Source organism: Cerasicoccus sp. TK19100 (assembly GCF_027257155.1).
GTDB lineage: Bacteria > Verrucomicrobiota > Verrucomicrobiia > Opitutales > Cerasicoccaceae > Cerasicoccus > Cerasicoccus fimbriatus.
Window position 1 is genome coordinate 115343 of sequence record NZ_JAPWDU010000001.1, and the last position, 57671, is coordinate 173013.

The 57671-nt window shown below is 49.3% G+C and carries 57 protein-coding genes and 1 tRNA gene (2 of these 58 running past the window's edge); 31 read left to right on the forward strand and 27 right to left on the reverse strand.

The genetic code is table 11. The features are described from left to right. A protein-coding gene (locus O3S85_RS00465; protein ID WP_269536997.1) for a LuxR C-terminal-related transcriptional regulator crosses the window boundary here: on the forward strand, positions 1-363 show its 3' portion. It extends 333 nt beyond the left edge of the window; only the last 363 of its 696 coding nucleotides appear in the window; its start codon lies beyond the left edge, outside the window; its stop codon occupies positions 361-363. A 76-nt stretch (positions 364-439) separates the two neighbouring features. Here O3S85_RS00465 and O3S85_RS00470 read toward each other — a convergent pair whose 3' ends face one another. Beyond that, positions 440-1585, reverse strand: coding sequence for a sigma-70 family RNA polymerase sigma factor (locus O3S85_RS00470; protein ID WP_269536998.1), 1146 nt, complete (start codon positions 1583-1585; stop codon positions 440-442). A 236-nt stretch (positions 1586-1821) separates the two neighbouring features. Between O3S85_RS00470 and O3S85_RS00475 the strand changes: the two genes are divergently transcribed. Further along, the gene (locus O3S85_RS00475; RefSeq protein ID WP_269536999.1) at positions 1822-2505 is read left to right on the forward strand and encodes an exopolysaccharide biosynthesis protein; all 684 of its coding nucleotides are present in this window, start codon (positions 1822-1824) and stop codon (positions 2503-2505) included. On the opposite strand, the gene O3S85_RS00480 is transcribed toward O3S85_RS00475, so the two are convergent. Then, positions 2506-4602, reverse strand: a complete 2097-nt coding sequence (locus tag O3S85_RS00480; RefSeq protein ID WP_332107524.1) for a copper-transporting P-type ATPase — start codon at positions 4600-4602, stop codon at positions 2506-2508. Positions 4603-4662: 60 nt separating this feature from the next. Here O3S85_RS00480 and O3S85_RS00485 point away from each other — a divergent pair, with 60 nt between their 5' ends. The 3 genes from O3S85_RS00485 to O3S85_RS00495 all read left to right on the forward strand — a co-directional run bounded on the left by O3S85_RS00485 (position 4663) and on the right by O3S85_RS00495 (position 6582). Continuing rightward, the gene (locus tag O3S85_RS00485) at positions 4663-4917 is read left to right on the forward strand and encodes a hypothetical protein (RefSeq protein WP_269537842.1); all 255 of its coding nucleotides are present in this window, start codon (positions 4663-4665) and stop codon (positions 4915-4917) included. A gap of 79 nt (positions 4918-4996) precedes the next feature. Next, a tRNA-Ser gene (locus O3S85_RS00490) sits at positions 4997-5084 on the forward strand. 58 nt (positions 5085-5142) lie between these two features. Next, positions 5143-6582, forward strand: a complete 1440-nt coding sequence (locus tag O3S85_RS00495; RefSeq protein ID WP_269537000.1) for a tyrosine-type recombinase/integrase — start codon at positions 5143-5145, stop codon at positions 6580-6582. Between the two features lie 97 nt (positions 6583-6679). Here O3S85_RS00495 and O3S85_RS00500 read toward each other — a convergent pair whose 3' ends face one another. From O3S85_RS00500 to mobF, 7 genes are all read right to left on the reverse strand, one after another. Beyond that, on the reverse strand, positions 6680-7366 hold the full coding sequence (locus O3S85_RS00500) for a hypothetical protein (protein ID WP_269537001.1): 687 nt from the start codon (positions 7364-7366) through the stop codon (positions 6680-6682). Positions 7367-7375: 9 nt separating this feature from the next. Then, positions 7376-7999, reverse strand: a complete 624-nt coding sequence (locus tag O3S85_RS00505) for a GntR family transcriptional regulator (protein ID WP_269537002.1) — start codon at positions 7997-7999, stop codon at positions 7376-7378. Between the two features lie 24 nt (positions 8000-8023). Next, positions 8024-8830, reverse strand: a complete 807-nt coding sequence (locus O3S85_RS00510; RefSeq protein WP_269537003.1) for a nitrilase-related carbon-nitrogen hydrolase — start codon at positions 8828-8830, stop codon at positions 8024-8026. Beyond that, a complete protein-coding gene (locus O3S85_RS00515; RefSeq protein ID WP_269537005.1) occupies positions 8805-9437 on the reverse strand; it encodes a hypothetical protein in 633 nt (210 codons plus the stop codon). Before O3S85_RS00515 ends, O3S85_RS00510 begins: the two co-directional genes overlap by 26 nt. Positions 9438-9578: 141 nt before the next feature. Further along, positions 9579-9893 carry a MerR family transcriptional regulator gene (locus O3S85_RS00520; protein ID WP_269537008.1) on the reverse strand — a complete coding sequence of 105 codons (315 nt, stop codon included), beginning with the start codon at positions 9891-9893 and terminating at the stop codon, positions 9579-9581. Between the two features lie 50 nt (positions 9894-9943). After that, on the reverse strand, positions 9944-10369 hold the full coding sequence (locus O3S85_RS00525) for a hypothetical protein (RefSeq protein ID WP_269537010.1): 426 nt from the start codon (positions 10367-10369) through the stop codon (positions 9944-9946). Then, on the reverse strand, positions 10359-13211 hold the full coding sequence (gene mobF, locus O3S85_RS00530; RefSeq protein ID WP_269537012.1) for a MobF family relaxase: 2853 nt from the start codon (positions 13209-13211) through the stop codon (positions 10359-10361). Before mobF ends, O3S85_RS00525 begins: the two co-directional genes overlap by 11 nt. Positions 13212-13416: 205 nt before the next feature. Here mobF and O3S85_RS00535 point away from each other — a divergent pair, with 205 nt between their 5' ends. From O3S85_RS00535 to O3S85_RS00560, 6 genes are all read left to right on the forward strand, one after another. Then, positions 13417-14916 carry a type IV secretory system conjugative DNA transfer family protein gene (locus tag O3S85_RS00535; protein WP_269537014.1) on the forward strand — a complete coding sequence of 500 codons (1500 nt, stop codon included), beginning with the start codon at positions 13417-13419 and terminating at the stop codon, positions 14914-14916. A 15-nt stretch (positions 14917-14931) separates the two neighbouring features. Further along, positions 14932-15675, forward strand: a complete 744-nt coding sequence (locus tag O3S85_RS00540; protein ID WP_269537016.1) for a hypothetical protein — start codon at positions 14932-14934, stop codon at positions 15673-15675. Between the two features lie 78 nt (positions 15676-15753). Then, positions 15754-16002, forward strand: a complete 249-nt coding sequence (locus O3S85_RS00545) for a hypothetical protein (protein WP_269537018.1) — start codon at positions 15754-15756, stop codon at positions 16000-16002. A 30-nt stretch (positions 16003-16032) separates the two neighbouring features. Beyond that, positions 16033-16350, forward strand: a complete 318-nt coding sequence (locus tag O3S85_RS00550) for a hypothetical protein (RefSeq protein WP_269537021.1) — start codon at positions 16033-16035, stop codon at positions 16348-16350. A 274-nt stretch (positions 16351-16624) separates the two neighbouring features. Further along, positions 16625-16996, forward strand: coding sequence for a hypothetical protein (locus O3S85_RS00555; RefSeq protein WP_269537023.1), 372 nt, complete (start codon positions 16625-16627; stop codon positions 16994-16996). Further along, on the forward strand, positions 16993-18000 hold the full coding sequence (locus tag O3S85_RS00560) for an N-6 DNA methylase (RefSeq protein WP_269537026.1): 1008 nt from the start codon (positions 16993-16995) through the stop codon (positions 17998-18000). The genes O3S85_RS00555 and O3S85_RS00560 overlap by 4 nt, the downstream gene beginning before the upstream one ends. On the opposite strand, the gene O3S85_RS00565 is transcribed toward O3S85_RS00560, so the two are convergent. After that, positions 17988-19604: a DUF6538 domain-containing protein gene (locus O3S85_RS00565; protein WP_269537029.1), complete on the reverse strand. Its 1617-nt coding sequence runs from the start codon at positions 19602-19604 to the stop codon at positions 17988-17990. The two genes, O3S85_RS00560 and O3S85_RS00565, sit on opposite strands and share 13 nt — an antisense overlap. A gap of 331 nt (positions 19605-19935) precedes the next feature. Between O3S85_RS00565 and O3S85_RS00570 the strand changes: the two genes are divergently transcribed. Next, positions 19936-20463, forward strand: coding sequence for a helix-turn-helix domain-containing protein (locus O3S85_RS00570; protein WP_269537031.1), 528 nt, complete (start codon positions 19936-19938; stop codon positions 20461-20463). Positions 20464-20465: 2 nt separating this feature from the next. Here the strand turns inward: O3S85_RS00570 and O3S85_RS00575 are convergent, their stop codons facing one another. From O3S85_RS00575 to O3S85_RS00595, 5 genes are read right to left on the reverse strand one after another with little or no spacing between them, the layout of a single operon-like run. After that, positions 20466-20663, reverse strand: coding sequence for a hypothetical protein (locus O3S85_RS00575; protein WP_269537034.1), 198 nt, complete (start codon positions 20661-20663; stop codon positions 20466-20468). A 1-nt stretch (position 20664) separates the two neighbouring features. Further along, a complete protein-coding gene (locus O3S85_RS00580) occupies positions 20665-20880 on the reverse strand; it encodes a hypothetical protein (RefSeq protein ID WP_269537036.1) in 216 nt (71 codons plus the stop codon). Between the two features lie 10 nt (positions 20881-20890). Next, positions 20891-21619, reverse strand: a complete 729-nt coding sequence (locus tag O3S85_RS00585; RefSeq protein WP_269537039.1) for a hypothetical protein — start codon at positions 21617-21619, stop codon at positions 20891-20893. A gap of 54 nt (positions 21620-21673) precedes the next feature. After that, complete coding sequence (locus tag O3S85_RS00590; RefSeq protein WP_269537042.1) at positions 21674-21889, reverse strand: hypothetical protein; 216 nt, start codon at positions 21887-21889, stop codon at positions 21674-21676. Continuing rightward, the gene (locus O3S85_RS00595; protein ID WP_269537045.1) at positions 21882-22445 is read right to left on the reverse strand and encodes an RNA polymerase sigma factor; all 564 of its coding nucleotides are present in this window, start codon (positions 22443-22445) and stop codon (positions 21882-21884) included. The genes O3S85_RS00590 and O3S85_RS00595 overlap by 8 nt, the downstream gene beginning before the upstream one ends. A 152-nt stretch (positions 22446-22597) precedes the next feature. Here O3S85_RS00595 and O3S85_RS00600 point away from each other — a divergent pair, with 152 nt between their 5' ends. From O3S85_RS00600 to O3S85_RS00630, 8 genes are all read left to right on the forward strand, one after another. Continuing rightward, on the forward strand, positions 22598-22966 hold the full coding sequence (locus O3S85_RS00600; protein WP_269537047.1) for a hypothetical protein: 369 nt from the start codon (positions 22598-22600) through the stop codon (positions 22964-22966). A gap of 22 nt (positions 22967-22988) precedes the next feature. Then, on the forward strand, positions 22989-23144 hold the full coding sequence (locus O3S85_RS00605; protein WP_269537049.1) for a hypothetical protein: 156 nt from the start codon (positions 22989-22991) through the stop codon (positions 23142-23144). Between the two features lie 210 nt (positions 23145-23354). Further along, positions 23355-24167: a hypothetical protein gene (locus O3S85_RS00610; RefSeq protein WP_269537052.1), complete on the forward strand. Its 813-nt coding sequence runs from the start codon at positions 23355-23357 to the stop codon at positions 24165-24167. Continuing rightward, entirely contained in the window at positions 24164-27913 is a 3750-nt protein-coding gene (locus tag O3S85_RS00615) for a chitobiase/beta-hexosaminidase C-terminal domain-containing protein (protein ID WP_269537055.1), read from the forward strand. The genes O3S85_RS00610 and O3S85_RS00615 overlap by 4 nt, the downstream gene beginning before the upstream one ends. Before the next feature lie 21 nt (positions 27914-27934). Further along, complete coding sequence (locus O3S85_RS00620) at positions 27935-28825, forward strand: HEAT repeat domain-containing protein (protein ID WP_269537057.1); 891 nt, start codon at positions 27935-27937, stop codon at positions 28823-28825. After that, positions 28818-29624, forward strand: a complete 807-nt coding sequence (locus tag O3S85_RS00625; protein ID WP_269537061.1) for a hypothetical protein — start codon at positions 28818-28820, stop codon at positions 29622-29624. Before O3S85_RS00620 ends, O3S85_RS00625 begins: the two co-directional genes overlap by 8 nt. 9 nt (positions 29625-29633) lie before the next feature. Beyond that, positions 29634-30101 carry a GNAT family N-acetyltransferase gene (locus tag O3S85_RS21210; protein WP_425499838.1) on the forward strand — a complete coding sequence of 156 codons (468 nt, stop codon included), beginning with the start codon at positions 29634-29636 and terminating at the stop codon, positions 30099-30101. Between the two features lie 38 nt (positions 30102-30139). Beyond that, positions 30140-31024 (forward strand): hypothetical protein, encoded by an 885-nt coding sequence (locus tag O3S85_RS00630; RefSeq protein WP_269537062.1) that lies wholly within the window; start codon positions 30140-30142, stop codon positions 31022-31024. Between the two features lie 124 nt (positions 31025-31148). Here the strand turns inward: O3S85_RS00630 and O3S85_RS00635 are convergent, their stop codons facing one another. Next, positions 31149-31676: a hypothetical protein gene (locus tag O3S85_RS00635; protein WP_269537063.1), complete on the reverse strand. Its 528-nt coding sequence runs from the start codon at positions 31674-31676 to the stop codon at positions 31149-31151. A gap of 136 nt (positions 31677-31812) precedes the next feature. Between O3S85_RS00635 and O3S85_RS00640 the strand changes: the two genes are divergently transcribed. Next, on the forward strand, positions 31813-32310 hold the full coding sequence (locus O3S85_RS00640) for an RES family NAD+ phosphorylase (RefSeq protein ID WP_269537064.1): 498 nt from the start codon (positions 31813-31815) through the stop codon (positions 32308-32310). Between the two features lie 5 nt (positions 32311-32315). On the opposite strand, the gene O3S85_RS00645 is transcribed toward O3S85_RS00640, so the two are convergent. Beyond that, a complete protein-coding gene (locus tag O3S85_RS00645; RefSeq protein WP_269537066.1) occupies positions 32316-32864 on the reverse strand; it encodes a hypothetical protein in 549 nt (182 codons plus the stop codon). A 687-nt stretch (positions 32865-33551) separates the two neighbouring features. Between O3S85_RS00645 and O3S85_RS00650 the strand changes: the two genes are divergently transcribed. Next, entirely contained in the window at positions 33552-35441 is a 1890-nt protein-coding gene (locus O3S85_RS00650; RefSeq protein WP_269537068.1) for a ParB/RepB/Spo0J family partition protein, read from the forward strand. Between the two features lie 26 nt (positions 35442-35467). Continuing rightward, complete coding sequence (locus O3S85_RS00655; RefSeq protein ID WP_269537070.1) at positions 35468-35599, forward strand: hypothetical protein; 132 nt, start codon at positions 35468-35470, stop codon at positions 35597-35599. A gap of 82 nt (positions 35600-35681) precedes the next feature. Here the strand turns inward: O3S85_RS00655 and O3S85_RS00660 are convergent, their stop codons facing one another. Next, positions 35682-36128, reverse strand: a complete 447-nt coding sequence (locus O3S85_RS00660) for a helix-turn-helix domain-containing protein (RefSeq protein ID WP_269537071.1) — start codon at positions 36126-36128, stop codon at positions 35682-35684. 75 nt (positions 36129-36203) lie between these two features. Further along, complete coding sequence (locus tag O3S85_RS00665) at positions 36204-36386, reverse strand: hypothetical protein (RefSeq protein WP_269537073.1); 183 nt, start codon at positions 36384-36386, stop codon at positions 36204-36206. A gap of 190 nt (positions 36387-36576) precedes the next feature. Here O3S85_RS00665 and O3S85_RS00670 point away from each other — a divergent pair, with 190 nt between their 5' ends. Next, positions 36577-37215, forward strand: a complete 639-nt coding sequence (locus O3S85_RS00670) for a helix-turn-helix domain-containing protein (RefSeq protein WP_269537074.1) — start codon at positions 36577-36579, stop codon at positions 37213-37215. Positions 37216-37279: 64 nt separating this feature from the next. After that, on the forward strand, positions 37280-37891 hold the full coding sequence (locus tag O3S85_RS00675; protein WP_269537076.1) for a hypothetical protein: 612 nt from the start codon (positions 37280-37282) through the stop codon (positions 37889-37891). A 12-nt stretch (positions 37892-37903) separates the two neighbouring features. On the opposite strand, the gene O3S85_RS00680 is transcribed toward O3S85_RS00675, so the two are convergent. Together O3S85_RS00680 and O3S85_RS00685 are read right to left on the reverse strand one after the other, a co-directional pair. Beyond that, positions 37904-38071: a hypothetical protein gene (locus O3S85_RS00680; protein ID WP_269537077.1), complete on the reverse strand. Its 168-nt coding sequence runs from the start codon at positions 38069-38071 to the stop codon at positions 37904-37906. A 64-nt stretch (positions 38072-38135) separates the two neighbouring features. After that, a complete protein-coding gene (locus tag O3S85_RS00685) occupies positions 38136-38852 on the reverse strand; it encodes a tyrosine-type recombinase/integrase (RefSeq protein WP_269537078.1) in 717 nt (238 codons plus the stop codon). Between the two features lie 74 nt (positions 38853-38926). Between O3S85_RS00685 and O3S85_RS00690 the strand changes: the two genes are divergently transcribed. The 3 genes from O3S85_RS00690 (at position 38927) to O3S85_RS00700 (ending at position 40385) form a co-directional block, all read left to right on the forward strand. Continuing rightward, on the forward strand, positions 38927-39679 hold the full coding sequence (locus O3S85_RS00690) for a PEP-CTERM sorting domain-containing protein (protein ID WP_269537080.1): 753 nt from the start codon (positions 38927-38929) through the stop codon (positions 39677-39679). After that, entirely contained in the window at positions 39676-39891 is a 216-nt protein-coding gene (locus tag O3S85_RS00695; RefSeq protein ID WP_269537082.1) for a hypothetical protein, read from the forward strand. Before O3S85_RS00690 ends, O3S85_RS00695 begins: the two co-directional genes overlap by 4 nt. Before the next feature lie 68 nt (positions 39892-39959). Then, positions 39960-40385 (forward strand): DUF6082 family protein, encoded by a 426-nt coding sequence (locus tag O3S85_RS00700; RefSeq protein ID WP_269537084.1) that lies wholly within the window; start codon positions 39960-39962, stop codon positions 40383-40385. A gap of 270 nt (positions 40386-40655) precedes the next feature. Here the strand turns inward: O3S85_RS00700 and O3S85_RS00705 are convergent, their stop codons facing one another. Further along, on the reverse strand, positions 40656-42551 hold the full coding sequence (locus O3S85_RS00705) for a cold shock domain-containing protein (protein ID WP_269537086.1): 1896 nt from the start codon (positions 42549-42551) through the stop codon (positions 40656-40658). Positions 42552-43091: 540 nt separating this feature from the next. Continuing rightward, the gene (locus tag O3S85_RS00710; protein ID WP_269537087.1) at positions 43092-43286 is read right to left on the reverse strand and encodes a ribbon-helix-helix domain-containing protein; all 195 of its coding nucleotides are present in this window, start codon (positions 43284-43286) and stop codon (positions 43092-43094) included. 350 nt (positions 43287-43636) lie between these two features. Here O3S85_RS00710 and O3S85_RS00715 point away from each other — a divergent pair, with 350 nt between their 5' ends. The 3 genes from O3S85_RS00715 to O3S85_RS00725 all read left to right on the forward strand — a co-directional run bounded on the left by O3S85_RS00715 (position 43637) and on the right by O3S85_RS00725 (position 53924). Continuing rightward, positions 43637-47434, forward strand: a complete 3798-nt coding sequence (locus O3S85_RS00715) for an HTH domain-containing protein (protein ID WP_269537088.1) — start codon at positions 43637-43639, stop codon at positions 47432-47434. After that, complete coding sequence (locus O3S85_RS00720; RefSeq protein WP_269537089.1) at positions 47418-49364, forward strand: hypothetical protein; 1947 nt, start codon at positions 47418-47420, stop codon at positions 49362-49364. The genes O3S85_RS00715 and O3S85_RS00720 overlap by 17 nt, the downstream gene beginning before the upstream one ends. 1800 nt (positions 49365-51164) lie before the next feature. Then, a complete protein-coding gene (locus O3S85_RS00725) occupies positions 51165-53924 on the forward strand; it encodes a glycoside hydrolase family 55 protein (protein WP_269537090.1) in 2760 nt (919 codons plus the stop codon). Positions 53925-53998: 74 nt separating this feature from the next. On the opposite strand, the gene O3S85_RS00730 is transcribed toward O3S85_RS00725, so the two are convergent. From O3S85_RS00730 to O3S85_RS00745, 4 genes are all read right to left on the reverse strand, one after another. Continuing rightward, on the reverse strand, positions 53999-55420 hold the full coding sequence (locus O3S85_RS00730) for a hypothetical protein (RefSeq protein ID WP_269537091.1): 1422 nt from the start codon (positions 55418-55420) through the stop codon (positions 53999-54001). A gap of 77 nt (positions 55421-55497) precedes the next feature. Continuing rightward, a complete protein-coding gene (locus O3S85_RS00735) occupies positions 55498-55980 on the reverse strand; it encodes a polysaccharide deacetylase family protein (protein WP_269537092.1) in 483 nt (160 codons plus the stop codon). Positions 55981-56132: 152 nt separating this feature from the next. Continuing rightward, positions 56133-57155 carry a glycoside hydrolase family 130 protein gene (locus O3S85_RS00740; RefSeq protein WP_269537094.1) on the reverse strand — a complete coding sequence of 341 codons (1023 nt, stop codon included), beginning with the start codon at positions 57153-57155 and terminating at the stop codon, positions 56133-56135. A gap of 77 nt (positions 57156-57232) precedes the next feature. After that, positions 57233-57671, reverse strand: partial view of a sulfatase family protein gene (locus O3S85_RS00745; RefSeq protein ID WP_332107525.1) — the final stretch only. 1118 nt of this gene lie beyond the right edge of the window; the window shows 439 of its 1557 coding nt (coding positions 1119-1557); its start codon lies off the right edge, out of view — the gene reads right to left on this strand; its stop codon occupies positions 57233-57235.

A 57671-nucleotide genomic window follows, 5' to 3' on the forward strand; every position in this document is an offset into this window, starting at 1 on the left:
GAGTTAATTGATTCGTTGATTCAAGTGCTTGCTGGTAAGCCGGTTTTGGCACCGGAGATCGCCGAATGCGTCGTGGAGCACATGCGCAGCGGCAAAGGCAGTGGTCAGCATGCACACGAGATTGACTCCCTCAGTGTTCAGGAGCGCCGGGTTTTGGAACTGGTCGCCAAGGGGATGTCCAATCGCCAAGTAGCCGACCAGCTCGGATTGAGCGAAAAGACGGTGAAAAACTATTTCAGCAGCGTGCTCAGTAAGCTCAATGCAAACCGTCGCACGGAAGCCGCCGCAATGTTCTGGGACTACCAGCAAAAGAGCTTTGGCAGCGCGAGCCCGTTTGCCACGGTCGGCAGCGGTTGCGGCTAAACCGCACGAACAACATCTTTGCAGCCGGGGCCTTCTGAGTTTTCAGGGCCCCGTTTTGCGTTTTTGAGTAATCGAGCTACTGGATGTTCATTTCCTCGTAAAGCGGGCGCAGCACGCTTTCGAGCTTTTCCAGGGCACGCTTCTCGCGCTGGGAAACTTGCTGATGGCTGATGCCAACCTCCTGGGCGATCTCCGAGAGAGTCCACTGGCGATTCCCTTCGTTGAGGCCGAAGCGCAGGGCGAGGACTTCGCGTTGCTTGTCGGTCAGCTCACTCATCAAGCCGCGTAACGCGGCATGAAGGTCTTTGCGGGAAAGGCGCTCGTGCGGGTCTTGGGCCAGATCGTCTGCGAGTTGGCGCGGGGCCTCGTCGTCATTGGTGGGGGCGTCCAGGGGCACACCGGGGCTCAGCAACTCGTGGAAGGGGCTAAGCTCTTCAGCACTGCGTGGAGAGGGGTCCCCCGGGCGTTTGGCCTTGTCGCTCTCTTCGCGGCTTTTGGCTTCGTTCCCTTCGCGCAGGAGGCGGGAGGCGAGATTGATGGGCACATGCACGGGGAAGCGTTCGCCCATCAGGTAGTTACGGATTTGCCGGGTGATCCACGTGCGGGCATAGCTGCCAAATGAAGCACCGGAGTCCTCCACTTTATCGATCGCGTGGATGAGGCCGAGTGAGGCCTCCTGATAGGCGTCCGGGCGTTGGCCAGGATCGAAAACCTGCCGGTTTACCAGCTTGTGCAACAGGGACTGGTAACGACGAAAGAGAATCGTCTGGGACTTCTTGTAGCGGTTGTGCTCGATCTTCATTCGGTGGAGCAGACGCTCCTTGAGCTCAAGCCACTCGCTGAAATTAAGGGTTTCGCCCATGGGCTCGGCGAGGCCGTCGAGTGACCATATGCGGATGATTCGCTTGGCTTGGTTGGCGGGGAATCGGCCACGGTATTGGCTGATGACCCACTGGGCCAGTTGCTGCTTGTATTCGACCAGAAGGCTATCAAGCAGGGACCGCAAGTTGATGCCGCGGCGGGGCAGGGGCAGGGACAATGCTTCCAAGCCTGGCTGATAAAGCTCCTCCCATTGTGGAATGCGAAGAAGGTAGTCTATCTGCACGCGGTGGCGTGAAATGGTCTTACGGCAGAGCCGTTCGCTGACCTGATCGTCCTTGCTCTGAACACGTCCGAGACCCGTCATTAGATGCGGGCGAACAGACCTGTCTTCGGCGCTCATTGTTTCTAGGGTGTGAGAGGATTAGAGGGTGGTGCCAGCAGCGGCACCGGGGTGAATACAAACGTGTCTAAAAGTCCTAAGTAAAAGAAGGCGTTGCCTTTCTGGAATTAATATGCATCGAGAAGTGACCTTTTTGCCACACTGAAATTCAGTTTCAAGTAAATTAGTAAGCTTACTGAATATATCACCTTAGCTTTCTAATGTTGGAATAATTTTCCCAATTATAACATTTTCCAATGCACGACGTTCATAAAACGAGCCTAAGCGATGCGCTTTCCCGCTTCAAGGACATGAAGGAAAAACGGGATTATACCTTGCAGGAGATTATGCAAGCGATTGATGATAAGGGTTTTGGCCTTGTCCTTATCCTCCTCAGTCTCCCGAGCGCCCTACCGGTTCCCGCCGCTGGGTACAGTACGCCGTTTGGCTTGTTGATGCTCACCATCGGCGTTCAAATGCTCAAAGGGCGGCACACGCCCTGGCTACCCGATAAAGCCAAAAAAATGTCTCTGTCGTATGGGTTTTTCCAGAAAATGATTACAGCTGCGACCAAGTTTCTCGGTTTTTTGGAGCGTTTTATCCGTCCACGCCTGCGCTTTGCCACTCAGCCAATGGGGCGGCGATTCCTGGCAATACTCGTCATTGTCATGTCACTGCTGATGACGCTGCCCATCCCCGGCACGAACACGTTTCCTGCATTCGTGATCTTCCTGATCGGTGTCTGCATCAGTGAGGAGGATGGCCTGCTCGCGCTTGCCGCGATGGCGGCGGGGCTGTTTGCGCTGCTAATCTATCTGGCGGCGATCTACTTCCTGGCGCACTATTTTTCGGAATATGGCTGGGATGGCATTCACGAATTTCTCAGCATGGTTAAGGGCTACGTAAAAAGCCTACTTGGGATGGAGCCCGAGGCCGAGTAGCTACGACTTGAGCTTTAGCGCCTTGAGGCGCAACGCGTTGCCAATGACGGATACCGAGCTGAGGCTCATCGCGGCGGCGGCGATCATCGGGTTGAGCAAGACGCCGATCAACGGGTAAAGAATGCCCGCGGCCACCGGCACACCGACGCCGTTGTAAATGAACGCGAAGAACAGGTTCTGCCGGATGTTTTTCATGACGCCCTGGCTCAGCGCGCGCGCTTTGACAATGCCTAGCAGGTCGCCGCGAACCAGCGTGACGCCCGCGCTCTCCATGGCGACATCGGTGCCCGCGCCCATGGCGATGCCAACATCGGCCGCTGCGAGGGCAGGGGCGTCGTTAAGCCCGTCACCCGCCATGGCGACTTTTTGGCCGGCCTTTTTTAAGCGCTGCACTTCGTCGTGCTTGTCGGCGGGTTTCACGCCGGCGTGGAACTCATCAATGCCAACAGCCTGCGCAACGGCTTGTGCCGTTTGCTCGTTGTCACCCGTCATCATGACGATTTTCAGGCCCTGCGCATGTAGCTGGGCGATGGCGTCTTTGGTGGTTGGTTTGATTGGGTCGGCAATGGCGATTAGCCCGGCAAGCTTGGCATCACGCGAGACGTAGATGACGGTCTTGGCCTCACGGGCGAGCGCTTCGCCGCGAGCAGCCAAACTGCTGTCGGGCTCGTTACTTTGCATGACAAAGTTAATGCGGCCTACACGGACGGTTGCCCCGTCGATGGTGCCCAGCACGCCATCGCCGGTCTCGGAGTCAAAGTCGCTCACGCTCGCCAGTTCCACGCCGTCCTTTTCAGCACCCCGGATCACGGCCAGGGCCAGCGGGTGTTCGCTCTGCTTCTCGATACTGGCGGCCAGGCGCAGGAGCTCTTTGTCTGAAAAACCTTCGGCGGCAACGACGTTGGTGACGTTGGGTTGGCCTTCCGTTAAGGTGCCGGTTTTGTCGATGATAAGCGTGTCGATTTTCTCCAGAGTTTCGATTGCCTCGGCGTTCTTGATTAAAATGCCTTCCCGCGCTGCCCGGCCCACGCCAACCATGATCGAGATGGGCGTCGCCAACCCGAGCGCACAGGGGCAGGCGATGATCAGCACAGCCACCGCATTGATCAACGCATAGGACAGCCTCGGCGACGGGCCAAACGTGGCCCAGCATATAAATGAAAGCACCGCGATTGCGATGACCGCTGGCACGAAAATACCTGCCACTTTGTCTGCTGTGGCCTGGATTGGCGCACGGCTGCGCTGGGCGGAGGCAACCATGCTGATGATGCCGCTGAGCAAAGTGTCGCTGCCGACTTTTTCCGCAACCATCGTGAACGACCCGCGTTGGTTGAGTGTGCCGGCGGTGACGGTTTCGTCCGGTTGTTTTTTGACCGGATCGGGCTCGCCGGTGATCATCGACTCATCGACGGCACCGGAGCCGTCGAGCACCTTGCCGTCCACCGGGACCTTGGCACCGGGCTTGACCCGCAGAGTTTGGCCAGCCTTCACCTCTTCCAGTGGCGTTTCCTTTTCCTCGCCTCGCTCATCAACAACGATGGCGGTGTCTGGCGTCTGGTTCATCAGGAGCTGTAGCGCCTCGCCGGTTTTTCCCCGCGCGCGCGCTTCTAACATTTGCCCGAGGAGCACGAGAGAGATGATCACGGCCGCCGATTCAAAATAAATGTGTGCCTGCCCGTGTTCTTTGAAGGCGTCGGGCAAGATTCCCGGGGCAATCACCGCCAGCGCACTAAACGCGACGGCCGCACCGACGCCAATCGCGATCAGCGAAAACATGTTGAGATTCCACGAGACGATCGATTTAAAGCCGCGCACGAAAACAAAGCCGCCTGCCCACGTTAGCACGGGGATGGTTAGTGCAAGTTGTAGCCAGCCGTTGATCGCCCCTTTGAAAAACGCGACGTCGCTCAGCGCGGGTAGCATGGGTAGCATTGCCAGGAGGAAGACTGGTATGGAGAATATCAGCGACCCATAGAAGCGCTTGCGCATGTCGCGATACTCGGAGTCATCCACGACGCCGGTTGGCTCCTTGGGCTCCAGCGCCATGCCGCAAATGGGGCACTCGCCGGGGCCTTTTTGCTCGATCTCCGGGTGCATCGGGCAGGTGTAAATTGCGTTGGGGTCGGCTGGCCCGCTGGGAGCTTTACTCTGATGCCCGTGGCAACAGCTGCCATGCTCTTGGTGCTCGTGATTGTGGGCCTCGTGATCATGATCGGCGTGGTGGCTGTGATCGTGATCGCATTCTTTGTGCGGATCGTCGCGATGCGCAGGTTTGTCGTGACCACCGCCGCAACAGCTGTGTTCCTTTTTAGTCTCAGCCGCTTGATGATGGCAGTCGTCATGGCTGTGGTCGTGATGTTTTCCAGGTTGGGAGCCCATAGATGCTGGAAGAATATTCCAGTATCCGGGTAATCCGCAAGATCAGAGCAATATCGAAAATCGCCTTGCGCTTTTCGGACGGACATGGGAAAAAGCGCACTTTACGGAACACGGATGGGTGGCAGAGTGGCCGAATGCGGTGGTCTTGAAAACCATTGACGCGCAAGTGTCCGGGGGTTCGAATCCCTCCCCATCCGCCATTCTATCAGGGCTTTAGCGGTTGACTGTCAGTGGAATTCAGTAAGAATTTGTCCGCAAATGCTGGCAAAACCGAAACGTCCGTCTCTCCCCAAACCTTCTGTTTTCAAGAACGCCACCACCGGCCAATGGGTGTGCGAATTCTACGAATTTGACGATAAGGGAAAGCTCAAGGCCAAGCGCAAATCCTTCGTCCGCGACCTAAAGCGCGAGGGTAAGGAAGCCACCTTGACCGAGCAACGCTCAGCCGCACTTGCGATGCAAGAAGCAGTCTTGAAGGAACAGAAGGAGCGTGAGCGTTTAATTCGGCGTGAACGAGAGCAGACCTATTTGACTGCACGTCAACTTAGAGAAGCGAAGGCCGCTTTTGCTATCTTTGACCAGATCCCCGATCGCAACAAAAGTCTCGTAGATGCGGTGATTCTCTACCGTGAGCATCTGAAATTGGCGCAAGATAGCCCATATCTAGATGACTGCGTTAACATCTTCCTAGCCAGAAAGCAGGAGGCCGTTGAGAACGACCATTTAAGCAACGAGACCTACAAGACCCTTAAGAAGCATCTAAACCCAATTGTGGGGCATCTTAACGGTTCTGATGCGCGGGTTAAAATTGGAGACGTGACCGCCAAGATGTTGATTCGCTTCTTTGATAGCCTGGATGTCGGTGTCAGGACACGACGGAATTACATCACGAGCGCCAACACTTTTTTCAACGATGCCTCCAACCCGAAGGACGAGCACCGTTTCATCGACAAAAATCCGATGGATGGCGTGTATGTCCACTATCAGAAATCCAACGGCGCAAAATCCCTGAAGACAACGAGCAGCCAGCGAAAGACGCCAAAGATTCTGCAATTGGAAGAATCCAAGCGAGCCTTGCAGGTTGCCTATGAGCAACGTGAGTATGGGATTTTGGGCTTTGCCGTCTGCGGCCTATTTCTCGGAATGCGCCCAAGCGAGGTCTTTGACCTTGTGAAGCAGCAAGATTACTGGGAGCGTTTTGTTAAGCTGGATGAGGGGATTGTTCGTGTTGATGGTTTTGGCAAGATGCGCGACCAGCGCATCATCCAAATTCCTGAGAATGCCAAAGAGTGGTTGCGCCTAATTCGGGACAATGATTGGCCTCTTTGTTTCAAATACGATCCCGACGGCGATAACACCCGATATGCAAATTTTCGAGCGCTTGCTTATCTGCCGGAAGGTGATGGCCAGCATTACATTGATTTGCGCCGTGCTCGCAAGCGTGGCGTTAAGAAGACCAAAGCTGAAAAGGAGTTTTCCGAGTCCTGCCGGAAGAAGTTACTGGAATATCAGGATGTGCTCCGCCATACCTGCGGCACGAACCTCTACTATAATAGTGGCTTCGATAAAAACCACACAATTGAGCAGCTAGGCCACAGTGCTGATGTATTTGTAGAGCATTATCGGGGCTTGCTGGATCATCCTGACGACCACACGGCGTATTTTGCCCAGACGCCTGGCTTTTGTTTACCAAAATGAAAGCTTCGCCCACAATCTTTGAATAAGGGCGAAGCTGTATTTAATTACCTTAATTTAAGCTATATCTATCCAACGTCTCCGTTTCGGTATAAACACACTACGAATTATTGCCAGTGGGCACGCCTTTGTAAACAAGGTCATCGAAGCCTGAGGGCCTCCAGGTATCGCCATGCTTACCACCTACATAAAAATTAAATACCACAACAGATTTAGTTTCTAGGCTAGTAGGAGCAGACATATGTTTCACTTTTCGCCCTTGCATTAGCAACAGCATACCCTTTTCTGCGTATATCTCCTTTGTTTCGATTGTTGACGGCTTGTTGGGATGGTCGCGCTCAATTTCGACTATGAGTGGGCCCTCCGTATTTGTAGTTGTGTATAGTAATACAGTTATCCCATTAGTATCCTTGTGCCAACCGATCGTCCCCCCGCCAGGAGGATAGGACTTTATGTTGATATCTGAATCTGGATACGGGGACAAAACGACCGGCTGCAAGGTCACCAGTGAAACCAAAGGAAGAATAGCATAGTATATGCCTTCAAGGATCGGAAAATGCGCCCTTATGTCATTCCCTTTGAATATGTGATGCTTATATGCCCCCCCGTAATCAAGTTCGCTAACAGTTCCCTGTTCTGTATGGTCGACCAAATCAACCTTTCGTAAGTTGATAAGATCGGACATTCCAGTATTTATTTTATCGCATGATTTTGCTAACAGAAAATTTGGTATTGTTGTAACGAAATCATAGGCGTATTCGTGTCTTTTTTGGTCTATGTTAATCATCCTCTTTTGTCATTTGAGTTTATAATTGGTGTTTTTGTTAATTCTAATTATTGTTTTCATCAAGTGTTCCAACATTGCGCCACCAGCGAATTCTGGTCCGGCATATATCCCGTTGGCTATTGCAACATGCTCATCGGTCGCCTCATGCATTTCGCTCTGTGTTGGACTGGAGTAGAATCCGGTCAATTTAATACGATTTCCAATTTGCTCTATTATAGACTTCACAAAATTTAGTTTAGCTATATCTACTACTCTATGATGGAATTTTATATCATTCATTAGGAATAGTTGAAGGTTGTCTTGGTTTGCAAAATGTCTCATCTCATCAGTTATAGATGTAAGTTCTTCTCTGATTTTATTGTTCCCTTTTGCTATTTTGCTACATTCGTTTGTCGCGTGCACTTCAAGCATTTGGCGCACTTCAAACAACTCTTGCAGGTCTGATTCTGTGAATTCTCTGACACGGATTCCAACTTGGGGAATTTGCTCAACCAGTCCCTCGAAAACGAGAGCGTTGATTGCGTCCCGAACGGGAGTTCTCGAGATTCCAAGCTTTTTTGCGATTTCATTTTCTGAGAAAAGTTGACCGGGTTTTAGCTCGCCACTTGTGATTTCGTGGCGAAGTTCCTCCAAGGCGCGGGATTTTCTAGTTACCACTTAAAATAACTTATTGCTATGTTGTTTGTAGATTTGAACTTTCCTATCCGGGAAAATCTGCATCTTAGATCGAATTTCATTAATTCGCAATTTATCTACTTCCGCTATAGCGATTGTCTCATCGATCGTGGAGCAGGTAGCTGATAAGACTCCGTATGGATCAACAATTCTGCTGTTCCCGCAGAACAAAAATCCCTCATCGGCCCCGACCCGATTGGATGCGATCAGGAATAGTTGATTTTCTATTGCTCTTGCACGAGTAAGTATATCCCAATGATCTTGTCGGAGAAGCGGAAATGCAGCCGGAACTATGATTGCATCAACTTGATCCAATGCATAAATTCTGGATATTTCTGGAAAGCGGATGTCATAGCAGGTCATCAGTCCGAAGCGCACACCTTCCAACTCACAAGTCTCAAGCGACTTGCCGAATCCAATATAATTTTGCTCACAAATTGGGTCTGCTGTTATAAGGTGTGTCTTTCGGTATTTATTTACAAGATTTCCAGATCTGCCTACCACGGCAATTGTGTTATAAATTGTCTTATCCGTTTTTTCAGATAAACCAATAGCTACGTTAATATTGAACTTTGAGGCTGCTGCTGCAATTTCTTGAAATGGCCCATCCTCCCAAGTGGATGCGGTCTTAACGATAGTTGGCATATGGTAGCCCGTATCGCTCATTTCTGGAAATACCGCCAAGTCCGCAGACTGCCTTGAGCATTTCTCGATGTTGCAAATAATATTTTCAATATTTTGCTCTACATTACCGGACTGGCAATCACTTTGAACTATTGCTATTTTCATGGGATTCCGTGCTTTCTGTTTGTTGTTTATCTAGTTGATCGTAGGCATTTACTAGATTGCTGTATATTTGATCTTGAAGAATATTAATATCGAAATTCTTTCTTATTTCTGACTCGTTAATTTTATATGTAAATATAATTGGAAATAGTGCAAATGCGTGAAACAGTGAAGAGGGGTAATTTTCTGCTAAACTTGATGAATATGACTGATTAAGGGTCATCGCGACTGCATATCCAGCTACACATATATTAATTATTCGATATGCTATTGTTACGGCATGACTACTTAAGTCCTCGGGGGCCTTCTTTATCATTTGCCTCCAACAGCTAAAAAAGCCTCTTGTTTTTGTTTTCTCTTCCAAGATCGACAGATAAAGACACCGCACATATACATTTCGGTTAGCTGACGCCGCGACTTTTATTGCTCCATACACGATAATTAGCATCAATACGCATTTTAGGGTCTCCAAAAGGTCAGAGTGCCCACTTTTGCCTGCAACGACCCCTAGTATTGCGAGAGTGCCAACTAGTATGCCTAAGCGCATTTTCACATAGCACTCAACCAGAGCGGCATTTGCCTCAAAATCAAGTCGCTGGCTTTCGTTCATGCTGGTATACTAGTATACTAGCTGCATTTTGCAAGAGCTTTCTTCATTTTTTTGATGGCGGACAAATAGGCACATATACGCTCAGTTAAGACCTTGCGCATTCAGTGCGAGAAAGGGCATTTCAGGTGCTTTTTTAGAAAGTCAGAGCCTTGGTTGAGCATGGTCGCTCAAGTCCTCCTCCAACTGCTTCCAACTGAAGAGGTAGACGTGCCCCCTGCCATTGGGGATTTTATAGCAACTGATGACGCGATCTTTGACCCATCGGCTGATGGTGTCCGGCGACTTCCCGAAGCTCTTGGCAACCTCCTGAATTCCTAAAAGTGGCGCTTGAATGGAGGTTACATCTTCAAGCGTGGATTTGAGCGCCTTTATCTCATTCCGCAGTGCAGTGAGTTCCTGAACAACGTCCCGCTTTTGAGGAGTGCCCAAAGAATCAACTGTGTCTACGCCTTTCACGCATAAGAATACGTAAACCCAGCGCTCCCATCCGGTCTCAGGTAAACTTTCTAGGGGCCTGTATCTTCTTTAGGCAACTGTATGCCGATGGTTTCCACGACCATATCAGCTTGTTGAGGATTGTCTAAGGGTGACTCCCAGACGGTGGTGAGGCGTTGGAGATCAAACAGCCGGGCAAGTTCGCCGAGGTTCCATCCCTGAATTGAGATGGTATCAACGGTGGAACAGGTGCAGTGAATGGTAATCAGGCTTGGGTGTTTCATCTGCAATAACCCGATGTAGGCATAGGGATACGAGAATTGCGCACCTTGGCGGGAAATCAATGTCAATCGGCTGGCGACCAAGCCATCGCCTTGAATTTCAGCGTAGGGGCGTCCATCAGCGGGGCGCTCAGGTGGAGGCCCCTCTGGCTGCGACGGGATAACGGGTTTTCTATAGGCTTTCTGACGATCAAATAAATGGCGTTTACCGCTCACGGCCTCTCCTTTGAATAAGTTGATGCTGACGGGTTGGTATAAAAGGTGGCGGCCACGGCGGTGGCTTGGCCCGAGGTAGAATACGTTTTTGAGCCGTTTTTATCCGGTCACGGGTGTGTTGCTGGATGATGGAGCGGCCCACTCGCTGGATATGTTTCTCTTGGACCTGATCCACCAAGTCTGTTGCGGTGCGGCGATCCTGATCCCGTTGGACTGCTTTCAGGAGTCGGCTTTTATCATCGGTGTAAATGTAGGCTTCGTGTTTGGCGCGACTCAAACCCACGTAGGCCCGGCGCATGTCCGTGGCCCCGTAGGATTCTTTGCTCATGGCGAGCATGACCGTATGCACTGTTTTGGCCTGGGAAGCGTCCGCTGTGATACAGACTCCGTGGGACAGGTGGCCGTAGTTTTTGGAAATTTCCTGACCGTTTTTGAGTTTGATGTCCCCATCCGCTGTAAAGCCTGCCACGTCCTTGAAATCTCCATTGTTGAGGCGGTATTTATCCCCTTTAGCATTCTTGCCGTAACCATTTCCAGTGACGCGAATCCTGTCTCCTTTGGCGATTTGAATAGTTGTTTTCCGGTAGACGCCAAAATGCTTTGCCCGATGCAGAGGGAGTTCAAGGGGCGGCAGTCCGGGATAGTCAGAGAGCATTACCTTTTTGTGCTCCAGATCAACATGACTCACCTTGTAGGATTTGCCCCGTTTGATGTCTTTGAGGTTCTGGCGGAACTTCACCGTCATGCCCGGCTCATAGTAAGCGGCTACGGTCTTTTCTTCCTCAGTCCATCCGGTATCAATGAGGCGCTTAAATTCCCGTTCCTCGCCCCGGATTTTGCCCCGTGCTTTGAGTTCGGTGCGGATGGCGTTGGTGACTTTCTCGCCCTCAGAGTGCGTCGGTGAAATCACCAACACATCTTTCCCGTGGCGTCCGATCTTTTCCGCTGACTTATCCGCGTAATCGTGGGCGAGTTGTTGATAGCGGTCGTCATCGTCCAGTTCCTTAATGGCGTCCAACGTATCCAGCTTTTGAAACCCAGTTTTCATGTCGCCGTCGGAGATGGATTGGACGGCGGCTTTGAGACCCTTACATTTCTGGCGCTGGATGGTTTCCAGTCGAGCGACGGAAAGTCCGGCGCGTGCCTCCAGAAGCTTGAAGGCGTCACCCCGTGGCACCGACCGGATTTGCGTGGGATCACCGGATAGCACCACCTTGGCGGCCCCTTTCTCGTTGGCAAGTTTAAGCAGTTGCAAGGTCGCCTGATTGCCCAGCATCCCGGCCTCATCAATCCAAAGGACATTGCCCTTGAGGTCTCGCTGAATCACGTCATCCATCAGGGTTTTGGCGATAGTGTCAGCATTCTTAAATCCTTCCCGGCGCAAGACGCCGCGAGAGGCTTCTGCCGTGGGCGCACACACCACCATCTTGCGACCATTCTTTTCGAGACCCGCCTTTACTTCCTGCATGAGCGTGGTCTTGCCCGTGCCCGCACGGCCCACCAATCCCGTGACCCAATCCGTTGATCGTAAGACGTGCAGAACGGCGGCTTTTTGTTCGGCGGTATCGGCATCAGGATCGCGAAACAAAGGTTCCTGGAATTGATACTCTTTAGGCACCAACGGGGGTCGTGTGCCGCGTCCATCGCGGATGAGGCAACACAGCTCCGTTTCCTCCCGCAATATTTCTTTGGTGGTCACGCGCCGCTCGCCTTCAATGGTGCCGATCAACAGGCGGTCATCCTCCCGCACTTGATACGTTGCCGCCTCCACCGACGTGCGCCCCACACTGCGCTGCAAGGTGGTGGCGAGCAGACGTTTCTCCGAACATTCAGAAGTCCGTTCAAAGTTGTGACCAATGGCGTGATTCAGTGCCTCACCAACACTTTGACGATCTATGATGGGCGAGGGATTGTCCCGCGTCCTTGCCGCCCGAATTATTTTAACCAGTGCCCGTCGTTCAGATCGGTGCAAGGCGCGATCCCAATGCGCCCGAATCTCCGGCATATTGAGATCATGATTCTTGAGGCGGCGAATCAGCGTGTTCAGTTTGTCTTTCTCTTTGGCAGAGGTAATTCCGCGCCGGATTGCTTCGGCGTCAATCTCCTGTTTGCGCCGGGAAAATCGGTTTTTTATGTCCAGAGGAATGCCCGTGATCTCAAAGGCGTCTTTGGTGGGCGTAATGTCGTAACCGAGCTTTTGAAGCTCCTGAGCGAGGCGCACATGGTAGGCGGCCTGATAGTAGGGAGCCTCGCGCATGACGGGTTCAAACTGGCCCGCTTTCCAACAGTTTTCCTTGGCATCAAAGGTGGCGTTCATCGCAAAGACATGCATGTGTAGATGCGGGTCGGGCATTCCTTCTTCCAGGTGCTTTGAACCTTCCGCCGGACGGGTGGTAAAATGCGTGAAATCCGCCCAGACCATATTGCCTGTGGGACGATCATAATTGGCCCCGTCTTTGCGCACCCGCGCGTGCATATCCTGCTCGATTTCCTGCATGGTATCAAAGACCGCGCGGCGCATGGCTTTGACGATTCTGTTGTCCTGCGTAATGGCGTGAAGAACCGAAATGGTCTTGCTCACGTCGAAAGTAAAATCGTAGCCCGGACGGCGATCTTCTTTATTGCTGAGAGTGAGTTTGCTGCCGTCTGGTTTCTGGTTCTCCAGCAGCTTAAAGAAGTCTTCTTTTTTTACCTCACCGGAGAGTCCCAACCATTCAGCGGCGCGACCGCCCCAGCACCCGGCGATTTCCTGACCTTCAAAGTAATAATCGCCTTTGGTAAGACTTTCATTGAAATACTTCTTGGCCGCTTCAACAGACGTGCTTTGGGTTATTCTCAACATGGATGCGGGTCTCCGGTCAAGGCTCTAGAATACGTTCAAAAGTGTATCCAGGGTGAGGCCTTGTCTCCCGTTCGTGGTTACAAAAGTTAGTCTCAGACATCTCCCCTCAGCAGTGCTGACGGTTGTCATGTGAAAGATACGTAACCAGCGTTGACAGTATCCGGTTTATGTTAAATTCTATGGGAAAATCATAAAATGAGACGCCATGCTCAAATACCTGAACTATGCCCGGGATCTGTTCAGCACTCCCACAAGGAACACCACGCAGTTCCTTCAAGCAGCGCCTGATCCACTGGATGAACCGCTGCTTTATTTCACGGAAATTGATCCGTTTACGATTCGAGACGCCTGCGAAGGTATTCAAATATTTGGTGGCATTGGGTCCGGCAAAACGTCCGGTTCCGGCCAAAATATTGCTTACCGATTTCTAAGATCTGGCTTTGGCGGCATTGTCTTAACTGCCAAGCCCGACGAGACGGAGCAATGGGTCAGATATGCTGCAAAAACCGGACGCTCGGATGATCTTATTGTAGTGAATCCAGAGAACGGATTTCACTTCAACTTCATGGAATATGAAGGCGACCGTGAGGGGCGTGGTGGTGGTCTCACTGAGAATCTGGTGGAGCTGTTTTCTACGCTGACGGAGGTGGGTCAACGCTCCAGTAGTGGTAAGGGTGAGGAAGCCTTTTGGCGCAATGAACAACGCAAGTTATTACGCAACGCGATTGATCTGATTTCCGTTCTTGGAGGGCTGGTGAATCTGCCCACTATTTACCAATTAGTCGTCAGCGCCCCTAAGTCTAGAGAGGAGGCCGCCAGCGAGGAATGGCAGAAAAATTCATTCTGCTACGACTGCCTATTGCAGGGAATAGCGCTCTCGGAGAAAGGGGAGTTTTCACCGCTTCAGGAAAACGATTTCCGGCTCAGTTTGAACTACTGGATCAATGAGTATCCGGGAATGGCGGAAAACACAAGATCCAGCGTGGTGAGTATCTTTACAGGGATGGCGGATAGCTTTTTGCGCGGCGTCTTGTATCAACTCTTTTGCACCGACACGACGTTCAAGCCCGAAGACACCCTGGAGGGTAAAATTATCATTCTGGATTTACCCCAGAAGAACTTCAACGAGCTGGGCGTCTATGCTCAAATCATGTTCAAATACTGCTGGCAACGGGCCATCGAAAGACGGTCCATTGAGTCCAATTCCCGCCCCGTTTTTCAATGGATTGACGAGGCGCAGTTTTTCGTGACCGAACACGATGTGAGCTTTCAGACCACGGCGCGTAGTGCGAGATCGTGCAACGTGTATCTCACGCAGAATTTGCCCAACTACTACTACGTTTTGGGCGGGGATGAGCGGGTGAAGCATCTGGTAGATTCCTTGCTCGGCAACCTCGCCACCAAGATTTTTCACAACAATACCTGTGCCACCACCAACGCCTGGGCAGCTGAATTATTTGCCAAAGAATGGCTCACTCTGACCAGCAGCAATATGAGCTACGGCCAAGGAAATTTTTCGGGTGGATCAAGCACCTCACAAGTCATGGAGTATTCGGTGCCGCCCCGGACATTCTCCGGTCTCCTAACGGGCGGGCCACTCCAAAATTTTCAGGTGGAAGCTATCATTCACCAACGTGGCAAGCTATTCCAGTCAACGGGCAGTAATGCGCTTCGCACCTGCTTCCCTCAAAAGGTTGAACCCTAATCTTAAAATCATTTTATGAATCAGTCACTTTACGGAATCGCCTCTCAAACCAATACAGCCAAGAAGCAGAAAGAAGTATCGTTTTACGTTATGGTGGCCGTTCTACGCGCCCTCATTGCTCCAGCAGAGGTTTTGCTTCGCCGGAAGGTGGGTGAACGCTACTTTAATAGCAACGTTTTGGCGTTCAATGTGCTTGCGGTATTTTTGTTGGGGTTTGTGACGCCACCTGCCTTGAAAGGCTACATTTGGGCCATTCCCATCTTTTTATTTTTAGGTATGAGCTGGCATACCAGTGTCTGTTTTCGCCGGGATCGACGGGGTGAATACTGGCACAGTTATTCCGATGGAGAATCGCGGCTTAGGCTTGCTGCTTTAGAGCATTGGCTGGCGCAGCGCCATTTTCAGTTTGATAGCGCCAAAATGCTTTTGGAACCCCTGTTTCTGGTCGTGGTGACAAGCATCTTAGGCATGCTTTTAGGAGGTAATTGGAGCGAGCCAAGCTCTATGCTAAAGGCTCCGTTTCTCGTTAAACTCATTCTGGCATTTGTGTTTTATTTTGGCTTGGTCTGGATAGCTATGATTCTCTATCAAAGTTTGGCCGCACAGATACAAAAGGAGATTACTCTGGATGGCAAAGATGCGGCGATTACGGCGGAGCAAAGCCTGCAAAACGGATCGCTGCAACAGGGCGCGCATGGAGATCGGGGGCAGGTAATCGCACCCCCAGCCGGAAAAGCGATGGCACAGTGGAAACCCTGAAGCGTTGCCGGGTCTTTCTGTATCCAGATGGTTGCCGTATAGAGGTTGGAAATATGAACCAACCTCACAGGAGACTCTATGCCCCAAAAATCAAGAAAACCTGCACCAGAATCCGCTGCGCCCAGTGATAATCAATCTAGCAGCAAGCAACCAGATTTCTTTGTATATCAGAGTGAAAGCATGGGAGGGGATAAAACCCGACTCATTCAGTTGGGAGCTGCTTGGAAGCATCAGAATGGCACCGGATTCAGTATCAAGCTCGATGCGCTGCCCGTCCGTCAGTTCGACGGCCAGTTAGTAGCCTTTGCGCCTAAGCAGCGAGGTTAGAACCAATCATACCTACCTCATTATCCAACCTTGGCGGAGTCAGAACAGACTCCGCTTTTTTTATCGAAAGGAGGTCATATGACCGCGAAGTTTCCGCTGGGCCAAACGGTAATCACCATCGCTGCCCACCAAGCGTTGAATCTGATTGATGTTTACGCGAGCATCACCCGCCACCAACACGGCGATTGGGGCGAGGTGTGTAGTCATGATCGTAACGTTAATCAACAAGCCCTGAAGCATGGCTTTAGGCTCATGTCTGTATACCGCGATCGGGGCGGCACGAATTTCTGGATTATCACCGAAGCTGATCGTTCCGTCACCACGGTTTTATTGCCGGAGGATTATTAGACATGGGCAGGCAGGCGGCAGGCACCGCGCCACGGGCGGCACGGATGAGCCAGGCGGAGAATGCAGGAGCGAGGGCCTTATCCCCGGCCCTCGCGCTCCCGGTAAAGGCCACAGGCTCGGCCAGCGTCAAGGGGCCGCCTACGGCGTCGCTGTGCGTTCGCTGCGCTCACCCCTGTGACTCTGGCCTTACAGCCCGTGGCAGAGGGGCCAACAAGTTGGCATGTCACGCCCATGCTGGGCGGACACGCCAACCTTAGAGAAGGAGACATTTTCAATGAAATACGAAACAACAACTGAAAAAGGATATGATGGATGGACCGCCAGAAGTGAGGCAGTCCTTGGCGAAACGCCAAAAGGGACGCGCATTCTGAAACTCACGACGTCCAAGGCCCGAGGCGGCGTGGATGCTACTGCCAGCGTATGCATACGCTCTAAATGCTCCACGGGTTTCACATCTGAAACGTTCGTTATTTTTGGAGACTTCTATAAACGTGGGATTGCGCCAATGTCATGTAGCCGCGTCACAGAAAAGGCAGTTCGGGAAGCCCATCAGATAGCCTTAGAGCACATGGACCAACTGGTTGAGGAGGCAAAAGCCTTCTACTCAAACCGTGAAGCTCAATCAGAATCCAAGAGGGCTATGTGACAGATAAGAACAGTCATTCAATTTCTACCGAAGCCGCCCAGACACAACACCGTCGGGCGGTTTTTCGTCAGCATCTACAACAAGCCATCACACAGGCAAAAGATTGGCCGAGAAAACCCAAGGCCAGCTTGAAAATACCTCCCAAACCCCACGGTTGGTTGCTCCCCATCCTCATTGATTGCGAGAGTCGATGCTGGGGCCGCTGGGACCACTGGACAAAAGTCAAATTGGCTGGTGATCTTATTGACGAAACTATCCCGCAGATTGTGTTTGAGCAGGGCAATACTTCCCTTGCCCGCAAGATGCACGAGAACGCCTTGAATAGTATCACGGGAGCGGGTGACTGGCGGGGGTGGTCTGGCTGGGAGAATTTCAACTACTACCTTGATTGGCTCCTCTACGCCTTTGGCCATCAGGGACAAGCCGAACCACCCAAGGAACCTGTGGCAGGTGCCTTCTCCCGCTTGTATCAAACCTTCTGTTTGGAAGCCATGCTCGCATGGCCGCAGGATATTTTCGGGGACTTACTGGCTGATAACGCTCACGGCAGACGCTCGGGATTCTATCCCACCCCTCATCATGTTGTCGAGATGATGACCAGACTCACCTTTGGGGTCGATGAGGATTCCCGATTGAAATCTTTCTGCGACCCATGTTTGGGAACGGGCCGGATGCCCCTTCATGCCAGCAACTACACGTATCGCCTCTACGGCCAAGATATAGACCCCACCGTGATTAAGGCGGCATTGGTGAACGGGTATTGTTTCGCCCCTTGGCTCGTAAGACCGCTCTTTGACGATGACTCCACCAATAGCGCCGCTCTTTCGGATGCCATGACCGAGCAAGCAGAAGGTAATCCCGCAGTTGGAGCCTACCTGAATGACACCGTGCACGATGACGCCCAGCAATACGCCTTTGAACCGATCAAGAAGCGACGAAAGAAGGGCGAGCCTGAAGTCATGCAGGGTTTGTTGTTCAAGCACCTCGACGATCAGAGCCGATAAGATAACTTTTTCCAAGGTGAAATCGTTACTGGAAACTCAATTCTCTGCACAGCCTCATCAAGCACCTTCAATGCGTGCCCATTACCATATTTTCCTCCGGTAGTTTTACGGGAGTGTCCAGTCAGAGCATCATTTATATCATCAGGAATCATCGTATTCCGGCAGAGGTCTTTAAAAGTATGGCGGAAACTGTGGAATACCTTTCGAGTGTCTTCAACGCCGCAGTGTGTTCTCAGATAGGTATTCACCCACCTAGAGAAATAGTGAGTCCGCCGCCCTTGATAAGGTTTTAAATCAGGGAATAGCCATTGCTCACCAGCTAATTTCATTTTGGCAACATAATCAATGAACCCTAGCTGTATGACATCGCGGTGCAAGGGAACCTTTCGGATGCTGTATCTATTTTTAACCCGCTTATTTTTATCAGCGTAAATACTTATGTAGGTAACATTGCCTTCTTGTATTACATCCTTTGGATACAAGTTTCCCAGCTCATCCATCCTTGCGCCTGTGTATAGGGCTAATAAGGGAATCCAATAACATGCTTCTTTACCTCCAAGGTCATAGCGCTTGTTCAGCAAATACACAGGTGAATACTCAAATATGTGCTTAAGGTCAGTATGATCGAAAGGTTGGCGTTCATCGGGGTCAATTTCAGGCAATTCTTCCTTAATGCCTAAAGCAGGATTTTTGGCGATAATTTCCTCTTCGACACACCAGCTTAATAAAGAGCTTATTGCAGTCAGGGCGTTGTTGATACTCTTTGGTTTTAAACGTGGAACCTCCTGATCGTCGTAATGTTGAATGATTTCAGTAAAAGTTAATTCCGGGTGCTTGTTACCCAACTTGCTCGGCATCTTTCTGAGAGTATCCCTGAATCCTCGAATCTGTTTTGTCGTGATCTCATGGATCATGGGATCACCATTCAGATACTCTGAGAATCTTTTGACCTCATTACGCCACTGTTTTCGGGTGCGTTCTGGTCTTGGTTTTTCACGCTCCCATTCTTCAAGAACTGCTGAAAGGCGCTTGCCTGGCTCAGGCTTGGATGACTGTATTCCCTTTTCCGGCAAATAGACCATTTGGTGAGCTTGAATATCTGTATTGCGATTTAGCATTTCCTCCAGCCGCTGAATGTCTGCCTGCCAGAGGTAGTAAGCCATGAGCCTCCAGTCCCGAGTATCCGTTGGTATATCAAGACCAAACTCATTCATCTGACGATTTGCCCATTGGGCGTCATCTTTATAGGAGACACTTTGAATTTGATTGGAGCGCTTTTGAATTTGGAGTTCCAAGTCTTTTGAGGGTGGTTTTATTCCGTTAATGACTCTGCGTTCAAAATCTCTATTTAAGGCGCGCCGTCGCCAATTTTCCGCTATTGCTTGGGCATGTTTATGGCCGAATGTGTCCATAGCCTCCTTAAGCTGATTAAATAGCTCATGGACATCCGCCATCAGTGGAAGTGCCCGACGCTTAGCCACGGTAGCTTTTCGAGTTTTTAGCGAAATACTAAATTCTTGCTGTCCACGGAAAGCAGGTTTTAGCGCCAAAGGAATGCGTTGTCTATAGTAGTATCCAGATGGGCGTTTTTGAAGGTGGGGCATCGACCGCACGCGTATTCTCCTTGTGTAGCAAAATTAACCTTTGTGTGTAGCAAGGAGACGTGACCCTCTGTTTGGGAGCGACAAGGGATTGATTCTATTGGTGTTTTTCCGAGAATTGGTTGCGGGGGCTGGTTGCAACCACAGATTGTACATACCATAGAAATCAATCACTTAGCGGCTAAATCGCGCTCTTGATACGGCTCCAGTGTAGCAAGGCTGTGTAGCAGAAAAAGGGCTAATTACTGCCCCTGTGGGTAACTTATTGGCTCTTTATCGATGCATCTGGATACAGATCATTGATTGTATGATGCTATACTTTTACAACCTCCGCATGAAACTTGCAGAGTATCTGATAAAAACACGAATGAGACCCAGCGAGTTTGCAAAATTGATCGGAGTCACCCGCATGAGTATCCACCGCTACATCACAGAAGACAGGGTGCCCGAGCCACATATTATCAGTCGTATTGCCCGTGTGACTCGGGGTAACGTCACTGCCGGAGATTTTCCTCCTCCGAAAAAATCTGTGACCTCTTTGCCCGTCAAAGCCAGCCCAGAGCAGGACAATCGTAAGCCTTATCCTTGGGAGCGCCGAAACTCTTACTGTTTTGATGAAGCAGATCGCAGATTGCGACGGATGATGCAACAACCACGCGAAGGAGACGGTTTAAGCCCACCTCTCAAACATGCCATTCTGGTGTTGGGAGAACGGGTGGAGACCGATTTGAACAAGCGCCATTTCCGGCTGGACCATCGTATTGTGGATGCCCGGGAAATCGTCCGCCAAGCCAATAGAGTCTTAGTCAAGAAAGGCCAGTCACCGATTTCCTATCCGGGCGTTAATCCCATCGACAACTGATCTCAGCGCCCCATTGTCTTCCCGTGGTCAGGGGAGTCTTCTTGCTCCAACTCAAATTGCTTGGCTAGTTGACGTTTCAAGGTGGCAACAGGGTGTTTGATTGATTGCTCCAATTCCTGAATGGCCGCCGGAGGTTCCGGCATTAGCTGCCTCATGGCATCCAGCTTCTGCTGAAAACTTTGTAATAGGTTTTTCTTCACTTTATCTCATGGGTTCCCGTCCGCGCTTAGGCGTGGGGGTGGTGGAGCGCAGTTGGCGTCCAGTCAGCAAGTTTCGCTTGCCGTTGGCGGGGAGTGGCCGACTCATCACCTCGCAGGCTTTGGCTATTGCTTCATCGGTGAAGCAAGGCCCACGCGAATAGAAATACGCCAATCGGTTAATATCGCGCTGATAGGCGCTGTCCGTATCCTTTGACATGATAACTTTACTAGCGACTGCGCCCGCGTTCCTTTTGACGCGTAGGTGTTTTGTGCTGGGTGGGGGTGGGCAGCTTGGACTGGTTTTCACGCCCCTCCAGTAAATTACGCTTTGGGGTGCTCGGTTTATCCGTTTGCTTAGTGGAGCTACCTGCCTGTTTGGCAGGTGTTGCCGGACGCACAAAGGTTCTATCGCCTAATTTTATGACTTGGGGCAGTTCGGGTTTTGTTGGCTTTGGCGCATCCATCTTACTCGCATGTTTGGCCTGAGCTTCTTTAACCTTGGCCTCTTTTGCAGCCTGAACCTGTTTTACCGCTTCGGGGGTGCGAACGAAAGTCTTGCCACTGGGCAATTTAATCACATCCGGCATGGCGGGGCCTGTTGGCTGATAGGCAGATTTATGTTTATCTTCTGCCGCTTTGCCCGGAGCCTCCTTTTTTAAGCTCTGCTCTTTCAATAAATCTTTTTTGGGAGCGTTGTTTTGTTTGCCAAGTATAGTGTGTATTTCCGCCTTTTTATCGGCAATGCCTTCCCGAGATGCTGTTTTGCCACCGGCCATGCCCCGGGCCAGCGTATCCATCTGTTTGCGGGTCAATGGTTCTTTTTGCGGTGAGTTGGTAACCGCTCGTAGCTTATACAGGTTTTCTTGATACTTGGCAGGATCACGATCCGCCATCAGAAAAGCGAGGTCTCGCTCGGTATGCTCGGAGAGCAGGTTGCGTTTGGGAATGTAGTCCATTGTATGAAGTGGGTTCAGATAAGTATACGTAGCCGACCATCTCCATATCCGGGCCTAGCGATTTTTTTCGCGTCCTTTTGAAATGGTTTTTGTGTTTTGGGGACTACGACGAGGTAATTCCGGCTTTCTGACGCGTTTTACCGGGGTTTCCTTGGCGATGCCTGACATGACTTTATCAATCAAATGAGCAGGCGGTGGCTTCCCCTGTAAACGAGCCAAGGCCGCTGCGTCCCTCTTGGTGAACGTCTTTCTGTCATTCGGCTCACTCATGATTATCCTCCATTGCTAAATACTCGCCGCAGTGTTCACGAACCTGCTTGATCCAGTCATGAACGGTTGAAGGGGCGGAGGCGAGCTTTTCCGCCACCTCCGCCACCGTGTAGCCGTAGCGGTGAAACAACCAAAAGGCTTGCTTGTGGCGTTCCTCCAATTCCAGTCCGGGGAATAACTCCCAAAATCGCTGCTTTAAGGCATCTTCTTCCCGCTGATTGGCGGGTTCTGGAAAGAACGACACTGGGTCTGGTTCCGGCAACTCATCCGTATAACCCACGAACGATCGGGTGTTACGGGCGCGGACATGATCCACGTATAGTTGGTAGGCTCGGTGACGCACCATCGGCAGGTGATCGTATTTTTCCGGGGGAAAGGTTTTATAAACGCTGACCCATAGCTGCTGAAAAAGGTTTTCCGCTTCTTGGTAATCCCCGCAGCAATCCTCCAGATACCACAGAATATACCCGCCCAGCTTCTCCATCGCCGCACGCAGTAATGCTTCCTGATCGGTGGTAATGGCTGCCGATCTTTCCGCCAGCAGGTTGCGTTTCATGGCGAGCATCATGGGCATGGGTGCCACAATAGCAATGAATAATCCGTGAGTCTGATGAATTTCAACAAAATGACATAGGTGCCGGATAGACGCAGCATGTCTTCCGTATCCTCCTACGAACCTTCAATCATAATCATTAAACAAAGTTAAATATGTCAGACGAAAAACGTAATCTTCTTGAAGAAAACAAAGGAAGTAAAGGCCTGCGCCTGGATCGAATTGCATCGGGTCCGGTTTCCGCCCGGGTTTTCCTAAACTCCACTGAAAAAGGGCAGATGCTTTCCGCCACAGTTTCTCGCAGCTATCGGGGGCAGGACGGGGAGTGGAAAAACACCAATACCTACGGTTCCCGCGATTTGCTGCATCTATCCTCGGTGGCTCAACGCACTCACGAATACATGGAAAATAATCGGGAGATGGAATCATATAACGATTCCGAGAAAGGCAAGTCACCCGAGGAGCCAGTCAAGGACGCTCCAGATGTGTTAGCCCGGCAGAAGGACAAAGGACGAAGCCGCTAATTCGTATACATGAGGTATACCCATGACCATTGTTGAACTGAACGCCAAAGGTGCGATCATATTGCCGGAAACGCTGGAATGCCGCCGGAATCAGGTGCGATATTTCCAACTCGCCGAGACTAAGAAAGGGCTGGTTCTAACGCCCGTGACGATCAAACCCGCACGGACTACAGGTTAGCCAGTAAGTTCCGATTCCACAAAGCCCGGATTCATGCAGAGTCCGGGCTATGTGTTGAATGTGGTAGAATACCGCAGTTATTATCTCCGAATATTTTCAGGCAAACCCCTCTAATAAGAGGGGTTTTTCTATTAATAGATATTCGTAGGGAACAGATTTTAACAGAACTGTTCTCGCTTTGGTGATAGATCAACTTGAAGCCTTTAGCCTATGAAATCCTGTATGCTTGCCACGCTACTCTTGCCTGCCTTGTTGCAGGCACAGCCCACCGCGCCAAATGCCGAACCTCTGACCAATCAGCAGGCCGACGCCATCGTCGCTACCGATATGGCCGCCCGCAAGGCAAAGCAGGAGGCGAACGCACCTGTGTTTCGGGTATTGGAGCGCCGCTCTATTGTGCTGCCGGATCGCACCGTGACGATGAACCGTGTAGCCCCGCCCAATGCGTCCAGTTTCACAGAGCGTCCGCAATCACCGGAAATGAGCCCCGCCGAGCGTCAAGCTTTACAGGAAGAAATGGCGACCATCAAAACCGTTTCCTTGAGTGTTTGGGTGTATGACCGCAGCGTATCGCGGCTCGTCTGGCATCATGAAGGTCAACCCTATGTGGCTTGGGTGCCCGCCGACCTGAACCCATGCCGCACCATTCGGGATTTTACCGTGGGCGATCAGCACTATCAGTTGTCTATGTTCCTGCAAAATGAAGACATCGAGGCGTTAAAGGAGCGCCAAGAGGCGGCCCGACAGGAGGGCGTAGATTATCCCATGCCGCAAATCCCCGCCTTGCCCGAGTCGCAAGAAGGAGTGACGGAATATTTCGTGGAAAGCGAGAGCCCGAATACTCCACTGAACGCCGCTGCCTTTGACGGCATTGAGGCGCTGTTGGCCTACATGGATGCCAGCCACGAGAGTCTGGTGAATGCCCTGCAACGACAGGAGGCGATCTCCGAGGCTCGTAAGCGCTATCAGGCCGCCAATCCCCCCTCCCAAAACGTGCAAATCAACTACTGGAACGAAGAATGAAACGGTTTCTGACGATTCTAGCTCTTACAATAGCTGCCACTGGCGTATCCATTGCCCAGACAGCTAACGACGAGGACTACGGCATACGCACCACAAATGTCTTGGGGGCGCATACCCTCTCATGGTGGGGCAAGAGCGGGTATATATTCTTTCTTCAAGGAAGTTCTACGCTCGATGACTGGTTTTATGACCAAACGATCTACACAGGTGAAGGGGCTGTCATTGATGAATTTAACTTTACCCTTGAGGCTGATCCAAATCCTGGACCCGGCATAACCAATGGCAGGATATTTTGGCGACTCCGGCCTGTGCAGTTTGTTGGAAACGCTTATGCTTACGATTTCGATGGTGACTATGTAGACTCATATGAGGAGTTGATCGGCGGAACTGATCCCCTGAGTATGAGCAAAAATGACGATTCCGACGTATTTCCTGACGATTGGGAAATCATACGTTATGGAACATTGGATAGCTTGCCACCCGATGCGGACTTCGATGGAGATACCATACTTGATATTGATGAATTCACTAATTCTACCGATCCCACAGTAAAAGCAAAACTGCTTGCGCCGACATTCCCCATTACAGGAGAGGATCAAGTGGACCCGTTTGAACTTGAGATTACGAACCCCAATAGTATTGGTGTGATTCGCTACACGCTGGATGGTTCTGAGCCAACTCAAACATCTACTGCTTACAACCCGGAAGAGAAACCAGTTCTGCCTACCGGTATAAACCGTGTTGTTGCCAAGGTCTTTGACTCCCGTCAGGAATCCAGTGACCCCACTAACATCAATATATACAGAGTGCGTGAACAGGGAACGCCGCCTCAGACTGTTTACTATGGAATCAAGACCATAACGCTCGGAGGACTCACCATTACTGGCCCATTTTATTCCCACTCAAACAGCGGATTTCATTCCGGGACAGTCATGAACCTTGGAATGGGATGGGTCGTTCAGCACGGAAACTATGGCAGCTTGGATGTAGGAGATGATTTTCTAGCTGATACAGCTAGCGCTTCGAGCGCATGCTATTATGTTCGCAAAAGTTCGGGCATGCCCCCCCAGCTCCAAGGATTCGTTCTCCACGGATACACGACTGACCTTACTAACTTTTCACCGGATGAATATATTTCTGTCGGATATGGCTGGATTAAAGCGGTAGTTCCTGCAAGCCCTCCAGGTTCTTTAGCGGTTCCGATTGAATATGAAATCGACACCAGTGCAGCTTCCACGACTATTTACTTTGGAACCAAGAATTTTGCAGGAGGATCAGACCAGTTTTATTCAACAAATCCGAATGATTTTGCGAGCAACACCCGTCTCAGGCTAGGGAAAGGGTGGACGGATGGATTTAATGAATTTACCCGTGATCTGGAATCGCCTTCAGAGCCAGTCTACTACGGTTTTCTCAGTGCTGGAGTTAGCACTCAAATACCCTATTATTCACATGACTCCAGCAGCTTTATAGCCTCCAGACGAGTTTATGCTGGAGATGGATGGATCACTAATCCTGAAGATATGGAATCCACAAAACCGGGCCATTACACTAACAACCTTGTTTTTGGCAGGAAAAATTCATTTACGCTTAGCTACTATGTTGTGGCAGATGGCAATATTGATACGCTGGATGGGCCAACGGTATCACTTGGGGCGGGATATCTGACATCTTCAATCAGCTTCAATCCCGATGCGACTGAACCAGCCGCTGATGTATGGTTTGGCGCTAAATATTTTTGGGGTAGTATTGGATACGCGAATATTTACACCTATAATCAACCTGATATTGATTCATCGCCCCCTCAGTATCAAGGAGAAGGGTGGGTGTTTGCAAACGGGGCTAATTTTGGCGCTCAAAGCCTGAATTTCCTGTCAGAGGCTGTCGGGAATTCTGACGATGATGAAGATGGGTTGAATTACGCGACCGAAAGATTTGTAACCAATACCGACCCCAATAGTTGGGACAGTGATGGCGATCTCATTAGTGACTCAGTAGAGCTTGAGTTGGAGGGGTTCGATCCCAATATCTATGACGATCCTTATGCTGACATCGACGGGGACGGATTGGACAACTACACAGAATTTCTTATCGGTGCACGGCCAGATTTGGAAGACTCCGACGGGGACGGATTCACAGACGCTCAGGAATATCGTTTTGGAACAAGTGCTTCAGACAGCAATGACAACCCCAATTCAGAAGATTACAATCCGAATGAGGTCGTTGAACTGCGGTTAACTATCGGCGATCATAGCGGTAGCCATTCAGAGAGATGGTCACTGAAAATCGTTAGGGACTCTGATGGAAAGACCATTCTCAACTATCAGGCCCCCACCTTTGGTGAAGTTGCCGCCAATAAAGCGTTCTGGATGTTCAGGACTGGAGAGATTTATACAGTGACGGTTGAACACGTCGAATCAAACATTTCTCCGGAAGACTTTGACTACACAGCGGACATTCAAATACCCAGCACCGAAAAGAATGCGGTGCTGCTCATTGCTGACAATCAGACAGAACAAGGGATTGGAGCAGGCCAGCAGCCAACATTCAAGCTGCTTGGGGAACATAATGAGAGTGAAACAAACTACGCGGTAGGCAAGAGCGTGAAGGCGTATTTGCCGGTTGTTGAGATTGTTAAATCCGAGTCTGGCGCAGTTGGAATAGGAGATTTGGTCGTCACCGATAAGCTTAAGGTCGCCAAGCTTGAGGATTCTTTAAACCAACAGGGGGTTCTTAATCCCAATCTCGACCCTGATAGATTTTATGTCCGCGTTCCCGGACTAAAAACTGCCACTTCCGTATCAGTGTTTGTTGAAACAGAAAATCAACAAGGATTTGAAGCATACAATGATGACCCCACTGAAATTGAATTAGTTCAGAGCCCAGATCAGGAATTTTGGCTCAGCCCATCAATGGTGCTTGTTTCTGACATTATAGATGATGGGTATTACGCCACTGGTATGCCCACGGACGAGACAAAGGGAGACCGGACTCATCTCATTGCGCTGGGAGGTGACGTCATTATCAGCAAAGTTATTGTAGATGACCTTGAGGCTGAGACAGAAGTAAAGGCGGATGTAGATGCCAAGCATAGCATAACTGTGAATGTCGTTGGCCTTACGAGCCAACTGAACATGACCAACCTGCTTGAGGACTTACAGGTTGCCAAGGAACGATATGCCCAAGTTGGAATCAGTGTAAATTTCAACGTTACAACTGCCGATATAACAACCGCTCCTGGAGTCGATGCATCCAATGGAATCGACATTCTTGAGGGCATTGCTATCGTCGGTGCCAATCTGGACAAAAAGAACATACTCAGTAATGAGTTTCTTGCCTTGGTAGATGCCTTTGGAACGCCTGAGGACAACACTGATATCCATGTGTTCGTTGTCGATCAGTTGAATGACCTATTTGAGGGAACAAATCCCAAAGGATTCGCTAGTGTCCTACGTTTTGCCGCAGACATACCAGCGGATGAATACGGTGGCACAGAGGTGCGTCAATTGGGGTATGCAGGCAATGTCATTGTATCTAATGGGTCTAAAACCTTTTTCACGATCGCTCATGAAATTGGGCATATCCTTACAAATCACACGCATTATGGAAATGATTACGCGCAAGGTGAGTTCGCGGACCATAATCTAATGAAGAATGGAACCGCGATAGCGAACCAGTTTACTGCAACGAAGCGACTATATGAATTGCAGCAAACAATGATTGATGAATTTCTCGGCAATCAATAACCGATAGCTATTTCACTCCGCATGAAAGCTTTTTTCAGATATATCGTATTTATTTGTCTGCTGACTTCCATCGCCTTTGGACAGCAGAATGACCCTGTTGAGATCATCAATGAGCTGGTCGAAATGTCCAATCAAGGAGGATCGCCTTCTCTTTACTCTCAAGAATACGCTGTAAGATATACACAATTGATGAAAATTCAGGGGGATTTAAGCGATGACTTGGCACCCCTAATCAGTCCAGATTCACCACCACGGGTAGCTTTACTTGGCATGCGGGTTTTGGATCAGCGAAATCAAATGGACGATAAAGCATTGAAGAATGTCATGGCTCTCACGACCCACAACTATTCAATTCTTGAGCAAGAGGGAGTGAGCAATGAAAACAGTCAAATGGCTGAGAATATGTTCTTCATGTCTGTGAAGGTGCTCAGTGAGCGTATGAATCCCGCGATAGAAGACTACTTGTTGCAATACACAAGCTCTCCAATTGAAAAGGTCAGAATTTCAACGATGCGCTCACTCGCTGATAATGGCTCTAGTCGGGTGATTCCAAAAATAGAGGAGGCCTTGAAGAATTCTTCTGGTGAAGCGCGCAAACACATGGCCTACAGTTTACAAATTGCGCGCGATAATAATGTATCTCCTTCGGGTAATGCTGTTGATTCTGCTACCGATCGCGTAGAGCCCGCCTTTGAGTCCTCCAGAACGGGCGAAGCAGCCATCTCTGACCATGAAATTTCCCATGAATCCAGTTCCCCAATTGAGGAAACGCCAGACGATGGCACCACCGCTCAGAATGCAAATGAAGATAGCCCTTCAAATTTGCTGTTTTGGTTGCTGGCCGTTATCGCTATTAGCGTTGTAGTCGTAATACTTGTGAGAAAATCGAAGAGCAGGAGCAGTAATGCGTGAATTTCCACCAAGATATCCGATGACGAAGAGTCTCACGATTTTACTTCTTGCGCTGGCATCTGTGCCAACGATTCAGGCATCGTTGAATGTTGAATACAGCTATACTTATGGCTTTGACTTCATGATTCCAGAAGGGGCTGAAAGTGACCTCAACCATACGAGCACGGAGTCGCCGCCAGGTGGCAATCCTGTCGAAATCACTGAAGAACTTTATGGCTGGTCTCAAACCGGAGCGGACTTCAATTCTTTGATGGTGAATCAGGCAGTCAGCCATAATCTGAATGACCAGTCTCCATCGAGTTTTTCAAGCAACCTTGACCTTTATCGCCATGTAACTGTTTCAGGGGATACGAGTGTTGTATCAACTTATGCAGAGAGGTATGACATAACCAGCAGTGGCGACTTCTCTCTCAATTATTTCAATGGATGGGACACCCCCGATAATTCATTTATTGGGTTTGAAATCTGGGATGTGACCCATGATGCGCTGCTTTTTGAGCAATTTGGTTCTGGTTTCATCACTCAACAGTTCGAGGGCTTTCAAGTTACATCAAATCAGGCTTACTTTGAAGGGCACTCATTCCTTGGAGGCTATTTTTTTGAGTTACTTGACATAGATGAGCTAGAGATCGCGCTCATCGTTGAATATGACCTGAGCTACTTAGATGAGGGTAGTGGGAATGTAATCGACCTTGATTCTACAGTAGGGGTGACTGCGGTTCCAGAGCCTTCCAGCTTTGCTCTGCTGGCTGGGTTGACCTGCCTTATAGGTTTATGGTTGAAGCGGAATCTTAAGTAATTTATCTCAGTGGTTTCGCCGGTTTATCAGCCTGTTAGGCTAAATGTTGAGATTATCGCAAAGTGGCATGATGAACAGGATCTCCGAGTAGAGGCGCTTTGGCAGGAGAGGGTAGTGGGGTCAGTGGATTGTGGGCTTTGCCCGGAGGGTTTGAGAATTAGCGACTTGAAGGTAACGGATGCGCTTCCAATCCCGCGATTAAGAGGATGGATCAAGCCTTCTTACCGAAGTTTCCGTCAAAGAGGCATTGGTTCCTCTCTCCTGGATAGGGTTGTCATGGAAGCCAGAAATGCAGGGGTATCCTGCATCTATGGATTCATCGTGAATGGTGATCTTACAGCCAATCCCAGGCTGCCTGAGTGGTATCAAAAGCGCGGATTTGAAGTTATCCCTCCCAATCCCGATAACCCCCATGATGATCGCTGGTTCCCGCTCGATATTAAGATTGTCCGTTATTTGACACCCAGTGATGGGTAGAGGGTGAATTATGCGGTATTGAGGTTCTATCAAACTATATGCTCGCTCGCTCTAAAGGAGGTTTGCTCTTGGCAGCATTAGGCGCGCTGTATCTGGCGTCCTATTTTCTCTTTTCCACGTCAAATAGCTGGCAGATGGACCCGGCCAAGCGTGATGAAATATTGTCAGAATATTTCCGGAATCTGGAGCAGGGGGCTGTGGTTCGACCAGTATTCAAAGTGGAGCGGATGGGCAGTTTCGACGAAACCCGTTTTCAGCCGGCAATTGAATTCAAGTCTTCCTACGATCTGAAGGTCTGGACAGGGAAAGACAGTTATGTTCGCTACCGGGTGGTCCGACGTGATAATGGGGCAGGAAGTATTGAAGGTTTCCAGGAGACAAGTCGCTATCCCGAGAAAGCCGTTGAAACCATTTCCGTAGACATTCCACTCACTTCCACCGATCAGCAGGAGCTGCTGTTGATGCTCCAGGCATTACCCGAGCTGCCGCGTGTTCCGTTCTACAAAGCCAACGGGGCGATTAAGACCATTGTCACTGACCTGGATAACTGGCTGATTGCCTACGATGGTCGCCCGGTGCTTCAGCACAAATTGGATCTGTCGGACAGATTTAGCAATGGGATTGCGGTGGAATTCCTTGGACAGATGGAAGATGAGTTAATTCAGCTCAAGCAGCAGCTGGCGCAAATGGCCTATCCGGAATCTTTTGACCCCAATAATCCCTTGCTCGTTGGTTATGACGACATCGAACTGAGCGAAGCTGAGAAAGGGTGGATTATGGGAAATGACGATGCGGCCGAAACTTTTCAGAAATACCAGCAGTTGCTAACTGCTAGAGCCGCCCTCATTCAGAGAATGAAAAAGACATCTAGCGGTCGTTTTGCCCTTGAAATTAGAGAATCACAAAAGGGGATCAAATACTAAAGTTAAGCATAGTCTTTCTTGTGTATAGCCCACAAGATATTGAAATACAATGGCTTGCGTATGCTGTGGCGACCTCCATCCAAGTTAATCGCGCGATGATTCTAGTTATAAGTTTCATTCTCCGCTAAACCCCATCAGTTACTGCCGGGTGTTCTGAACTAGGAGAACTCATTTCTTTAATAAACTGCTCAATGGTGAACTTGGTCCTGAGAAAGCAAAAAAATCCGTGGAAGTCTTCTCCATCTGCCATTGTGACTGACTGGATGGTCATATTCTGCTGTTCCATCTTCTGATAGACAGTGCGCAGCTTCATCTTTGGCGATGGATTAACCTTCTTAGGATTCCCACGCTTATCTCCGAGATCAGGATTCTCGGTCATCTCACGATCTTTAAACCGCTCCAGGGCCTCGAATATGTGCATGATAAAATTGGGGTCGGCCATAATTACGAGACGGTAGCCCATCTCTTCCTGCTCTGGCGGTTCAGATCTTTTAAGCAAGCCCGGCTCTAGGACCTGACACATTATCATCGGAGCGTCCTTCGACACGCGAAAGGGGCTATCTGGCGCTTCCATGAGCATCATCAAATAACCGCCAAGTTCTTCTATCCGCAGATCGTCCGGAGCCGGGAGTGCTTTGAATGTCATTTCCATGCCCAGATTAGGCATGAACTAGCATAAATACTCAATTATCTAATTGAATCGTCAGTATTTTTATCCGTCGATTGTTGGGCTTCAAATCTTGTTGCTGCACAATGAATTTTGCTGAATAGTCCCATCCATGGGCTCAGTGAATACGAACTTGGCGGCATTGATTTCTGGTGTGAACATTAATGATTATGTAATGCCGATTGAGGTCACTGGGAATTGGGTTTCTTATCGATACACCGGCTCGCCGCTTACGGCTTCTAAGAAGGAAGGCCGTTACAATGAGGATGGTGTAAACGCGTTCTATCTTGCTGATTCGCAGGAAACAGCGGCACACGAAGTCCGGCATAACTTCAATGAAAAGGATTTATATCGGGTTAAGCCTGGAACTATTTATGTGTTTGATGCCTATAAGTTCGCGACCGACAATTGCCTAAATCATCCCCTTACTGGATCGCCGGAAGATGGGAGCTATAAGTTCTGTCAAGACATTGCGTATTGCTTAACAATGGATCACGGATTGTCTGGTGTCCGGTATCCTAGTCGTCAGATGGCACTCAAAAGTAAATCAGGGCAGTGTATTGTTTTACTACCACAGGAGCACCAACTCGTGAATGGCGAGCTTCGAATATTCCAGTAGTCTCACTAGATTACTCTCCGCTTGCGCTTTGATGCAGACTTTTTCTTGTTTTCTGGAGGTTCTGGAAAGGATACGCCAATTTCATTCATACGACCCAAGAATGCCCCTTTCCAAGCATCGGATACAGCTTTCTCATCAATCAGCTTTTTGATTACCAAATACGGGTTCACCAGCATCACATAACCATATGTTTCTCCGCCCCGCGGCCGCGTCTCAATAAAGCCGAGTTTCTCCAGCTCACTCATTCTCTCCCTCCAGCTCCGGACGCGTCGGCTAGAACTGTAACCACTTGCATAGGCTCGATCCTTTTCATTTCTGATCTCAACCAAGCCACCATCCCAGGATAGACACCACAGATCGACGTAGGTCTGGGAAGGATTTGATTTTTTGCCGCATAACTCCGGAAACAAAGACATTATCAACGACATCGTTCTCGGGATCGAACCAAATCCTTTTTCATCAAGTGTCCAAATACGGTCGTCTGAATCCTCCCCGAACATTTCACGACGGAGCTTGGTCTGTTTTTCCTGAATGACCTGAGATCGTTTATTCATGATATATGCGGTTTAAAATAAAAAAAGGGAGTCAGCTACAACATCGGTCTCATTGGTTATGAGCTATGTTCACCTTCCCCCTGGTCACTCCCTACTGGATGTAAGGCTTAACTTTCTAAATGAGAACATATAAGAAGTTGTCTAGCAATAACTTAAGGTATGCGTAGAATCGGAGGGGCAGGGTTCATAGCCACTGTTTAGATGATTCCTTGAAAGTCCAGTAAGTGCAGAAAATCGCCGTTTTGACAACGATAGATGCAGAAATGCGCGATGTTTTGGATAATATTCCCCTCTATTGCAGGGCTCACGACTGCGAGCGTAGTTATCTTACCTTATCCTGTTTCTCTCTCTTTATCTTAGTTATCCCATTATCTCATTATCCGGCCGCCGGTTGCCCGAGATTTTGTAAATTCTGTGGGGAAAAGCCTTTCCCCTGGCTCAAGTCTTGAGTCTTGAGCGCACCCCATTCCAGCGGGGGCAGTCCCCCGCAACGCCCCCAAGGGCAGATGGAATAAAAGCTAAGGGGCGCCGCCCCTGGCGCGGTGCAACGTCCACCAAACCGGCCCCGCCTTTGGCGGCCTAACGTTGCACCTTGCCTCCCCGTTCTCGCCGAAGGGCAGGTTTTGCGAGCGAGCGAGCAGAGCTTCGCTCATCGAAAACCAAACCCAAATAAGGAGAACACATACCATGAGTAAGACAACGACAACGCAGTCCACCAAGGCTACAGACGGCATTATCGAGGTGCCATTCAACAAGCTTATCCAAGACTCCGACAATGCACGTAAGACCCGTTCTAACGAAGGAATTGATGCGCTGGCCGACAACATTCTGGCTGAAGGCCTGTTGCAAAATCTGGTTGTGCGGAAGGCCAAAGGCGGCAAGTTCGCCGTCACTGGCGGGGAACGCCGGAGAATGGCGCTCGCCATTTTGGTGAAGCGCAAGAAGATCAAGTCTACCCACTCCGTGACGTGTAAATTGATTACCGACCAGCACACCAGCGCCAGCCTGTCAGAAAACATTCACCGTCTGGCCATGCACCCCGCAGACCAGTTTGAGGCATGGACCAAAATGCACGATGACGGTTTAAGTGTGTCGGAGATTGCGACCCGCCACGGAGCCACCCCGAAACTGGTAGAGCAGCGGTTGAAGCTCGGACGGCTTTCCCCCGTCCTGCTCGATGCGTTCAGGGAGGGCAAGTTTGACCTTCAAGCAGCGTGTGCCTTCACCATCACCGACGACCACCAAAGGCAAGAGGCCGTGTTTGAGTCTCTGAAAGGCCATTGGCATGGTCTGCACAGTGACCATATCCGCTCCGCGATCACCGAGGATGAAATTCCCAGTTCCAGCAAGCTCACAAAGATTGTGGGCCGTGAGGCCTACGAGGCAGCGGGAGGGGAGATTCGCACCGATCTCTTTGAGGATGTCCTTTACTACAAAGACGCCGACCTGTTGACCACCCTTGCCAGCAGCAAAATGGAGGCCGAGGCCAACCGTCTGAAAGAGGACGGCTGGAAGTGGATAGAATACGCCTTTGATGCTGACTACACCGCAGGACAACGGATGCGCCAGTTGCACCCTGTTAAGGTGGGTTTGTCTGACGAAGATCAGGTCAAGCTCGACCAGCTCAACGCACGCTATGAGGAAATCGTAGATGCAGCCAATGGCGGGGATGATGATCTCTATCAGGAGTGTGAGGACATCGACGAGCAGCGGGACGAGCTGGAAGCCAAGGCCCACGCCTTCACCGACGAGCAGAAAGGAGGTGCAGGTGGATTTCTAAGCCTCGATCCTATGGGGAAATTCACTGTGAGGCTCGGCTACGTCCGGCCAGAAGATGACCCCATGCTTACGGAGGTCAAGAAGAAGGCCAAAGAGGAAAAGGCCGACCAGCCCGCCGAGCTAAGCCGCGCCTTGTGCGAGGATTTATCCGCTATTAGGCTGGAAGTGTTGAAGCTCGAATTGCTCAAGAATCCCACCATCGCCAGAGATTTACTGGCCTATCACACGCTGAATACCATTCTGCGCATCTACGCTCCTACTCCCTTTAACCTGAAGGCCAATCGGGCAGAAGGAATAGGTTGCACCTCCAAGAAGGGAGACATGGGCCTATTGGATGCGCGGGAATTGCTGGAATCAAGGGTGGCCAAGCTACCGCTGGCTTGTTTCGAGATGGAAGATGAAGTCGAGGCCTTCGAGGCCTACCGCGCATTAACCGAGGACGAGAAAATCACCCTCCAAGCCTATGCCGCAACGATCATGCTCCAGCCTCAATTGAACAATTCGCCATGTTATGACCGCACGCTAGAGCATGTGGCAGGAGTAATTTCCGCAGACGTGGCTAATTACTGGACGCCGAACGCGGATTTCTTTGTCCGAACCTCCAAAGCTTACATGGAAGAAGTGGCGGGTAAGGTGATTGACAAGGATTTCGTTCAGCGCCACACCAAGGACAAGAAGGCGGACATGGCCAGCGCCTTGGGGGATGCCTTCGACCCCAACAGCCAGACTCCCTACATCAATGCCGATGCACAAAAGCGGATGGCGGAATGGAGTCCTGATTGCATGACCGTCGTGTAAAGAGGACGGCTCGCACCTATAGGCTAGTGGCCAGATCGGCCACTAGCCTATTTTTTATCCTCAACCACGCTTGTATTCAGCTCACAGGTGCCGAGGATGCGGGTATCGCCAACTCGAATATCGAAGACCTGACGGCCATGTCGCTCTACGCCCTCTAACGCAAGGGCCAGAAATGGACTTTCGGTCCAGCATTCTATTTCGAGATTGTGCAGTTGGAGCAGCTTGAGTTTATATGAGTCTTTACGTCTGGCCATGCTCGCCTTCCTCAGATTCCTTTGGAGTTAAAGCCTTCACCATATCCATTAACAGCCCGAGGACAGCAGCTTGAACATGCTCTGGGCTTGCTCGGAATAAGCGTAATACCTGCATCTCTTCTTTCGATTTTGCATCTGGCGTATCTTTCTCCTGATAGATTTTTTTGCTGCTGGTCGGAAGAGATATGTCAATGCCTCCAATTCCCTCAAAAAAATACATCGGGTGAACATCCAAGGCTTGGGCAAACAAGACTAATCGGCTCGCACTCAGGCGATTGCGTCCGTTCTCGTATTTCTGAACTTGTTGGAAGGTGATGTCGGCACTGTTGGCAAGTTGCTCCTGTGTCAGCCCCTTGTAGTTGCGTAACTGACGTAAACGTCCCCCTACATGAACATCAATGGGGTTTGGCCCTTGTTTTACTTTTGACATCATTACTTTCCTTGTCGCTGTCATTTTTTAGTGGATATATGTTCTTTCATCGTCTGACGGCAGCTATGCCCACGTGATTTATGCAGCCAATCCATAGGCGGCTATGCTGGCTTTATGAGAGGGATGGCCCCATAATTTAGCATACTCCTGATAGTCTTCCGGCGCAGTGCCGTCTGGATTGATGAAATTGGCGTAAATGACCTTTGCTCCAATCTCCCCATGCTTCGCCTCCAAAGCTCTTATATTCTCAAAATCCGTCATGTTCCTGTCTCCTTTTCCTTGTTCCGGAGACTTTTTGTCCCCGTTCTGTGTTCGTTATAGTTGCTTTTGTGCACCACGTCAATAGCAAAATCACATAATATCATATTAAAGTGATTATATTGTAAACTTATTAACCAAGTCGTGCTACTTTGGGACGATAAAATAACCACTCTGAATTGATAGGTGAGATGTGTCATTGACCCCAAAGCAATTGAAAGCAGCCCGCGCCTGGATGGGATGGTCGCTCGATGACCTGGTTTCCCGCTCTGGCGTCAATAAGAACTCGATCTACAGGTATGAAAACAGTCGCTCTGATTTGAGCCATGACAACAAGGCGAAGATCCTCGGCACCTTTGAGGCTCACCGCATCAAATTCACTGATAACGGCCTTCAGGAAGTCACGCACACGGTGCAGTCGTTGGAAGGAGACGACGCTTATGCCCGTTTGCTTGATGAAATCTACTCCCAGACGGCCAAAGGGAACGAAGTGCTGTTTTTCTATGGAAAGGATTCCGTCACACCGCCTGAATGCATTGAACGGGAAAAGCGGCTCAGGGACAAAGGCGTTAAATTCCGCTTTCTGGTCGAAGAGGGTGATACCTATCTTAGATACCCCCTTGAGGAGTATCGCTACATTGCAAAAGAGCATTACTCCCATGCTCCGTTTCTTGTCTTTGGTGAATTTACAGCCTTTTCCAATAAAGAGGGAAATGAAATTCAAATTGCTTGGTTGCCCCACCTGACGGCGGCTTTGACGGGACTATTTAACGCCTCATGGGAGCATGGTTCCATGCCCACCCAATCGACCGCGGAGTCGCGGTATGCTTAGGCATTATAGCGTTAAACTGAATTCGGGCTGGCAGAACTGCGCCGAGGCGGCATTCCAGATCAGCTTGAAAGAGAACATTGCCGACATGATTAGCGGCCCGAAATTGCGGGATTCGCTGGACAAACTCAAGGAGCGTGTTGGCCCGACAACCCTTATTTTGGTGGATACACTACATCGCTATGATTTTGCGGAACGGCAATCAGATGACGCCGAGGCCTTCGCCCGTTCGCTCGGAGACAAATGGCTGGCCGAGAATGCCGATTATATTGGAAATACGCCCGTTTGTCGCTGGGATGATATTTTGGGAATGCCCGCTTTTCCGGCCTATCTTCAATTGGTGAACGAGATGGACAGTCAGGACGAAAGGTTCCACGCCTGTTTGGATAGCGATATTGCCCGGTATTTTACCAATCGGGCGGCATCAGAGGATGTAGTAAACGCCAGCCGTCGCTTTATTAAGGAAGAGATCGCAGGCTTTCTGGCCTTTGCGGAAGGACAGAGCCTCGCGTATTTTTATCACGGCTCATTCATGCAGTCAGTGCTATATGCAGACTCCAAACTAAGCATGAACACCGCAGAATGCCCGATACGCTGCAAACGGCTCAAAGAGCCTTATCCTATTCCTGATCGGCAAATGCAACGGCTGCCAATCCCACGCCGTCAAAATGAACGCTAACACTCACTTGCCTTAATTGGATTGGGCGCAACTGAGACGGTTGAAGGTTTTTCGGGCCATGTATTCGGCCAGTTGGGAGATTTCTAAAGCCGCATCGGGATGGGTTTCCCATAGGTCGTCTCCAGTGTCCAGCGCTTCCAAGGCCCGCAATCGGGAGTGGATATCATCTTGGATTTTCATTGCCGCCTCCTATTGTAAGATCATAATCACAATATGCCCCAAAATTACCAATTCTGGGGCATTGTCACAAGTGAAAATTGCGCCTCTTGTCGATTTTTAATTTCATCCACATTGCCTCCATATACTTCAATTCCTCCTGCCCATGAAGCTGCTGATAGATTTCTGTTGTTTTGGAATCCGCATGGCCCATGAGGCGCTGTAGTAGGGATTGCGGCGTCTTGAATTCATCGGAATGAATCATCGCAAAGGTATGGCGTATTGCGTGGGGATGGGCGTGCGGACCGGATATGTCTGCCTCGGTCATAATCTCTTTGATCCAGCGATACGCAGTTTTACGATCAACTGCCCAGAGCCTTTCATGGGTGGCGTTGGCATTGCCCAGGTCAAAGAACTTTTGCAAGGATTGTAAGTATGAGGTATGGAGACACACCCAACGGTAGCGATAGACCGGTGGTTTTGGGGGTGATTTTTTCTTCTTAGTCCACGGCCAGACCCATTGAAAGAATTGCACGAGTTGAAAGAGCCAGGAACGCTTTTTGCGTCGCCTCTGCTTCAAGGTGCGAATGATGACGAAACCCGCCTCCAGGTCAAAACTGTGGGTTGTCAGGGCTAATGCTTCTGAAATGCGGCAACCCGTTAGAACGAGCATCAGAGCGAACAAGCGTCGCTCTGGCGGCTGCCGCAATGCGGCGTCGATAAAACGCAAGAGCTCGCTGTGTGTGAGATACTTGCGCCATCCGTGGCGATCCACCACGGACATCGCATTGGGGGCATAGTTCATGGGCTTCGTATGCCCCAGAATTGGTAATTTTGGGGCATTCCTTCAAAAACATCCTACCAAACACATACATACTTATGCAATTCTCGCGCATTCGCTGGGTTGGTCATTTATCGGCCATTGCCCTAACTGCCACACTGGCTCCAACGGCCTCCGGCGCGTTGTTTTCCTTTGTTTACGATCTCCAGCCTACCGACGGGATTACAGCGCCAAACACCAATGGCTTTAACCCGGAAACTGGCGAGCTCTTCAACCTGATTGATTTCAATACGGGCTTACCGGTTGAAGGTGTCACCGGAGCGTTGCTGGGACCAATCGCAAGCGCCCATGCGCCAGAAATCATCGACCCGCTGAACGACGACGTTGCCGGTGTGCTGATTCCAGCAGCGTTTCCAAGCCCCTTCAATGCCGCGCTCCTTGTCTTTGATGGAGGACCGCTAAGTCCTACAAATGGCGGGAATGGCACGCTAACGGAAATCTCAATTACCTTTAAAGATGCAGGTGAGCCTATCACCTTTCAGGAGATCGACATTTTTGTGTATGGACCAGGCAATACCTTGCTCGCGTCGATGGAGAATATTGAGCTGGCCGACGAGGATATAGTGCCGCGAACCATCATTTTTGATGATCTGGAGATTGATCCCGGCTTTGTGCAGACGGTTATCAATTTCTCAGATACGATGCCATCCCCCGCGTTTGCAGGCTTTTTTATGCCGAGCGCCACGTTCACCATCTCAACGGTGCCCGAGCCCTCTACATATGCGCTGATACTGGGCGGGGCTGTCTTCCTTTTCCTCATTCAACGTAAACACAACTCAAAGCACTCATGAAACTCACCAAAATCATCGGCGAACAAGGTCCGCAGCACGGCCTTTGTATGAACGGCGGCTGCCCGGCCTTTCTCTTTACTGAGGATAACCGTGTGCTTATACAGGGAAGCCGACTCACCGATTCAGAGAAGGCGACTCTCGCAACTCCGGCTCATGAGGACTTTGTGGCGATCCCTCGTGAAGTCTTCGATAAGCTGACTGGCCACCTTTAGCACACAACGGTGTGCACCGTTTACATGTCCTCCCGATGGCGTTATAACCGCTGCGGGAGGACATTTTTATGACGTTGGATTGGTTAGCTTCAAATCTTGAAGGCGTTGCGGCGACACTAGGATTCCCGCTCATTCTGTGGCAACTATGGCGGAATCACCGTCAGCGTCAGTTTGAGGCTGGTATGAACATCTATGCTGTCAACCGTGAGCTGGTCCAAATGGCCATGCATGACCCAGAGCTGATGAAGGTGCTCACCGGTGAGTCCTCTGCTGATATGCCTAAGGAACGTCACTATGCTCAACTATGGCTAAACCATATGGAAATTATCCATCACGGTGGACGAAAGGGCTTTCTTTCGCGATCAAGCTGGCAATCCCTTCAGCAAGATATCCGGGAATCCCTGAATCGTCCCAATATTCGGCGTCATTGGGACGAGAAGGCAGATTACTATCCGGCGGAATTTCGGAATTTTATCAACACTGACAAGCCCTAGCTTTCTGTCGTCAGCTTTTCCAGAGCAGTCGCAATAAAAATCGAGTGATTGCGGTTTTGGGATGCTGACAATTTGTCCACCTTGTCGATCAGGTCTATGGCCAAGCTGATGGACATCTATGTTTTGCCGAGGGCTCGGTTGGTCTTGGAGGGTGAGGCCTTTTTGGTCTATTTAACATGCTTCTAATTGGCCATAATGATAGAATAATATTGATGCTAGCTGAAGCTTGATTGGTATTCACAAAGAGAATTATGCGCACTGAAACTTCACCTACGCCTTGTAGATATTGATCGCTTCACGTCCAGACCCTTTATCTTTGAGTTGAAATCTGACACGTTTTCTATTTAACGATGCAATGGTATAGTCATGCTTTATACTTCTGGATTGAAAGTATATTCGAGATTCTGTTTCTTCTTGCTCTATAAAGCCAAATGACCCTCGCTCAAATTCAATTATGCCAAAGTGTTCTGCATCGCTTCTTTCTTTCTTCTTAGCGTGACTTTTATCGCGATCATTAATGGGGTTACTGCCTTTTTTGGTTGTCGGTTGGCGCTCCAAATAATCTTTAACCACAAGGGCCTGGTGAAAACCATTTTGAGGAGACCGAGGAAGGTCTGTTGTTAACGTTTTAACAAATCTCTTTCTTGGTATTAAATCAAATGAGTATGCAATGCTCATGTCCAACGATAAAATAGGTTGAATCGTGTTTTTTGCTTTCGTTCTCATGCGGCTTTTGTCATGAAAAACACCTTGCATGATTAACCGATCAAATGCCTTTACTCGTTCTCTCGCTATGCTTAGGTAAATTGTGTGTGGCAAAGAATTATTTTTTCTTTCTTTTTTGTTATTCTTGTGACGAATGTCGTTGTTCCTGTCAATAAGGCGATCTATTAGATAATTGGTATATTCAACGTCTTTTTCGCTTAACGGACCGGTTGATAGTAACTGATTGTTAGTAAACTCGTTGACCGCAAACTCCACATGGGATTTTAGCACGCAATTTCGAGAAGGATCATATCCTCTTTTTACGAAATCCCAGAAGCGTCTAGGAATTCCATTCGCACAATAAGCGGCAAGTCTGAAAGTTTCCTCTGATTCAAAGAGCTCTTTTTGAACGCTATTGAAGTCCCCCTTCATATCGAGGAAATGCTTTGCCCGCCGCAGGGTCATATCCTCGAAAAATTTTATGTACGTCTCAAGGTCGGTTTCATCCCACTGAATAAATTCCATTGCGCAATCTTGGCCAGGTTCAAAGCTGAATTCATCACGCTCGCGCGTTGGGTAGTATGTCTGCCCTCTTGGGTAAACAGTGCCAATAAAAAATACACACCATTGACGATCTGGAAGAAGTGTTGATGCGCCACGGATTGTTTTAAAAAGCCTAAAGACTTCAACTTGAGCTCTCACGCTTGCTTCAGAGCATTCATCAATTAGTAGAAGTGAGTGATTTAAATCCAGGATAATTTGGATTTGCTTCAGAAATTCTACTAGGAATTTTTCTGAATTTTGGTGAGCGAGTTTTGATCCAACATAATTTTTGGAGTTTTTAAAGTCTTCTCCAGAAAATTCTTCTGACTCTAAGTTCAAAGAGACATTTCCGTCAAATGTTGGCGACTTGGCCTTTACGCTGGATTTAAATGAAGCACCGGACTTTCTGTTTCTAAATTGGCTTGAAGCTGAGTCAAATGAAGACAAGTCGAATTCAAGGCTCTGGCGTAAGCCTTCCGCAAGTTCATGGATTTCATCTAAAGTCTGATCAACTTGGGAAGATGCCGGGATATTAAATAGAGATTTCAATTTGGTCAGTGCTTTGATCAGCAATGAATCTTCTTCGCGTATTTGTTTTTTATGCTTTTTAACTGTCTCGATGCATCGCTCTACGATATGCGTATATAGATGCATTCGAAATTGAGTTGAATCCTTTTTGGCGTGTTCACTTATCTGAGCCAAAGATACATAGACCGGTAAAATTTTATGCTCATTGAAATTGAGCATATAATAATTATCGATCATCTTTAGGATGTGTGTTTTCCCGGTTCCACGCTTTCCCTCAATAAGTATATTCTGACTTTGATGAAAATGATCGATGTCCATTCCAACGTGTGTATGTGGATCAAAGCCCCCGGCTTGGGCATCATGATTGAAGAATTGCGGATTAAGAGCCATATTTCATGTCTATTTAAAACTAACAGTGAGTAAATGATTTTTTGCGGACGGCTGTAGGAAGCTGAAAGCACCGTGAATGCCCAAATTTTCTAGGCCTTTACATGTCGATCAAAATGGGCAGCAGGAAGTGCGACCAACGGAGCATGGTGCGCACGAGTAATCGCAACATCGGTATCGGCAATATGCGCTTTGGCTTGTTCCTAGGCTCCCGTCCTGACGACGGCTCCATCATCGAGGAAGAGATTATTCAGGTCCTCAATTCTGTAAACGCTCCCTCCATCGCGTGGAGTTTCACAGACTTTAGCACCGGCATGTTGCAGGATGCCGCCCTGATGCAATTGACCCTCTGCAGCGGCAACGGAGGTGACGGCTTGACCAGCGTAAGCTCGTGGCGGATCCCTTTATCATTGTGCCGTAGCCGTCCACCTACGTGCTCTTAAATGGAATCGGCTGTCTTGTGTATTTGGGGATTCTGAAACGCCAAAATCGTAGCTGCCCCACTTGTCCAGCTATGGCTACACCTGAGGCTGATTGGTAAGGCTATTCGTTGGTCAGGTTTTCCAGGGCCGTCGCAATGAAATTGGAGCGATTGCGGTTTTGTGCTGCAGCGAGCTTGTCCACCTTCTCAATCAGGTCTATGGGCAAGCTGATGGAAATTTGTGTTTTACCGGGGGCGCGTTTGGTCTTGGAGGGTGTGGCTCTTTTGGCCTTTTTCGCGGTTTTCTTTTTAGCCATAATGAGAAATCAATATCGCCATCAGGTCGGAGAGCAAGCGGTTTCAGCAAGGCAAATTATACGCCTACCACTGCTGCGCTTAAGATCGGCAATGCTGGCCAGCTTTTTCAATTTACAGGATTAGAGCTATGCCGTATTATCGATTAAATAGAAAGTGATTTTTATGAATTGGTTATATGAACACAAAGAATGGGTTTTCTCAGGAATTGGCGGAAGTCTGATTTTCTTTATCCTAGGTCTGATTTTCTACAAGCAGCATACTTCATCGTTATCCCAAAAAATAAAGTCCGGCAAAAATTCTACCAACATACAGATTGGTGGAGATGCGACAATTTCCCGTCCCGACAAGCATGAACGGAAAAAGTAGAATCATCCAAAAAGCTAAGGCAGGGGATAATGCCACAACTGTCCAGGTGGCAGGTGATTACAATGTTGGCACCGAGTTTATTGATAGCCACATACGATCCGAGCTTAAATCGATTATTAATGCCCGATTTTTTTCGGAATACGATGGGACTGCGAAGGTAAGGACTCTTGGAAAGAGAATTTGCAACGGTGATTTAGCGCACGGTAGTGGTTCGGTCCGATGTTTGGCTTTGGCGTGGTGCTCAAGAATTCTCTACATCTCGGATGTTGAGCTAGCTAAAGAATTTTTAGATTCTGCTAAGGAAGCTGGTTCGTGCCTTGAACTGCAAATGGCAGAGGCTTTCCTGTTGGTCCAGGACGATCAAAAGCCACAAGCTCTTAAATTACTAAGTAAGTTGGATACGCCCGCAGCGCGGACAGCTGCGCTTATGATCGTTGCACAAAAAGATAGCGCTCGGAATGCAATCAATTGGGCAAGTGAAGCAGGAATTGGATCAGGAGAATTAGATAGCGAAGGTAGGTTTTTTCTTCTTCAACTACTATTGCGCGAGCAGGAATGGGATAGCGCTTTTAGTCATTTGGATAACCTGGTGCAGCAAGATTATGTAGAAGCCCCAATTCTGCATCATATGACTGCGATCACGCGTCTATTGGGCACGGTTCCGGTGGAATTAAGATATATTGTTTTAGATCAAATTCCACTGAATTCCTCTCAAGTTCCTCTTGCCGATAATGATGATGCAATCCAAGCTCGCAGAGAAGCCCGTAAGGAATTCATTAAGGCAAAGGAGGTAGCGCTAGCATACGATTGTTCTGAGACTGCTCGCAGGGAGGAGCAGTATGCGTTATGGCTCGAATTGCTAGATCGCGAAACAAAGCTGGAAGGCTTAAAGCGGCTAGATAGGGGAATACGAAGTTCAGCATATACGCTTCACCTTGTGCCTCTCGCATTGGATTATGGCATAGACTTGAATTTAGATGATATAGACCGCAAGATTTCGCAGCAAGTTGCCTTACGAGGTGGACCGTCAATGGAAACCAGTATGGCTCGCATTTACGTTGGATTGAGACAAACGACTCCAAAGAAAGCACATGAGTTTTTAGATGAGCATTTCAACGAGTTGAAAGAATACTTAAATCCTCTTTGGCTTCAGTCTCTCCAAGTCGAAATGCTGGCAAGGTCAGGAATGCCCAAGGAGGCAGAAACGAAGTTAAGAAGTTTAGCCTCGGATGGAATTCAAGAAACTGAGGTGCAACGACTCAGAAAAATCATTTCTGAATCAGGAGATGCCGATCCAATTGACTCTATTAGAGAGAAATACAATCAAACTGGATCATTGCCTGCTTTGCAGGAACTGGTAGAGGAATTGTGCAATAGGGGAGATTGGGGTGAGCTACCAAAATTTGCAGAAACACTGTATGTAAAAACTCGCAATTTGTATCATGCAGAAATTTTTGTGAAATCCCTGAGCCAGAACCAAACGTATAAAGGTATCATTGATTTTCTGAGCGACAAAGAAGACTTCGTTGGACAGTCTCAGGCTTTACAGATCAACCGCGCATGGGCGCTATTTTATGAAGGTGAGTTCGTTTTGGCGAAGGAAGCACTCAGCAGCATGGAATGTGGGTTAGGTGACCCCAATTATCGAGGACTTTCAATTAATTTGAGCATTTTCACTGGTGAATGGGAATCCTTGCTATCCATAGTGGACCATGAAAGGAATAATTCTGGGGATCGAAGCGCTCGAGAATTGCTACAGATTGCTCAACTTGCTGTTCATGTTAATGCTCCTGAATCACATGTCCGAGATTTAGTTCATTCAGCTGTTCAAAAGGCTGATGGAGATCCTTCGATATATGCAAGTGCGTATTTTCTAACAAGTCGGGCAGGTTGGGATGAAAATAATGAGACTTCAGATTGGATGAGACGGGCTGTAGAGCTTTCTGATGAGAATGGCCCGATTAAGCAAGCAACTTTGAAAGATGTTTTGGATATGCGCCCTGGCTGGGAAACGAGAGTGTCAGCGGTATCAGATCACCTCAAGAGCGGCGAAATGCCCATGTTTCTGGCTGGTGACATGCTTAATCGCAGCCTATTAGGTATGATGTTATTGCCCGCTCTGCTGAATATGGACCAGGTGGACCCAAGGCGTAGGGTTTTAATACCAGCATTTAGCGGAAATAGAAACTTACCCCCATTGAGCTTAGGAGGGAAACTAATCTGCCTGGATGCAACCGCTATAATAACATTGGGTTATCTTGATTTTCTGGGCCAATTTCTAGATTCAGTGGATCAAATCCTTATTCCTCATGCAACTCTCTCTTGGTTATTCGAAGAGAAGCAGAAGGTGGAGTTTCATCAGCCTGCACGTGTTCGGGATGCCCATAAATTACGCGACTTAGTTTCTAGAGGTAAATTAGAAAAATTTAATCCCAGCACTAAGCCAGAAAGCGACTTAGCCGATCAGGTCGGCGACGAATTGGCTTCATTTATCGCAGAAGCCCAATCTGGGCATGAGTCTGATGACAGGCAGCATCTTGTTGTAAAGCCGGGGCCAGTCCATCAAATTGGTTCTTTGCGTGAGGAAGAAGTCGACTTGAGCGATTATTCTCAAGTTCTATGTAGTTGTTTAAGTTTGGTTGAGAAGCTCAATGACAAAGCGCAGTTAACCAAAACGGAATTTGAGAAAGCAAAAACATATTTGAGTATGCAGGAAATGCCTTGGCCTAACCAGCCAGCAATAAATGATGGCGCAGTAATCTATTTAGATGATTTAGCTATCAATTACCTTATGCATCTTGGTTTTTTGGATAAGTTACATAAGGCCGGTCTCCAAGCAATAGTTTCACCGGACGAGTATAATGAATCAAATGCGTTAATAGGGCATGAGGGGGTATCGAATCAAATAATTTCTATAATTGAGAAGCTAAGATCGCTTTTATCCTCAGGTATTCGAAGCGGAAAAATTATAACCGGTAAATCTCGATCACCGAATAGTGAGTTGTTAAATTCTGTCCCTGACCACCCATCGGTAGATGTTATCGCTCTTGCTCAGAAATGCGACATCGTGATTTCTGATGATAGGTTTTATAATAAGCATCAGAGCATGAGAGACGGCCAGAAACCAATCTGCACAACTTTGGATGTTTTAAGCGCTTTAACGTTGGCAGATCGTCTTGATCCCAATGTCGCTTTGGATAGTAAGATAAAATTGTTGAGGTCGGGCTACGCCTTTATCGCTCTTTCTGAAGACGAATTAGCGCAGCAATTGGAGTCTTGCTCGATCAGGGAAGGAAGGGTTGTTGAATCGATTGAGCTCAAAGCGATTAGGGAGAGCCTTTTGTGTTTGAGAATGGGTGGCTATCTCAAGGTTCCCGAAGAGTCACATTGGCTAATAAATAATTTCTGTGTATTTGTTAATGTCTTAAAGCGGCAGTGGCTTGGAAATCCTGACGAGAGCATATCGATTGCCCGATCCGATTGGTTGTTCGCACAGTTGGATGCGAGGGGATGGGCTGGTCACTTTAAGGATCATAATGGTCCGTATTATTTGAGAGAAGGAGGCCTGGGCTACATCTTAATGCTGATGCATGCTCCACATGATGCTTCCCCGGAAGCAAAGCTGGCCTATCAGAACTGGATTACTGATAGAATATTGGTCCCATATAAGGAGCAATTTCCAGATTCATACGATTGGATTGTTAAACATGAAAAAGAGCTCTTTATTAATTTGCCCATGGACGATAATTTAGAGGGGATGTCGGTTGAAAGCGAATCATAAAAAAATCCTTCTCGCCCAGTGTTTGGCAAATTTGCCAGAGATGCTGAGAGACAGTCTGTTAAGTGACGTTGATATTGTAAGCAAGTATGATTTAGATACTAAATTTCAAGTCACATTAGGAGGATCAGACACTTCATTTGAGAGTGAAGTTTTTTATAAGGCAATACGTGAAACGGCTAACGGTTCAGGAAATGCACAAATTGAGGATTCGAATGGCAGGTTTTGGAACGTGCAAGTTGAGCACCTAGAGGGTGGGAAACACATCTTTTCACTCTCTAATGCTCAAAATCGACTTAGACTCCCAGATTTCTCATTTTTCTCCGAAAGCAAAGCAATGCGAGTGGAAGCCTTGGACTCCATATCCAAAGACCTGTATCTACCTGCCAACTCGGTTGAGTATTGGAAGGAACTCGCAGTTGAAAGATCACTAGAAGTCAAAGAGATTGATGGATTTCATAAAGAAATTGCTGATTCGGTAATTCGCGTTGCACAAAACATTAAACGAATACTTGGCTCAGAGGAAATAGCATCATCCTCCTTGGTCCCTTTGTCTCGCAGATACTATCAGAGGTTGGTAGGGGAATACGACGGGAGCAGCACAATTGAGGAATACGCCCGCTGTAGGGGAATTGAAGTTTTCAGAGAGTATCTCAAGTGGTCTAGAGAGAAAGGATTCGGATATTGTCTTCACATGCTAGTGCATCCCGCCTTTGTAAAGCATATTGAATTCGACGACCTCGAAACATTAGACTTCGAAGCCACTTACATCTATCTAGAAGAACACGGTAGCCCATTTGAAAAAATTGTAGGCATTGAACTCGGAATGAGAATTATTCAGCAGAGGCCAGACTTGGAGCCTAAGTTGTTAAAGCTTATAGATGCTATATGCGATCAAAGCTCGCTGAATACATTTTTCATGTTTTCTTCAATATTTGTGCTGGTGGATGCCGAAATATCTAAAAACAAAATATTTGAAAAGGAGCCTCCGTTTTATAGACGCTTAGCATCACTCGCTCACACGGGAGTAATTTTCCGTGAATTAATGAAAATAGACCTAGGAGATGGCTTTGCTGTCTGGGCTAGGAAAACAGGAGCTGGGCAGTATTTAATGCAAACATTTGCAGACATGCGCTCTGAGCCACGTTGGCATCCAGATTTCATATCAACAACGAACCTCAGATCCTATTTACTGGTAAGAATACTTAATTCTCTGCCAGAGGAAATTTTAGAATCAAAGACGGGAGCAATATACGAAAAAACTTTGGGTCATGGAGCAGGAAGCGTTATGAACACTCTAGACTTGGGATTATTCTTGCATTTAGGTCCGCTAGATGGAGCAGATTCAAGCGCTATTGAGCTACCGAAGGAGTTTTCTGATGCAATAGAAAATCAATTGAAGGAGGAGTCTCGTGATGGACCTAAGCCCATCACATTCACTGCATTAGTAAATTCAGCAAGAATTTACGGTCTCAAGCCAGAACATGCGGAAATGGCAGCGAAAATTCTCAGGGAAGGAAAATATCGCCTGTCAAAAATTGAAGACCGTTCTCATTTAATTACTGTTTTAAATGGATTAGCTAGTGTTGCAGCGGTCACCAGATGCAAGGAATTAGCAGACGAGCTACGTATTTTAGATAGAAAATATAGACGCGACCAACAGTTCCAACTGAGCGTTAATGAATCTATGCTGCTCTGCCTGGCATCATCTTCAAGTAGATCTGAGTTAATTGATTGGTGCGACTTTGTTGGCCAATGGATAACCGAACTGTCTTTTTTTGAGCTTTCAGGTGATGATGCTAAATTACTGTATGTGAACTTAAGACTATTGCTACATTCAGTTCCGGAGCTCTGGCTACACTGCTCAGAAGCTGAAGCAGCTATACGAGCATGTATGGAGGAGCCGATGAACATACCATTGAATTCCGTATGAGCATTTGAGATTTGAGATGCTCCGCTTCAATACTCACAATGTTCTCCCATCAATATCCTCACCCATTTTGAAAAATCAGTCAGATTCAGTAATTAATTGCGTTCAAATTCGCTGAAAATTGAAGTCTTCCATCTTGTGGGGCGGTTGTAAGTTGTTGATAGTAAGAATTTTATATTTAATTGTCGGCGGGTTCGAATCCCTCCCCATCCGCCACCGTTGCGTGGCTCTGAACCTTTGATCTAGCCGTATCGCGAGGCATGTAATGGCAGAGCATCGATTCAATTTTTCCGGGCAATACGATTTTCGACAGTCGCATGAGATGACCAAGTGTCTCAACGACAAAACTTTGCCTAAATGGTCGGGCTGAGAGGATAGATTTCTTAACTCTCTCGTAAAAACTTTGTCCCAGCAGGTTCGCCTGATGTGATCAGTTTTATGAAATCAATTTTCAGTCGTTTTTGGGCAATTGCTGCTCATCTCCATCAATCAGTGACATTTGGTTCGGATCATAAGCGTACGCGATTGGTTGAATGGAGGCTGGCTTTCTGTTCGATCGGGCTGTTCATGGTTCATTATACTTTGACCTGGCAGGTAGTTGGCATGTCCTTGGCTATTGTATGCCTGTAGGTTCATTTTTAGCTACCAACGGCAACTTAGCTACTAACTTATTTTTAGAATCGGGTAGCTTGTGATTAATGAAATCGGTCTTTACTTGGATTACGTTTCCAAAATCTACTATATACACGTCCAAAATAGAGGGGGGCTTTATAACCAGTACGATTCGCAACTTCCTTTACACTTATTGACCCTTGGTTCAGGGAAAACGAGCCGCGTGCATTCGCAGGGTAGTTAGATATTGGTTGGGGCTCTGATGAAGCTGTCGTTTAAATAATTCACTGAAGTATGTTTGGTTCAGCGAGATTTGTTCATATAGCTCAGTAAGGGCAGAGTGTATCTCATAGTGCGCATGTAGCCAGCGCTTAGCGTAATCCACTTCAGGGTGATGTTCAGGATGTAAACTACAGCAAGTTGCGACTGGCTTTGCTGAGTGGAGGGTTAGTCCTGCAGTCGCCTTTTGAAGAGTGTTCAGATGCTGATAATATCATTATCGGCAATCCTGATACGGATTCAGCAGCGAAATCGTGTGGCATAGAAGTGCCAATTTTGACGGTTTTTTGGCTTAGATTTTTTGTTAGATAACAATGTTAAAAAGGGCAATTGGGTGGACTTGCGGGCCGCTAGGGAAGTCAGCGAGCAGTAATCCCGATACCGCCTTCCGATATTAAACCTGTATTGCTAGTTTGGCCGTTAGCCAGCAGGCGGGTGGTAAGATGTGAAATGAGCTGAGCAACTTTGCGTTTTAGCCAGATAAAGGCAACGGCGGACTCCATTCACATACTAAATACCGGGACTGGTGGCTATGCTATGCTATGCTATGCTATGCTATGCTATGCTATGCTATGCTATGCAGCGCAGCCATTGGCTGCCGATTTCCTCAATCTCAGTTTTACTCTTGGTTAGTGCAACTAAAGAGGGGAGCATTGAGCCAGCGAAATTCTGTTTGATTACTAGAAGTATGATGGCCTCCAGCCTTTCAAATCAATTACTCCTTTCGTGTTCAATTTATTGAGAATAAAGCATCTGTAGATTTAGCTTTATTTAGTTGGAGGGGTGAACTTCCTGTGCTGAATAAATTAAATAATAAAACTTTACAGAGGTTTATTCCTGGGTCACAATTCTATTCCCTACTTCGAGCGTGCGTGCTAGCGCTTGCCTACTCAACCCCTAAGATGCTTACCGATGTTCACTACCCCATGGGCGTGTTTGCGCGCCACTTCGTTGTCTTTGCTATCTATCATTGCTCTCAGCCTTTCGTTGATTAATCAACGAAGCGAAGGAGCTACGAACTCAGAAAATGTGCCGTTCTCTGATTTTCCATCTCGTTTGCAGGACAATGCGTCTTTGCATCCATGGGAGAAGGGATTTCTTGATGTAACAAAGGCTCCCTACGGCGCGGCGGGTGATGGAATTACGGATGATACTGTGGCAATTCAAAGTGCGATTGACGATGCCTACTCCAGTAACTTGGCTGTCCATTTCCCTGCTGGCACATATTTGGTTAGTGACCAACTGCAATGTAAGCAAATTCCGCCTCAAGGATTAAATGGGAACTTAAAATTTTGCCACATATTGATAGGCGAAAAAGGTGCAATGCCCACCATCAAGCTGGCAGACGATTCCAATGTGCAGGATAATCTTTTATTTCATTTTCAGTATTACGACAAATATACTCAGTCACCAGATGCCTCGCGTCAGTACGGCTCCACGCTTCGCGGATTCAATATTGATATGGGGGAGAACCCAACCGTTGACGCCATCAGCATGGACGGCGCTCAGGCCTGCGTCATCGAAGATGTCGTTATCTCCGGGAATTTTAAAGTAGGTGTCCACGGAATACCCGGGTCGGGCGGCAGTATCAACGGCCTTAAAGTCATTGGCGGTGAGATAGGAATACTATGCGATGAATACCGGCCGAATCCAGTGCTAGTCGGTATCGAGCTGGAGGGGCAGAATTCATGTGGCGTTAAAATTACCAACTCACGCGGTCCTGTGTGCCTGGTCGGATTCAACATTACAAGCCAAGTAAACCCCAGTCCGTCCTACCGTGCTGTTTATGCAAAAACCTACGACAACGACTCTGCCAATCCACGTGGTGACTTGGTGCTCATCGATGGTCAAATTACCGTGAACGGTGCTGCAGGTTTAGCGGTTTATAACTACCGGCAGAATGTCACTATGCGTAACGTCTATATTAAGGCGGAAAGGATGGTCGTGGACTACCTTGGAACGCTAGCGGGCGATGCATCCAAATTCTTTCACATACCAAGTTTTGTTTATGCGACTGCCGTGACTGAAGCAACCGTGGTCCGCGATTCAGTCGATTGGCATGCAGCGGAACCGCAAGACGATTACAGCGAACATGAACCTATTGTGGAAAAGGAACCTCCAGCAGACCTGATTGAGCGTCACCTGCCAGGCACCTTCCCATCATGGGAGGACAATAATCTGTATGATGTGGTTGACCGATGGTGGATCCACGTTACGCCGGATGACCCGAGCGATGATGACGCTGTCGGCATCCAGGAGGCCATTGATTTTGTCGCTGGTAGTAACTGGTTGAAAACGGTTTTTCTGCCACGGGGGCATTACCACCTGAAGAGCGGCATTACGTTGAAGGCTGGTGTCAATTTAATCGGGGCTGCTAAGAACCTTTCGGTATTACATGTGGACGAATCATTGCCTCAATCGACACCCATAACGGTTGTCGAAACCGAAGATACAGAGGGGACCATTCGTATCGGGGACTTAGCCATTCATTCCGCAATGGGGGATGAGGCATCGAACTTTAAGAATGTCACGCTGTTGAAAGTTCAGACCAGCAATACGATTCTCAAAGACTTCATCATCACGAAGTATAACACAGAACCGACTAATCAGGTAGTCGTAGGCGAACCACAAGTTCGGTTTGCGGGGCATGCGGGTGGTCGCGTGTATAATCTCTGTCAGTATCGTTTTGTCGTCACGAGCTCACAGGCGGGTTACGAGGATTTCCGTTTACTCGATATTGAGGGGACGTATTTTCCGCTCTATTTCTATTCTCCAAGTATCGAGCATTGTCGGCATGGCCCGCCAGCAATTGAGATCAACGGTTCGGAAAATATACACATTGTCGGGATGAAAACCGAGGGTAACAAGCTCTTGAGCCTCAACAATACGATGAATTTTTCGATGTTTGGTTTATCCGGAAATATAGTTCCGCATTCTGAAGAGGGTTCAGATATTATTGATATTTCCGGGAACTCAGACCGCATTTGGCTCTCTACGCTGGATCGGAAACATAGTATTGCGGAAAACGATAATTACTGGATCACGAGCCCTACTGAAGCAGTCACGGATACTTTGCCCGTTGCGCTTTATCAAAAAGGGGATGTTTCAAGAATGGCTCCGGGCATGACCGAGAATTTTGATGATGCCCAGTCGTTGTTCAGCAATGTTAATGGCGTTAACTTCTTCTACAATCTGGGAGAGTTGTGCTATGCGGGGACTGCTGGGTGGACGGTGACGTGTCCCTCCGATCGTCTACAGGGAGTTAATTACGAAGTCGGCGTCGATCTGTGCATGGATCAGATTCCTGGAGCTTCTTGGGCGACGCCAACACTGATCTTTAAGTCCGTGGACAATGATTCTGACTATACTGCGCGGATTAAAAGTAACGGTAACTTGCTCATTGAAGGGCCGGGCGGCTTAAAGATTGAAGGCAATGTCTCTTCTCTCCTCAGCGACCCGCTTAATCCGGTAACTGCCTGGAATAATTTGGCTGTGCAGGTTCACAGTGGCAACGCCGAGTTCCTCATTAATGGCGTCAAAGCATCGAGCGTGAATGGAAGCTTAATGATCGCCAATGATCCGGGCTTGGAGATTGCCGGCGATTTTGGTTTGATCGGTCGGAATGGCATGGCCAGCCGCTTTGATAACTTTTTTTACTACGGGCTTGAATAGTAATGAGCGCTGCGGCCCTGCCGCAGAAAGCTTCGCCAGGGAAGAGCGCTTCTGTTTCGAGCCAAGCTTGGATCTTACTCCGTCTTGGGAGCGGGCAGCCAGGATACGGGCTTGCCGTCGGCGAGGACATTGAGCTCCTGTGGGTAGTCACACCAGAAGGGAATCTGTTTTCCGGTATTGAAAGCGAGCAATAGGCGATGAGGCCCGGCTGAGAGTTCGGCGGTGGCGTTGTCCTCAAGCGTAACCTCCTGGCCATCGATCGCGACCAAGGCGATTTTCAAGGCGCTCGTGATGGTGACTGTAGATGGCTTGGGTAGCGTAAAGTCGGCCACGACAGGGATGATGCTTGGCTTGCGGCTGAAGGGCTTCGCGTATTCGCGCCAGGCGGTCTCGGTGCCGGAGATGGTCACCAGGTCGCGGGAAAAGCGCGTGCGCTGCTCGCTGTCACTGATGTGCCAGTCGGCTCCGGGCGTGTCGCCGATGGCGGTGAGGGCTGCGTCCGTGGCACTGAAAGGCACCACCTGTTGCAGGTCGATGCTGTCGGGGGCAAAGGGGCCAGCCGAGGCGAATGCATCTCGCACGCAGTTTTGGGCCGTGGTGTCGGCCACGCCGCGGTAGACGGCGTATAGGCGGCAGGCTTCGCTGCCCTGGATGAAGTCCAGCTGCGCTACGGCAAACTCGGCACCGTCGGTCATGATCGGGTCGTGGCTGGCTAGTTCGCCGGAAAAGGTTTTGGAGATGCTTCCCTTGGGCTTAAGGTCAAGGTTGCCGGCGTACTGGACACCCTGCGCATAGGCTGGGTGAAGGCGCAGGATGATGCTGCCGTTGCGGAGTTCCGTGTTGCTGTCGTTGGTTACCTCAAGGCTCCACCCGCCCTCGTTGGTGGGCTTCAGCTCCACTTCGATGCCGGGGAACTCGCTCGCGGTGTGCGGGGCGTCGGCAAAGCCCAGGCCGCAAGACAGCCAGTCAATCTTGCTGGTGGTCGGTTCGTATGGCGGGTAGGGCAGGTTGAGCAGCCAGGTGTTGGGCTGCTGCCCAGGGGTGACGCTCAGAGTCTGGATCGATAGCGCCTGGCTTCCGGGCACCTGACTGTTGAGGGTGATCTTGCCTGGCTTCGGGCCGGTTAACACCAGGGTGAGCGGCACGGCTGCCCCGGCGATCGATGCGCGCGGGCGGGTCACGGTGTAGGCATCCGTCTGCCCGGCTACAGGTTCGATGCTGGTGTGCAGGGCCTGAAAGCGGTAGGCGCTGATGTTGGTCTGAGTTTCATACCAGAAGTCGTCCCGGCCCATGTACTCGGCCAGCAGTGGCTTGAACTTCTCCAGCTCGGCGGCGGACTGCCAGGGGTGCACGCCAACGCTGATAACCGGTGTGTGCGTTTGGGCGGCTGATGGATTGGAAAGCACCTTGTCCATCTGCTTCCGGAAAGAGCCGGCATTGACCTTACGGTCGCCGGGCTTGACCTCAATCACCGTCGAGGCATAGCCCTCGGGCATATGCGGGTTCTTCAGGATGAACCGGTCGTAGACGCTGCTGTGGAAGCCGCTGTTTAGCCAGGCCCGGGTGATCCGCTTCAGCGCGGCGGGTCCGACCGCTCCTGAAAGCGGCCAAAGGGGAAGGCGAAAGAGTTGAGCGTGGTGTCGGTTTCGCTTTCGCGTTCGATGCGGTTAAAGAGAATTTCGTCAAAGACCGTGTTGGCGTTGGCCGTGGTCAGGTAGAGGTGGTTGGTGGTGTGCCCGCCGACGCTTGTGCCCTTGGTGCTGAGCTGCTGGGCAAAGGGTGCCGCAGTGTCCTCGCGCGACCCGTTGAGGTAAAAGGACCCCTTCAAGCCGATTTCGGCCATGGCGGCCTGCATGTTGAGCGCATTGAGGTTGTTGTCGTCCCAGCGGGTGGTGAAGGCCCAGGTCTTGTTGTCGTAGACTGGGGCGATCTCGATTTTGACGGGAGCGCCCGAGATGATGAGATTCTCCGCTATGGTCGGGTAGGGCAATGCGGGCTTCTGTTTGCTGTCGGCCGCGGTGGCTCCGGTCGCGCCGAGGGCGCCGAGTGTCAGCATGGCAAGTGTGGTCGGGATACTGGGCATGGCGTGGGGCGTCTCGTAAATTGGGTTAGGTCGGAAAAGGCTGGGCTTCAGCGCTGGCAGTGTGTTGACAAGCGTCCGGCACAATGGTTTGCGCCAATGAAATCTATAGAGACTGGGCCATGGTGCTAGGTCAATGGCTCAATGGAGGCTAGCAGGTCATCGAGCTTGCCTTCTGCTAACGCGACTACGGTGTCGGCTGCTCCGTAATACATTTTTACGGTATTGTCGTCTTCGAGAATGAAGCCGCCCGGGAATATCACTGAGCCCCGGAAGCCATCTAGCTCGTAGGGGGCTTCAGATTTGAGCAGCGGCCGTCTAGTCATGCCAATGACCTCGGAAGGATTATCCAAGTCGAGGAGCATGAGCCCGGCTACATACTCTTTATACCATTCGCCGTGGTGAGCCCAGGTTCCGAGGTTGCGATCCGGATTATTGGTGACCGCGTGGAAAGTGGTGAGCCATCCTTTCTCGGTTTTGATTGGAGGAGCGCCGGGACCGATCTTCGCGTTTCCGCATTCGACTTCCTCAGCCCCAAGTAAGAGCTTGTGGTTGCCCCAGAATCTGCCATCGGAAGACTCGCTTATCCAAATATCAAAGGATTCCTTTGTTCTGAAGTAGAGCGGAAAAGGACGGTCCAGACGCAAAATATTCCCGTTAACTCGTTCGGGGAAAAGCACCATGTTCCGGTTTTCCGGCAGAGAGATGTGTAGCAGAGTCCAGTTGCGGAAGTCTTTGCTGCGGGCTAGACCGCCGCGGATGCCATGGGCGGTATCGAGTGCAAAGCAGAGGTAAATCTCACCATCGATGACGGTGATGCGCGGGTCATAAATACGGACGAGCTCTTCGTCGCCGAAGCGCGCGGCATACTCGCCTTTCAGCCATGATCGCATTTTGTCCTGATCAAAAACTGGCTCCTTGTCTACCGTCCAAGCGTAGCCATCTTGGCTGCTCGCCAGTCCAATGCGGGTCATGCGGGCATTTGGCTTTTCTTTACTGCCGCTATCGGTGCGAAAGAGCATCTTGTATTCTCCGTCCCATTTGCAAACGCCAGCATTGAAGACGGACATGCAGTCCCAGGGGATGTTGTCTTCGCAGAGAATCGGGTTGTTGGTGATGCGCTTCAGGAGTGCGGTGTCGACTGTTGTCATGGTAATGCTACAGGGGTGATGTATTTTTAGCCATTAGAAATGTGGCGTGCATTCGGGGAAAATGAGTCACTTGACGCTCAGTGGCAGGCGGTCAGTTGGCGGGATATTGCATTGCCCAATGGAAAGTGCGATTGGGGAATGTCGCGGGCCTGTGTCGTTTGGGGAACGATGTCCGCAGTCTCGAAAAGGTGACGCAGGATGCGTTGATATAGATCCTTTCGCTCGGAATCATAATCCGGGTCATTGATTCGATTGATGCACTCGTTGGGGTCCTTTTCTAAGTCATAAAACTCGTCGCTTTCGTAGAGTCGCATGATTAGTTTGAATCTATGTGTGCGGCACATTACGGCCTTACCGTGTGCGGTGAAATCTTCTGTTTGGATTCGTGCGCGCGGTGCATACAAATTAGTCGGATCATCTAAATCATCGGACTCGGCACAGTGGGATTCTTTGTCGCAGCGGCCTCCTTCTGTGAAGACTGCGTCTCTGTGCTCGCCCGACGGGTCTTTCAGTAAT

Bases quoted from the DNA above. Each gene is read 5' to 3' on its own strand.
- O3S85_RS00725 (WP_269537090.1), top strand. From the start codon at position 51,165: ATGTTCACTACCCCATGGGCGTGTTTGCGCGCCACTTCGTTGTCTTTG.
- O3S85_RS00685 (WP_269537078.1), bottom strand. From the start codon at position 38,852: ATGAACTATGCCCCCAATGCGATGTCCGTGGTGGATCGCCACGGATGG.
- O3S85_RS00595 (WP_269537045.1), bottom strand. From the start codon at position 22,445: ATGAAACGCAACCTGCTGGCGGAAAGATCGGCAGCCATTACCACCGAT.
- O3S85_RS00715 (WP_269537088.1), top strand. From the start codon at position 43,637: ATGAACGGAAAAAGTAGAATCATCCAAAAAGCTAAGGCAGGGGATAAT.
- O3S85_RS00500 (WP_269537001.1), bottom strand. From the start codon at position 7,366: ATGATTAACATAGACCAAAAAAGACACGAATACGCCTATGATTTCGTT.
- O3S85_RS00650 (WP_269537068.1), top strand. From the start codon at position 33,552: ATGAGTAAGACAACGACAACGCAGTCCACCAAGGCTACAGACGGCATT.
- O3S85_RS00540 (WP_269537016.1), top strand. From the start codon at position 14,932: ATGAATCAGTCACTTTACGGAATCGCCTCTCAAACCAATACAGCCAAG.
- O3S85_RS00475 (WP_269536999.1), top strand. From the start codon at position 1,822: ATGCACGACGTTCATAAAACGAGCCTAAGCGATGCGCTTTCCCGCTTC.
- O3S85_RS00680 (WP_269537077.1), bottom strand. From the start codon at position 38,071: ATGAAAATCCAAGATGATATCCACTCCCGATTGCGGGCCTTGGAAGCG.
- O3S85_RS00625 (WP_269537061.1), top strand. From the start codon at position 28,818: ATGCGTGAATTTCCACCAAGATATCCGATGACGAAGAGTCTCACGATT.
- O3S85_RS00740 (WP_269537094.1), bottom strand. From the start codon at position 57,155: ATGACAACAGTCGACACCGCACTCCTGAAGCGCATCACCAACAACCCG.
- O3S85_RS00535 (WP_269537014.1), top strand. From the start codon at position 13,417: ATGCTCAAATACCTGAACTATGCCCGGGATCTGTTCAGCACTCCCACA.
- O3S85_RS00605 (WP_269537049.1), top strand. From the start codon at position 22,989: ATGACCATTGTTGAACTGAACGCCAAAGGTGCGATCATATTGCCGGAA.
- O3S85_RS00610 (WP_269537052.1), top strand. From the start codon at position 23,355: ATGAAATCCTGTATGCTTGCCACGCTACTCTTGCCTGCCTTGTTGCAG.
- O3S85_RS00735 (WP_269537092.1), bottom strand. From the start codon at position 55,980: ATGCTGACACTCGGCGCCCTCGGCGCGACCGGAGCCACCGCGGCCGAC.
- O3S85_RS00565 (WP_269537029.1), bottom strand. From the start codon at position 19,604: ATGCCCCACCTTCAAAAACGCCCATCTGGATACTACTATAGACAACGC.
- O3S85_RS00645 (WP_269537066.1), bottom strand. From the start codon at position 32,864: ATGAATAAACGATCTCAGGTCATTCAGGAAAAACAGACCAAGCTCCGT.
- O3S85_RS00690 (WP_269537080.1), top strand. From the start codon at position 38,927: ATGCAATTCTCGCGCATTCGCTGGGTTGGTCATTTATCGGCCATTGCC.
- O3S85_RS00705 (WP_269537086.1), bottom strand. From the start codon at position 42,551: ATGGCTCTTAATCCGCAATTCTTCAATCATGATGCCCAAGCCGGGGGC.
- mobF (WP_269537012.1), bottom strand. From the start codon at position 13,211: ATGTTGAGAATAACCCAAAGCACGTCTGTTGAAGCGGCCAAGAAGTAT.
- O3S85_RS00510 (WP_269537003.1), bottom strand. From the start codon at position 8,830: ATGAAAATAGCAATAGTTCAAAGTGATTGCCAGTCCGGTAATGTAGAG.
- O3S85_RS00695 (WP_269537082.1), top strand. From the start codon at position 39,676: ATGAAACTCACCAAAATCATCGGCGAACAAGGTCCGCAGCACGGCCTT.
- O3S85_RS00630 (WP_269537062.1), top strand. From the start codon at position 30,140: ATGCTCGCTCGCTCTAAAGGAGGTTTGCTCTTGGCAGCATTAGGCGCG.
- O3S85_RS00620 (WP_269537057.1), top strand. From the start codon at position 27,935: ATGAAAGCTTTTTTCAGATATATCGTATTTATTTGTCTGCTGACTTCC.
- O3S85_RS00635 (WP_269537063.1), bottom strand. From the start codon at position 31,676: ATGGAAATGACATTCAAAGCACTCCCGGCTCCGGACGATCTGCGGATA.
- O3S85_RS00590 (WP_269537042.1), bottom strand. From the start codon at position 21,889: ATGAGTGAGCCGAATGACAGAAAGACGTTCACCAAGAGGGACGCAGCG.
- O3S85_RS00580 (WP_269537036.1), bottom strand. From the start codon at position 20,880: ATGTCAAAGGATACGGACAGCGCCTATCAGCGCGATATTAACCGATTG.
- O3S85_RS00700 (WP_269537084.1), top strand. From the start codon at position 39,960: ATGACGTTGGATTGGTTAGCTTCAAATCTTGAAGGCGTTGCGGCGACA.
- O3S85_RS00470 (WP_269536998.1), bottom strand. From the start codon at position 1,585: ATGAGCGCCGAAGACAGGTCTGTTCGCCCGCATCTAATGACGGGTCTC.
- O3S85_RS00585 (WP_269537039.1), bottom strand. From the start codon at position 21,619: ATGGACTACATTCCCAAACGCAACCTGCTCTCCGAGCATACCGAGCGA.
- O3S85_RS00730 (WP_269537091.1), bottom strand. From the start codon at position 55,420: ATGCCCGAGGGCTATGCCTCGACGGTGATTGAGGTCAAGCCCGGCGAC.
- O3S85_RS00545 (WP_269537018.1), top strand. From the start codon at position 15,754: ATGCCCCAAAAATCAAGAAAACCTGCACCAGAATCCGCTGCGCCCAGT.
- O3S85_RS00660 (WP_269537071.1), bottom strand. From the start codon at position 36,128: ATGATGTCAAAAGTAAAACAAGGGCCAAACCCCATTGATGTTCATGTA.
- O3S85_RS00515 (WP_269537005.1), bottom strand. From the start codon at position 9,437: ATGAACGAAAGCCAGCGACTTGATTTTGAGGCAAATGCCGCTCTGGTT.
- O3S85_RS00615 (WP_269537055.1), top strand. From the start codon at position 24,164: ATGAAACGGTTTCTGACGATTCTAGCTCTTACAATAGCTGCCACTGGC.
- O3S85_RS00555 (WP_269537023.1), top strand. From the start codon at position 16,625: ATGAAATACGAAACAACAACTGAAAAAGGATATGATGGATGGACCGCC.
- O3S85_RS00710 (WP_269537087.1), bottom strand. From the start codon at position 43,286: ATGGCTAAAAAGAAAACCGCGAAAAAGGCCAAAAGAGCCACACCCTCC.
- O3S85_RS00665 (WP_269537073.1), bottom strand. From the start codon at position 36,386: ATGACGGATTTTGAGAATATAAGAGCTTTGGAGGCGAAGCATGGGGAG.
- O3S85_RS00600 (WP_269537047.1), top strand. From the start codon at position 22,598: ATGTCAGACGAAAAACGTAATCTTCTTGAAGAAAACAAAGGAAGTAAA.
- O3S85_RS00480 (WP_332107524.1), bottom strand. From the start codon at position 4,602: ATGCACCCGGAGATCGAGCAAAAAGGCCCCGGCGAGTGCCCCATTTGC.
- O3S85_RS00495 (WP_269537000.1), top strand. From the start codon at position 5,143: ATGCTGGCAAAACCGAAACGTCCGTCTCTCCCCAAACCTTCTGTTTTC.
- O3S85_RS00570 (WP_269537031.1), top strand. From the start codon at position 19,936: ATGAAACTTGCAGAGTATCTGATAAAAACACGAATGAGACCCAGCGAG.